This window comes from Chitiniphilus shinanonensis DSM 23277 (assembly GCF_000374805.1).
Classification (GTDB): domain Bacteria; phylum Pseudomonadota; class Gammaproteobacteria; order Burkholderiales; family Chitinibacteraceae; genus Chitiniphilus; species Chitiniphilus shinanonensis.
The window spans coordinates 65862-122621 of the sequence record NZ_KB895337.1 but is presented as its reverse complement, the minus strand read 5'-3'; the positions used below and the strand labels follow the sequence as shown (position 1 = coordinate 122621).

Genomic DNA, 56760 nt, shown 5'->3' with positions numbered 1-56760 from the left:
ATTTGCGCAAATGTCGAATCACACCTTCGCCTGGCCCGCCGTGCCCCCCTGGCGCAGCTCGGCGATCCGCACGATCACGTAGGCGATCAACGCAAAGACGAAAAACACCAGCAGCAGCCAGGCAATGCCTTGCAGTGCTTCGATGATCGTCCGGTACAGTTCGAGCACCCAGCGTTCGGTCGTCAACAAAACGATCCGGGCATCCTTGTCCCAGCGCTCCGGCGTGATGTACTTCTCCAGTTCATAAATGCGCACGCCCGCCGAGACCCCGACGACCAGAATCGCGAACTTCAGGTACTTCAGCCAGGCGACGCTGATTTCATCGGCGATGATCCGTTTCAGGATGCTGTCGATGGGTTTGGAAAAGACCAGCGCCACCACCAGCGAAACCACGGATGCCACCACCAGCGTGACCAGCAGCAATGTCAGGAACATGTGAACCTCCCGGAACCGTTTTCATCAGGTAGCACCCGTGGCTTTGGGTCGTCATGAGTGCTCGTCTCGACCAGACTAGCCCCGATTCAATCGGTACCGTACTTGGGCGAATGCGGGCCGTACAGGATGCGGTTGGGGCCGCCGGCGGACAGCATGCGCAGGCTGGTCACCCCGGCGTAGCCGTAGGCCGCGTCGCTCAGGTGGTTGGTCACCTGCTTGAGCGCCGCCGACACCAGCATGCCGACCAGGCCGCCGCCACCGCCGCTGTTCTGTTCCGAGCTGGAGGCATGGCCGGCGCCGGTCCACAGCGTTTCGCCGGTGCGCAGATCCACCAGCGTGGCCTTGGCGGCGACCTCGGTGACGCTGTCCACCACCACGTAGGTGGAACCGTATTTGGTCACGGTCACGTACAGCACGGCGTCCGCACCGAAGATCTGCCGCAGCTTGTCGTGCGATACGCCGTGGATCTCGGCGGCATGGCTCAGACCGTTCTGCTTGAAGGTCTCGTCGACCAGCGCCACCGGCAGCACGTAGTAGCCGGCCTCGGCCAGCGGGAAGGTCATCTGCGACAACATCGCGTAGGTGGCGTTCACGTCGGGCGATTCGTTCAGCGGCGGCAGCACCAGGATCGACGCGGGCTTGGCGGCCTTGAACGCGGTGTAGTCCATGGTGGATTGCTTGGGCGCGGCGCAGCCGACCACCAGCAGCGCCAATGCCCAGCAAGTCAGGATCTTGATCAGTTTTTCCACGTCATTCCCCTTGCCTGGCCGGTTGTGGTTGCTTCTTCAGCAGGAAATCCATGTAGGCCTGCGATTCGGGAAACAGCGCTTTCTCGGTCTGGAACTGCTGCACCGCCTGTGCCTCGTCGCCGATGCTGGCATACAGCATGCCCAGGTGCGCGTGGAAGCCGGGCGGCGGCATGCTGCCCTTGGCGCGGATCTTCTGGAACGCGGCTTCCAGCGTGCCGATCTGCTCCTCGGTGGATTGCCCCTGGAAATACTTGTAGACCTGCTGCTGGTAGCCCTCCCATTGGTAGAGCGTGGTCGGCGGCGTGGCGCATCCGGCCAGCAGCGTGCACGCGGCGACGAGCGTCGCCAGCGTCCCCCGTACTGCGATGTTGTTATGGTTCATGACACTTCCGTTATTGAGGTTTGCTGGGGTTCCAGGCGCCGCCGTCGATGGCCGCGACCAGGTTGTTCACCGCTTCGCGCATGGCCAGGTCGAGTACCTTGCCGTTCAGCGTCGAGTCGTAGCTGGCGGTACCGCCGAAGCCGACGATCTCGCGGTTGGACAGGCTGTACTCGCCGGCGCCCTGGCTGGAGAACACCACTTCCGAGGTGGCGATATCGACCACGTTGAGGGCGACCTTGGCATAGGCCACCTGCGACTTGCCGCGCCCCAGGATGCCGAACAGCTGGGTGTCGCCCACTTCCTTGCGGCCGAACTCGGTGACATCGCCAGTGATGACGTAGTCGGCCCCCTTGAGCCGCTGCGCCTGCTTCTTGATGTCCGCCTCCTGCGCGATCTCCTTCATGTTGTCGCGGTCCAGCACGTTGAAGCGGTTGGTCTGCTGCAGGTGGGTGATCAGGATGGTCTTGGCCTGGCCGCCCAGCCGGTCCACGCCGTCGGAGAAGATGCCGCGCATGTAGCTGGAGCGGTTGTCGAACTTGCCCACGGCGATGGGCGTGCGCACGCCGGCATAGGGCCGGCCGGCGCTTTCCACCTTGGGCACGGCCAGGGTGGTGGAGCTTTCCGTCGCGCAGCCGACGAACAGCACCGCGGCCGGCAGCAATGCCAACAGGGACATCAGGGGCTTTTTCATTGCGATTCCTTGTAAGGGAGGGGCCGCGCGCCGCCGGGCGCGGCGTCGGACAACGCCATCGCACCCGCCGTCGAACAGGCAGGCGGGATCGGGCAAGGCGCCGATTATCCACCACAGCCAACCGATCGTCATGATTGCCGACAATTTTTGTCAGAGTGGCAACATGCGGCTTGAACAAGTGCTGCGGCGTACCCTGCACAATCCATTGATGCACGGAAAGGCACTGTTTGCCGGTGACTCAGCCCGGCGGATGCTCCAGCAGCACCCATTCCTGGAAATGCAGATCCTCGAACTGGTACTCGCCGCGCTCGACGTTCACCAGGATCTGCCGCTTCAGATCCATCAGGCGCGCCAGCGAGTTGTTGACCGCGTGCAGCTGCGCGGGGCCGATGCCCAGCGCCTGGCCGAACTCGCGCAGCGCAGCCTTGCCGGTGATGCCCTTGCGCCCGGCGGCGACGAACTGCAACACCAGCCGGTCCATCGGCCGCAGGCTGTCCCACGCCGCGGCGAAGCCGTCGTCGGAATAGGTGCTTTCGCGGGCGGCCTCCTGCGCCGCCTCGACCCCGGCGAAGGGATTGAGCAGGTAGGCGTCGAGAAAGCGGCGGAACACCTCGGGCGAGGACTTGAGCGCCAGGAACGCCTGCTGCGCGCGCTCGTCCGGCAGGTGCAGCTCGGGGCGCAGGATGTCGTTGGCCCGGCGCACCATATGGCTGACGAACAGGTTGTCCAGCAGCGGGAACGGCTCCACCGGCGCCCAGTTGTAGAACGGCTGGCTCGATTTGCCGAACATGCCGCGCAGGGTGTGCTCGCTGGAGCCGGTGAACACCACCTTCACCCGCTCCTTGCGCACGTCCAGCCCGCCGCGCAGCGCGCTCGCCACCGCCAGGTGCTCGGCGCTGGCCAGCACCTGGGCTTCGTCGATCATCAGCAGGATGGGGCGCGGATGGGCGTCGATGCGCTGCCAGACCTGCGCCAGCGTGGGATCGACCTCGGCGTCGTCCAGCCTGGCGTCGACGCCGGCCCCCAGCACCGTCAACTTGACGCCGCGCACATGCGGCCCCTTGCCGACCAGCCGGGCCAGCGGGTTGCGCCGCGCCGCCAGTTGCTGGGTCACGGCGGTGGCGATGCCGGCGAGCGGCGCGCCGCGGCATTCCCACAGGTTGACGTAGACGCAGGTGAAACCGTCCTGCTCCGCCTGCGGCAGCAGATCCTTGAGCAGGAACTCGGTCTTGCCCATGCGCCGACGCGCGAACAGGGCGCGGGCGCTGGACAAGCCGGCGCGGAAGGCGTCGATGTAACGCTGCGCCAGCTCCCGCCGCGCGAAGTGCCAAGCATCCACTGTGGAAGGCATATCTAAAAATATCTAGGAGATTTAGATATATCTATTGTTGAAAAATAAACGTAGCAATACAAGGGCGAATCGACCTTCAAATGCCTGGCGCTGCCCGGCCCGGCGCCCCCGCGCGACGCGGCAAGGAGGGTTTTGCCAGCGATGCTGAGCGGCTGGCAAGACCCAGCGCAGCGGTCCTGGCAAGAAGCGCGAAACGCAGACAGTACAAGTAGTACGGCAAGTTCGCGCGACGTAGCCAGGAGGGTTTTGCCAGCCGCTCAGCCGTACTTGCGCCCCAGCACCAGGAATACGCGGTGCGGTACGCACAGCGGCTCCTGCGGGAAGCGGGCGCGCAGCAGCGCCGCCAGCTCGGCATCGAAGCGTGTCACCGCGTGCGGCGGCAGGCTGGCCGATACGCCGGCGCTGGCCCGGATGCGCCCGCGCCAGGCTTCGTGGCTGTAGACGGCGGGCACGTCGAAGGCCACCGCCTCCAGCCCGACGAAACCGGCCTGCGCCAGATCGGCGAAATGACCGCCGTGCACCCCGCAGCCGCCAGCGCCCTGCCACGCCGGGTTGTGTTGCAGGATCAGCCGCTCGGTGGCCTCCACCACGTTGCCCGGCAGCGGAATCCAGTCGTAGTGCGCCAGCGCCAGGATGCCGCCGTGACGCAGTACGCGCCACGCCTCGCGCGCGGCCTCGGGCCGCTGGAACCAGTGCCAGCACTGCCCGGCGGTCACCACGTCGAACGCCGCGTCCGGCAGGCCGGTGCGCTCCGCCACGCCCTGCCGGTACTCGACGCGCACGCCGGCCTCGGCATCGAGCAGCCGCGCCTGCGCCAGCATGGTCTCGGCCGGATCCAGCCCCACCGCCTGGCAGCCTTGTTGCGCGAAGCCGCGCGCCAGCGTGCCGGTGCCTGTCCCCAGGTCCAGCAGCGACTGGCCGGGCAGGCCGATGCCCAGCGCGGCGGCGCGGGCGAAGAAAGCCGGCGGGAAACCCGCCCGGTATTTGCCGTAGTCGGCCGCGGTCTTGCCGAAATCCACGTCGCTCATTGTTCTTTCCTTGCGTTTTTTTACGTCGGCTTTCACTGCATATTGCCAAAACATCCCGATCGATTAAGCATTTCCCGCTGCGGTGCGTCAATCGCATCAATGCCAGCAACAACCCGGGCGGAATATGCCAGCCGCCTGCCACCCAGGAGCACCCGATGAGCATTCCGGACCAGAAGATCGACTACGTGGAATTCGTCGTCGCCGACATCGCCGCCGCCAAGGCGTTCTATGGCGCGGCCTTCGGCTGGCGTTTCACCGACTACGGCCCCGGCTACACCGAGCTGGACGACGGCCGCCTCAAGGGCGGCTTCACCACCGAAGGCACGCCGCGCCCCGGCGGGCCGCTGGTGGTTCTGTATGCCGACGATCTGGAAGCCACGCTGGCGCGGGTGATCGCCGCCGGCGGCCGGATCGTCAAACCGATCTTCAGCTTCCCCGGCGGCCGGCGCTTCCAGTTCACCGACCCGGACGGCTACGAGTTGGGGGTCTGGTCGGCCTGATCGAGGCGCGCACCCCGCCGATGTACGCTTCGCCGCCCTGCCGGCGCCCCTTCCCGCCCGACTCCCCCCAGGCAACCGCCGAATGGCGGTGCTCCGCCTTGAAATTAATTAAATCGTTAATTAACTTGAGCGGATGACCGCCGCCCCACCTCCCCGCACCCGTGGCCGGCCGGCCGGCGCCGCCGATCAGGACGTGCGCGCCCGCCTGCTCGATGCCGCGCTCGCCCGCTTCGCCGCCCACGGCATCGCCGCCACCAGCATGGCGCAAGTGGCCAAGCACGCGGGGGTGACGCCGGCGATGGTCCATTACTACTTCGACAACCGCGACCGTCTGCTCGACGCGCTGGTGGACGAGCGCGTGGCGCCGCTGATCGAACATGTCTGGGCCGCCAGCGACGACGAAGCCGCCGATCCGCGCCTGCTGCTGCAAGGCGTGATCGCGCGCATGACCGCGGGCGTCGCCAGCCGACCATGGCTGCCGCCGCTGTGGATCGGCGAGATCCTCAACGAGAGCGGCCTGTTGCGCGGCCGGCTGTTCGCCCGGCTGCCGCTGCCGCGCCTGCGTGGACTGACCCAGGCGCTGGCCGCCTTGCAGGCGCAAGGCGCGCTGCATCCCGACATCGAACCCCGGCTGGTGTTCGTCTCGGTGCTGGGGCTGGCGATGCTGCCGTTCGCGGTGGCCGGCCAGCAGCGGCACCTGCCGGACGGCACGCCGCTCGCCGCCGACGTGGTGGCCCGCCACGCCAGCGCCCTGTTGCTGCACGGCCTGGGCCAGCCCGCCCCCACGAGGAAGCCCGCATGACCGCCCGCCTGTCGCTGCTGTTCCTGCCGTTGCTGCTGGCCGCCTGCGGCCGCGACGCCCCCGCCACCTACCAGGGTTACGTCGAGGGCGAATACGTGGCGCTGGCCGCTTCGCAAGGCGGCCACCTCAGCCGGCTGGCGGTGCGGCGCGGCCAGCAGGTGGCGGCCGGCGCGCCAGTGTTCGCGCTGGAATCGGACAACGAAACGGCGGTGCGGCGGCAGCGCCAGCAGCAACTGGCGGCGGCGCAGGCGCAACTGGCGGACCTGCGCAGCGGCAAGCGGCCGCAGGAAATCGCCGTCACCGAAGCCCAGCTGACCGCCGCCGAAGCCGAGGCGCGCCGCGCGGCGCAGCAACGCCAGCGCGACGAGGCGCAGTTCGCCATCGGCGGCGTGTCGCAGGCGCAACTGGAACAGAGCCGCGCCGCCGACCTGGCCGCCGCCGCCGAGGTGCGCCGGCTGCAACGCGAGCTGGACGTGGCGCGCCTGCCGGGCCGCAGCGCGCAATTGCAGGCGCAGGCCGCCCAGGTCGAGGCCGCGCGCGCCGCGTTGGCACAGGCCGACTGGACCTTGAACCAGAAGGCGCTGCGCGCGCCGACGGGCGCACTGGTGTTCGACACGCTGTACCGCGAGGGCGAATGGGTGGCGCCGGGCAGCCCGGTGGTGCGGCTGCTGCCGCCCGGCAACATCAAGGTGCGCTTCTTCGTGCCGCAGGCGGCGCTGGCCGGCCTGCAACCGGGGCGCGAGGTCACGCTGCGCTGCGATGGCTGCCAGCCGCTGCCGGCGCGCATCGACTACGTGGCCACCGAGGCCGAGTACACCCCGCCGGTGATCTACAGCAACGACACCCGCGACAAGCTGGTGTTCCTGGTCGAGGCCCGGCCGGCGCCGGCGCAGGCCGCCCGGCTGCATCCCGGCCAGCCGGTGACGGTGGAACCGCGATGAACGCATCCGCGGACGAATTCGCCATCGACGTGCACGGCCTGCACAAGCACTTCGGCGACAAGCACGTGGTCAACGACGTGTCGTTGCAGGTGCGCCGCGGCGAGATCTTCGGCTTCCTCGGCCCCAACGGCAGCGGCAAGACCACCTCGATCCGCATGATGTGCGGCCTGCTGACGCCGGATGCCGGCAGCGGCACCTGCCTGGGCTACGACATCGTGCGCGAGGCCGACCAGATCAAGCGCCAGGTCGGCTACATGACGCAGAAGTTCTCCTACTGGGAGGACCTCACCATCCGCGAGAACCTGGATTTCGTCGCCCGCATCTACGAGATGCCCGACCGCAAGGCGCTGGTGGATCGCACGCTGGACGAACTCGGCCTGGCCAGCCGCGCCGGGCAGTTGACCGGCTCGCTGTCCGGCGGCTGGAAACAGCGGCTGGCGCTGGCCGCCTGCCTGCTGCACCAGCCCCGGCTGCTGCTGCTGGACGAGCCCACCGCCGGCGTCGACCCCACCGCGCGGCGCGATTTCTGGGAGGAACTGCACCGGCTGGCCGCGCGCGGCATCTCGGTGCTGGTGTCCACCCACTACATGGACGAGGCCGAGCGCTGCCACAAGCTGGCGTACATCGCCTACGGCCGCCTGCTGGCCCAGGGCACCGCCGCCGAGGTGATCGCCGGGCAGGGCCTGTCCACCTGGACCATCGAAGGCGACGACCTCACCGAGCTGGCGCAGCGGCTGCGCGGCCAGCCCGGGGTGGACCAGACCGTGGCCTTCGGTGCGGCGCTGCACGTCAGCGGCCGCGACGGCGCGCGGCTGGAGGCCACGCTGCGCGAGGCGGCGGCGGGCGGCGCGCTGCGGCTGACCCCGTCCGACACCAGCCTGGAGGACGTGTTCATCTACATGATGGCGCGCTCCAGCGACAACTTCGGAGCGCCGGCATGAAGTGGCGCGGCTTCTCGCTGGCCCGCTGGTGGAGCGTGGTGCTCAAGGAATTTCTGCAACTGCGCCGCGACCGCATCACCTTCGGCATGATCATCGGCCTGCCCATCGTGCAGCTGACGCTGTTCGGCTTCGCCATCAACACCGATCCCAAGCACCTGCCCACCGCGGTGCTCAATGCCGACCCCAGCGAATTCAGCCGCAGCTTCGTCGCCGCGATGAAGAACTCGGAATACTTCGAGATCGTCGGCGAAGTGCCGGATGAGGAAGCCGGCCGCGCCGCGTTGGCCCAGGGCAAGGTGCAGTTCGTGCTCAACATCCCGGCCGACTTCAGCCGCCGCCTGCTGCGCGGCGAAAAGCCGGCGCTGCTGGTCGAGGCCGACGCCACCGACCCGATGGCCACCGGCATGGCGCTGGCCGCCACCAGCCAGCTGGCGCAAAGCGTGGCGCGGCACGACCTCACCGGCGCGCTGGCGCCGCTGCGCGGCGGCGAACCACCGTTCGAAGTACAGGTGCACCGGCTGTACAACCCCGAGGGCAACTCGCAGTACAACACCGTGCCCGGCCTGATGGGGGTGATCCTGACTATGACCATGGTGATGATGACCGGGCTGGCGATGACCCGCGAACGCGAGCGCGGCACCATGGAAAACCTGCTGGCCACCCCGGTGCGCCCGATCGAGGTGATGACCGGCAAGATCGTGCCCTACATCGCCATCGGCCTGATCCAGGCCACCATCATCCTGCTGGCCGCGCACTTCGTGTTCCAGGTGCCGTTCGCCGGCAACCTGGGCGCGGTGTACCTAGCCGCGCTGCTGTTCATCGCCGCCACGCTCACCGTCGGCATCACGCTGTCGTCGCTGGCGCAGAACCAGCTCCAGGCGATGCAGCTGACCATGTTCTACTTCCTGCCCAACATCCTGCTGTCCGGCTTCATGTTCCCGTTCCGCGGCATGCCGCAGTGGGCGCAATACATCGGCAACGTGCTGCCGCTGACGCACTTCAACCGGCTGATCCGCGGCATTCTGCTCAAGGGCAGCGGCTGGGCCGACCTGTGGCCGAGCGTCTGGCCGCTGCTGCTGTTCACGGTGGTGGTGATGGGCATTGCCTTGCGCTTCTATAGACGGACTTTGGATTGAGGGGCCAGCCTATGCACAACCACAATCGCCTCCGCCCGCTCTGTTCCGCGCCAGTGCTCGTTCTGCTGGTGGGCTGCGCGGTCGGCCCCGACTTCCACTCGCCCGCCGCGCCGACGGTAGGCCGCTATACCGAGGCCGAGCTGCCCGACGCCACGGTCGACGCGGCCGGCGTCTCCCAACGCTTCCGGGCGCAGCAGGCCGTGCCGCAAGACTGGTGGACACTGTTCGCCTCGCCCCGGCTGGACGCGCTGGTGCAGCAGGCGCTGGCGGCCAGCCCCACGCTCGACGCCGCCCGGGCGCGGCTGGAGCAGGCCATCGCGGCCTACCAGGCCGAAGCCGGTCAGCAATGGCCGCAGGTGGACGCCAACCTGGCCGTCACCCGCGAGAAGATCAGCACACCGGCACCGGGCGATCCGCCGTTGCGCGATTTCGGCCCGTTCACGCTGTATCACGCCGCCATCGAGGTCCAGTACACGCTCGACCTGTTCGGCGCCGAGCGGCGTGCGCTGGAATCGCTGGCCGCCGGCAGCGACTATCAGCGCTACCAACTGGAAGCGGCGCGACTGAGCCTGGCCGGCAACGTGGTGCTGACCGCGATCCGCGAAGCGGCGACCGCCGAGCGTCTGGCCACCACCGAGGCCCTGCTGGCCGCGCAGCGCGAGCAGGTGGACATCGCCGAGCACCGTCAGCGGCAGGGCGGCGTATCGCAGGCGGAACTGCTCGGGCAGCGCGCGCTGCTGGCGCAGACCGAAGCCTCGCTGCCGGCGTTGCGACAGCAGCGCGCCGCACTGCGCCACCAGTTGGCGGTGTACCTGGGCCGCGCACCGGGCGACGGCCTGCCGCCGTTGCCGCGCCTGGACGAGCTGCGCCTGCCCGCCGAGCTGCCGCTGACGGTGCCGGCCGAGCTGGCGCGCCGCCGCCCCGATATCCGCGCTGCCGAAGCGCTGCTGGCCGGCGCCACCGCCGACGTCGGCGTCGCCACCGCCAACCTGTATCCGCGCCTGACGCTGAGCGGCAGCCTGGGCTCGGACCGGCTGGAAAGCAGCCGCCTGCTGGAAGGCTTCAATATCTGGAGCCTGGGCGCCGGGCTGGCGCAGCCGCTGTTCCACGGCGGCACGCTGCGCGCCCGGCAACGCGGCGCCGAAGCCGCGCTGCGCGCCGCCGAGGCCAACTATCGCCAGACCGTGCTCGGCGGCTTGCAGCAGGTGGCCGACACCTTGACGGCGCTGCATGGCGACGCCGCGACCCTGGCCGCGCGCGACCGCGCACTGGCCGACGCCACCGGCTATCGGGACATCGCCGCCCGCCGGCTGGCGCTGGGTGGCGTCAGCCGGCTGGCCTTGCTCGACGCGGAACGTCAAAAATTGCAAACCGCGCTGGATGCGCTCGCCGCCCGGGCCGACCGCTATGCCGATACCGCCGCGCTGTTGCAGGCCCTGGGCGGCGGCTGGGAAGCGCCGCCGGCCCGGCCGTGATCCATACCAGCCTGTATCACCCTGAAAGCCAATGGCAATGCCATTCGGGCAGCGCTTGGCGTGGCGGCGTCCAGCTGTAAGCAACCGCCGTCCGGCGCGCCGGATGGCAGGCATCCGGTAATCGAACGATAACGACTACACCATGCATGACAGCCCGATGACCGCGCCGTTACAAGGCGTCGAGCGGTGCGTTCGCCGATCCGCCGGCTTTGAGTAGCGGCGGCAAACGCCTTACAATCGTGAATTCGATCCACTTGCTCAGGCGCGCGCCGCAGCGCGCCAAGGTCAGCCGTGTTCTCCTTCTTCCGCAAGAAAGACAACGAGCCGGAAAAGCCAGAGTCCCCCAAAGCGGGACCCAAGCCGGCCCCCACCCCAGCCCCGGAATCGCCGTCCCCGGCGACCGGCGAGCCGCCTGCCTACAACCTTCAGGAACTGTCCATCGAGGTGGAGGACATCGGCGCCCACCTCACCCCCGCCGAAGAAGAAGCGGTGGTGCTGTACGCCAACAACCAGGCCGAAGCCGCCATCGAGGCGCTCAAGGGCATCCTGCCCACGGTGCTGGGCACCCGCCGCCACGAAACCTGGCACCTGCTGTTCGAGCTGTACCAGCAACAGGGCAACCGCGCCGCCTACGACGAGCTGGCGCTGCAATACGTGGTCGAGTTCGAAGTGTCGCCGCCGGTATGGCGCGACCTGCCGCGCCGCGCCGCCACGGCCGAAACCCCGGGCAGCGCCTACGTGGCGTTCCCGGCACAGATCAAGGCCGAAGTCGGCGACAAGGAAGCGGCCAAGCTGATCAAGGCGTGCGAGAAAGGCGCCGTGGTCCGCGTGGATTTCAGCCGCGTCACCGACATCGACAGCCTGGGCGCCGCCGAGACGCTGGCCTGCTGGTCGCGCGCCCGCAAGAACCAGACCCGCCTGCAGATCCTGGGGGCCGACTCGTTCGCCGAACTGCTGCGCGCCAAGATCGAGCCCAGCCGCAAGATCCCGGCCGAGGCGCCGTTCTGGCTGCTCTTGCTGGAAGTGATGCAAAGCACCGGCGACCAGGATGCGTTCGACAACCTGGCCATCGTCTACGCCGTCACCTTCGAGGTATCGCCGCCGTCGTGGGACGCCAAGCTGGCGCCCAGCCCGGAGCAGAAGGCCGCGCAACAACAGCAGCCGGCCGCCGCGCCGACACCCAGCCGCGTCGCGCCCGACCACCTGCTGCTGGCGGGCGACCTGGTGGGCGGCGCCACCGCCGATCTGTCGACCATCCGCGAATTCGCCGCGCAGCATGCCAGCCCGGTGCTCGATTTCAAGGGCGTGCGCCGCGTCGATTTCGAAACCGCCGGCCAGTTGCTCAACCTGTGCATGGAGCTGATGCAGCAGGGCCACGTGCTGGCGATCCTCGATCCGAACGAACTGGTCACCGGCCTGCTGCACCTGCTGGGCGTGAGCGAACTGGTCGAGCTGCGCTACAGCCACCCGCGCCGCTGACCCGCGCCGGCGGGTGCCGCACCGCCGGGTACCGCGCCGCGGGCGCCGCTTGATTCCGCCCGCCGCGCCCCCACCTGCCCCGTATCGTTCGTAGGGGATTTCACATGCAGCAATTCGACGGCACCACCATCGTCTCCGTGCGCCGCGGGCGCCATGTCGCCGTGGGCGGCGACGGCCAGGTCACGCTGGGCAACGTGGTCATCAAGGGCACCGCGCGCAAGGTGCGCAAGCTCTACCAGGATCGCGTGCTGGTCGGCTTCGCCGGCGGCACCGCCGACGCCTTCACCCTGTTCGAACGCTTCGAGGCCAAGCTGGAGAAGCACCAGGGCCAACTGACCCGCGCGGCGGTCGAGCTGGCCAAGGATTGGCGCACCGACCGCATGCTGCGCCGACTGGAAGCCATGCTGATCGTCGCCGACGAGACCGCCACCCTGGTCATCACCGGCAACGGCGACGTGCTGGAGCCCGAGGAAGGCATCGCCGCCATCGGCTCCGGCGGCGCCTACGCCCAGGCCGCGGCACGCGCCCTGCAGGAGAACACCGAGCTGCCGCCCGAGGTGGTGATCAAGAAGGCGCTGGAGATCGCCGGCGACATCTGCATCTATACCAACCAGAACCACGTGATCGAGAGCCTGGGCGCCGAGCCCATCGACGCGTAAGCCCCCGCTCGCGCGCCGTCCGGCGCGCGGACGCCACACTGCGACCGCGCCGCGATACACCTGCCGCGGGCCGTCCGGCTACAATCGCCGCCATGTCGCACACCCTCGCCTGCCTGCGTTTCCTCGCCGCCGACCATTTCACCTCCGGTGCCAGCATCGCCGAACGATTGTCCCTTTCGCGCGCATCGGTCTCCGCCGCGCTGGCCGAAGCCGAGCACTACGGCGTGGAGCTGGAGCGCCGCCACGGCGTCGGCTATCGCCTGGGCCGTCCCATCGACTGGCTGGACACCGACGTCATCCGTGCCCAGCTGCCGCCGCATAGCCGGCTGAGCCTGGAGCTGGCGCAACGCACCGACTCCACCAACCGCCGCCTGCTGGCCGAGCCCGGCCACGGCAAGGTGCTGGCCGCCGAATGGCAGGACGGCGGGCGCGGGCGCATGGGGCGGCGCTGGCAGGCGCGACTGGGCGGCTCGCTGATGTTTTCGCTGTGCTGGCAGTTTCCCGGCGGCGCGGCCACGCTGGCCGGCCTGCCGCTGGCCGTGGGCAGCGTGGTCGCCGAGACCGTGACCGCCGCCGGCGCCAGGGACGTCGGCCTGAAGTGGCCCAACGACCTGCTGCTGCATACGTCCCAGGGCGACGCCAAGGCCGGCGGCATCCTGATCGAAGTGGCCGGCGACGCCATGGGCCCGGTCAGCGCGGTGATCGGCATCGGCCTCAATCTGGCCGCGCCACAGGTGGACGACCAGCACGTGGCCGGGCTGGCCGACCATGGCCTGGCGGTGGCGCGCAACGTACTGCTGGGCCGCCTGCTGGCCGAGCTGGAGCAGGCGCTCACCCATTTCGCCAGCCACGGCTTCGCCGATTTCCGCGCCCGCTGGGAGGCGCGCCACGCCTGGCAGGGCAAGCCGGTACGGCTGGTGGCGCCCAGCGGCCAGGTGCGCATCGGCATCGCCGACGGCGTGACCGACGACGGCGCGCTGCGCTTTCGCAGCGTGCACGGCGAAGAGGTGGTCCACAGCGGCGATCTGAGCCTGCGGGCCGCGCACTGATGGCGGCCCCGGCGATGCATCTGTTCCTCGACCTGGGCAACACCCGCCTGAAATGGGCGTTGGCCTCGGCCGCCTTCGACTGGCATCGGCAAGGCCATGCCACGCCGGACCAACTGGACACGCTGTTCGATACCCTGCGCGCGCTCGACGCGCCGGTCGCCGTGCACGGCTGCTGTGTCGGCGCCGAGGCGTTGAAGCAGGCGTTGCAGGCGTTCTGCCAGGCCACCTGGCAGCGCGACGTCGACTGGCTGGCCCCCAGCGCCGAAGCGCTCGGCGTGACCAATCGCTATCGCCGGCTGGCGCAGCAGGGGCCGGATCGCTGGGCCGCCGTGCTCGGCGCCCGCGCCCGATATCCCGACCGCGCGCTGGTGGTGGCCAGCGCCGGCACCGCCCTCACGGTGGATGGCCTGACCGCGGACGGCACCTTCCTGGGTGGCATGATCCTGCCCGGCTATCGCATGATGAAGGCTTCGCTGTCGAGCGGCACCGCGCGGCTGCCTTTGGCCGACGGGCACTTCCACGACTTCCCCACCTCGACCGAGGACGCCATCGAAACCGGCGTGCTCACCGCGTTGGCCAGCAGCGTGGCCGCGCTGTTCGACCGGCTGGTGATGCGCGGCGAAGACCCGCTGGTGCTGTTGGCCGGCGGCGACGCACCGCTGCTGGCCGAGCGCCTGGGGCGGCCGTATTGCGTGTCGCACGATCTCGTCCTGCAAGGGCTCGCCGCCCTCGCCTTCTCTTCTGGAGAACCCGCGCCATGAAATGGCTCGCCGTGCTGCTGTTGCTGGCCAACGCCGCCTTCTTCGCCTACGACCGCCTGCAACCGCCCGAGGTCCAGGCGGTGGTGGTGGCGCCGGAGGTCAAGGCGGACCAGGTGCGCATCGTCGCCGCCGGCCAGGTGACGCCGGTGCCCGCGCCGACGCCCACTCCGACCACGGCATCCGACACGCACGCGGCGTCGACGCCGGCCGCTCCCACGCCGACCACGGTGGCCGCCGCCGGCTCGCGCGTCTGCCTGCGCTGGATCGTGCCTTCGCCCGATCAGGCCGAGATCGCCGGCAGCCGCCTGCGCGCGCTGGGGGTCACCGTGCAGACGCTGCACAGCGCCGAGCAGGCCAAGGTGTGGGTCTACATTCCGCCACAGGCCTCGCTGGAGGATGCGAAGAAGAAGGCAGCGGAACTGGAAGCGCTGGGTATCGAGGACTACTTCGTGGTGAACAACGGCGGCCGCTGGCAGAACGCCGTGTCGCTCGGCGTGTATTCGACCCGCGAAGCGGCGGACCGGCGGCTGACCACCCTGCGCGAACAGGGCGTGCGCTCGGCGGTGGTGCGCGATCGCGACGACACGCTGCGCCCCGCCAGCTTCCTGCTGCGCGACGTGACCGAGGCGCAGCGCGCCGCGCTGAACCGCGCCAACGCCCAGCTGCGCGGCGCGCAGTTGAGCGAAACCGGCTGCTGAAACACATCGACCTTCAACCGGGTGGCTGAAGGTCGATTCGGCACGACGTTTTTCCGGGCTGACGCCGACACCCGGTCGGCGATGCAGAAGGAATGCGGCTTCAGCGACGCGCCGGACGCGCCTTGCCGCCGCTGCGGGCATAGTCGCCCGCCTCGGGCACCCCCTGGTCGGCCACGGCGATGGAGAACAACGGCTGCACCTGGACAATGGTCAGCGTGCCGGCCAGCTCCTCCGGCTGCCCCATGCGCAGCATGTCGCCCTCCACCAGCCCATCCACCGGCAGCGCGCCGGGCTTGAGACGATAGCGCTGCAAGCGGTCGCCCGGCATCAGGCCGGACAGGCTGCCCGCATCCAGATAGGCCTGGCCGCGCTCCACCCGCACCACGCGCGTCGAGAACGGCAGGCACGACAGTTGTTCCAGCGCGGTCTTGGCCATTGCATCCACCTGGCGTGCCACCAGCGCGCCGTAATCGGTGGCGTAGAAGCTGCCGCTGCCGAACTGGTCGTCGGTGGCGAAGGTGACGCTACCGCCGGTGCTGGCGTCGAAACGACGGCGTTCGATCAGCGCGCCGGACACGCCGTCGAACAGCAGCAGCTCCACGTCGAAGCGCCGCAGTTTCGGCACGGCCTTGATACCTGGCACGAAGAAGTCGATCAGCGGAATCGCCAGCGACGCCTTGCGCTCGCCCTGCTTCACGTCGTTGGCGCCCAGCGAATAGGTGTAGCGCTCGCCTTCGGCGCGGGTGTCGTTGACCACGCCGGACACCACGAACTGCACGCCCTGGCGCCGCGCCATGCGTCGCACATGGTCCGGCTGCTGGCGCAGGTCGGACAGGCCGGGGTCGACGGTGAACGGAATGTCGTTGGCGCCGCGTTGCGAGAACAGCCCCAGCTGGCTCAGGCGATTGGTCAACGCGTCCTGCAAGCCGATCTGGAACTGGCCGATGTCGCTGACCTGGCTGGGCTGGCGCACGCTGAACGGGGTGACCAGCACCTTGCGCTTGTAGGGATCGTTGCAGCCCTGCGCCACCTGCACCTGGGGCGACGACGCGGGCGCCGCCATCGGCGCGGCGGACACGGCCGCGGTGGCCACGGGCTGGGCCGGCGCTGCGGCCGCGACCGGCTTGGGCGGCGGCGCGAAGCTGGGGTCGATCTCGATGTGGTACAGGCCGTTGCCCTGCCATTCGCGCAGGATGCGATAGCTGGTGGGCAGGCCGCCGCTGCGCAGCTGGCCACTTTGCGCCAGCCGGCCGCTGTCGCTCTGGTCGATCGCGTAGACCTGCACGCCATTGGCCATCGAGGCATTGGCCAATGCGTCGTCCAACGCCTGCTGGCGTGCGTCGCCGCCAGCCGACAGCGGCGCCACGCCGATCACCGGCTCGGCCAGGACCGGCAGCGCCGCCAGCAGGACGGCTCCGAGCGAAAGACGAAAATGCGGCTTCATTCGGCGTAGTAGAAGTTGGCGGCGGCGCGCTTGGACAACGCGGGCGTCGGCTGCGGCGCGGCCGCGGCGGCCGCGGCGACGGCCGAGCCGGGTGCGGCTTGCAGCGGCGCGACCTGCACTTCGGCACCGGCCGCGGCGGGCGGTGGCACCGCCACCGGCGGCGGCAAGGCGCTCGGATCGCCACCGGCCAGCGCCTGCAGGAAGGCCGGCGCCAGCGTCAATTCCAGCGTGGTTTCGAAGGCGCCGTCGGCCAGCTCGCGGCTGGACACCACGCGCGCACCGCGCAGATAGCCTTCGACGAAGGCGCGCAGGCCATCGTTCTGCAAGGTCAGCATCGCCACCGTGCTCTGGCTGGAGATACGCACGCCCTGGATGGTTTCCATCAGGCCGCGATAGGCGTCGAGCTTGGATGCCCGCATCGCCAGCAGGCGTTTCTGCGCGGCAGAGAGCTCCTTGCCGGCGGGCGGCGCGCCGTAGCCGACGGCGGTGATCACCTGGGGCAGGACCACCGGCGGCACCGGCGTATCGGCGGTGACCTGCTGCCGGAAGGGGTTGGCGCAGGCGGCCAGCGCAAGGCAGACGACAAGGGCCAGAAGACGCGGATTCATCATGATGGGAAGGCGTGCTGCGAATGCGGCTAGTCTAGAGCATGTTCCGGCTCCAGGGCGATTCGGCCTTCCAGCACGAGCGGCACGCCAACGAACTGTCGCGCCATCGGGCAGCCGACCTCCCGCCCGAGCCGCGCCTACGCCGCCCGCACGCGGAACACCAGATCCCACACGCCGTGACCCAGGCGCAGGCCGCGATCCTCGAACTTGGTCAGCGGCCGGTAGTCGGGGCGCGGCGCATAGTCGGGCGCGGTGTTTTCCAGCAGCGGCTCGGCGGACAGCACCTCCAGCATCTGGATGGCGTAGTCCTCCCAGTCGGTCGCCAGGTGCAGGTAACCGCCGGGCGCGATGCGCGATACCAGCAGTTTGACGAATTGCGGCTGCACCAGCCGGCGCTTGTTGTGGCGCTTCTTGTGCCACGGATCGGGGAAGAAGATATGGGCGCCGGCCAGCGATGCCGGCGACAGCATGTGTTGCAGCACCTCCACGGCGTCGTGCTGGACGATGCGCAGGTTGGTCAGCGCCTGTTCACCGATCAGCTTGAGCAGGCTGCCGACGCCGGGCGTATGGACTTCGACGCCGAGGAAGTTGGTCTGTGGCGCCTGTGCGGCGATCTGGGCGGTGGCGCCGCCCATGCCGAAGCCGATCTCCAGGATGGTGGGCGCGGCGCGGCCGAAGGCGGCATCCAGATCGAGCGACTGGGCCGCGTAGGGCAGCAGGAATTGCGGGCCGAAATCGGCCAGGGCGCGCTCCTGTCCCTTGGACAGATGCCCCTGGCGCAGCACGAAGCTGCGGATACGGCGGGTATGTTGCGGGTTTTCCATCGTCACAACCAGTCAGATCCAAACGAAAGCGCCGCAGACGGCTGCGGCGCTCGGTGAGGGCATATTCTAGAGCCTGTTCAAAGTCTTTTCACCACAGCGAAAAGACTTTGAACAGGCTCTAAGCGTCGATCGGGCCGCGAGGCAGCCCTGACGGGCCGGATGGTGGCACGCCCAGGCGTGGGAAGCCAGCGGTGACGACTCAGGCAATATCCAGCGCGTAGTAGCGAAACACTTCGTCCAGGCGATAGCCCAGCGATTCATACAGCGCCTGCGCCTGCTTGTTGGTGTGCGCGGTGGACAGCTCCAGCCGGTTGGCGCCGCTGTGCTGCGCGTGCTCCTCGGCCTTGGCCATCAGTTGGCGCGCCACGCCCTGGCTGCGATGCGCGGCGGCCACGAACAGGTCGTTGAGCAGCCAGATGCGCGACATGCGCAGCGAGCAGAACAGCGGGTAGAGCTGGAGCAGGCCGACGGGCTCGCCGTCCAGCTCGGCCAGCAGGATCACCGACTCGCGGTGCGCCAGCCGTTCGGCGAGGAAGGTGCGCGCGCTGCCGGGGTCGGAATATTGGCCGTAGAACACGCGGTAGGCGTCGAACAACGGCACCAGGGCATCGAGATCGTAGAGGCTGGCGTAACGGACAGAGACACGCATGGTATTGCCTGGATAGCTGGAAATACATGGGCGGCGGGGCCCCGGCCCCGCCCCGGAACGACTACTTGCTGGCGATCATGCCCGTCACCGGGCTGGATGGATCGGCACTGTAGAGCTTGCGCGGCATGCGGCCGGCCAGGAACGCCTCGCGCCCGGCCTCCACCGCCAGCTTCATCGCCCGCGCCATGCGCACCGGATCCTTGGCGCCGGCGATGGCTGTATTCATCAACACCCCGGCGCAGCCCAGCTCCATGCCGATGGCAGCATCGCTGGCGGTGCCGACGCCGGCATCCACCAGCACCGGCACCTTGGCGTTCTCGATGATCAGCCGCAGGTTCCACGGGTTGAGGATGCCCATGCCCGAGCCGATCAGGCTGGCCAGCGGCATCACCGCGCAGCAGCCGATGTTCTCCAGTTCCTTGGCGATGATGGGATCGTCCGAGGTGTAGACCATCACGTCGAAGCCATCCTTGACCAGGATTTCCGCAGCCTTCAGCGTTTCCAGCACGTTGGGGTACAGCGTGGTGGAATCGCCCAGCACTTCCAGCTTGACCAGCTTGTGCCCGTCCAGCAGCTCGCGCGCCAGGCGCAGCGTACGCACGGCATCGTCGGCGCTGTAGCAGCCGGCGGTATTGGGCAGGTAGGTGAATTGCGATGGCGGCAGGTAATCCAGCAGGCTGGGCTCGCCAGCGGTCTGGCCGATGTTCACGCGGCGGATCGCCACGGTGACGATCTCGGCGCCGGACGCATCGATGGCGCGGCGGGTCTCGTCGAAATCCTTGTACTTGCCGGTGCCGACCAACAGGCGGGAGGAATAGGTTTTTCCTGCGATCTGGAAGCTATCGGTGGTCATGGGCAAGTACTCGCTGAAAACGGGGGGTGAATGGGAGGGCGGAACGGATTCAGCCGCCGCCGACGGCGACCACGATCTCCAGGGTATCGCCATCGGCAAGCTGGGTATCGGCGTGCTGACTCCTGGGTACGATCTCGCCGTTCAGTTCGACGGCAAGGCGCTTGCCGGCAAAACCGAGCTGTTCGACGAGATGGGTGAGGGAAAGCGGAGCGGCGAATGCCTGGGTGTTGCCATTGATGGAGAGCTGGATCACGGGCGGTCCTGCGGTGAGCTGATCGCCGTGAATTCTAGCATGGGGGCATGCGCGGCCTTTGATGCGACGCAGAGTGGCGTGCATCAGTTTGCGAATCACCGGCGGGACGGATCAGGTTCGGGTGCGGTGGATGCGGTACACCGCCGGCAACTGGCGCAACCGCTTCATCACCTGCGCCAGATGCACCCGGTCCTGTACCTGGAGGGTGAACTGGATCTGCATGTAGCGCTCGTCGCCGCTCTGCTCGTGGGTGGCCACCGAGGCGATGTTGGCGTCGGCCTCGGCGATGGTGGCGGCGATGGCGGCGAGCGCGCCGCGCTCGTTGGCCGCCAGCACGCGGATCGGCACGTCGAACATGCGCGCCACCAGCGGATCCCACTCCACGTCGATCAGCTTGTCCGAATCGACACGCCCGCCGGACAGCAGCGGGCAGTCGTGAGTGTGGATCACCAGCCCCTGGTCCTTCTTGAAGAAGCCGATGATGGGATCGCCCGGGATCGGGTTGCAGCAACGGGCGAACTGGATCGCCATGCCCTCGGTGCCGCGGATAGTCACGGCGTTCGGCCGCTTGCCCGGCGTCGGCTCCTCGAACCACTGGCCGGACAATTGCAGCATGCGCTTGGCCATCACCAGCGGCAGCCGCTTGCCCAGCCCGATTTCGGACAGCGCCTCGTCGCGGCTGCGCACGTTGTTTTCCTTGAGCCAGCGCTCCCAGATCTCGTCGCCGGGCGGCTGGGCGATCGGCACCAGCGACGAAATGCTCTGCGCCAGCAGGCGGTCGCCCAGCAACACCGATTCCTCGAAGCGCATGGTCTTGAGGAAATGCCGGATATGGCTGCGCGCCTTGCCGGTGGTGACGAAGGTCAGCCAGCTGGGGTTGGGCTTGGCGTGCGCCGCGGTGACGATCTCCACCTGATCGCCGTTCTTCAGCTTGGTGCGCAGCGGCACCAGCTCGTGGTTCACCTTGGCGGCGATGCAGCGGTTGCCGATGTCGGTGTGCACCGCGTAGGCGAAATCGACACAGGTGGCGCCGTTGGGCAGGCTGAGGATCTTGCCCTTGGGCGTGAAGACATAGACCTCGTCGGGGAACAGGTCGACCTTGAGGTGTTCCAGGAACTCCACCGCGTCGCCGGATTCGGCCTGCAACTCCAGCAGCGATTGCAGCCACTGGTGGGTCTTCTGCTGCACGTCGGAGAAGCTCTCGTCGCCCGACTTGTACATCCAGTGGCTGGCCACGCCGGCATCGGCGATGCGGTGCATCTCGTGGGTGCGGATCTGTACCTCGATCGGGGTGCCATAGGGGCCGAACAGCGTGGTGTGCAGCGACTGGTAGCCATTCGACTTGGGAATGGCGATGTAGTCCTTGAACTTGCCGGCGATGGGCTTGAACAGGCTGTGCAGCGCGCCCACCGCCAGGTAACAGGTCGGCACATCCTTGACCAACACCCGGAAGCCGTAGATGTCGAACACCTCGGAGAAGCTCAGGTGTTTTTCCAGCATCTTGCGATAGATGCTGAACAGGTTCTTCTCGCGGCCGGAGACCACGGCGTCGATGCCGGCCTCGATCAGCTTGAGGCGGATGCCGTCCAGGATCTTGCCGACCACTTCGCGGCGGTTGCCGCGCGCGGCGCGCAATGCCTTGGACAGCACGTCGTAGCGCCGCGGATGCAGGTACTTGAACGACAGGTCGTCCAGTTCCTGGTAGATGCTGTTCAGGCCGATGCGGTTGGCGATCGGCGCATAGATCTCCATGGTCTCGCGGGCAATGCGCTTCTGCTTGTCCTCGCGCATCGCTTCCATGGTGCGCATGTTGTGCAGGCGGTCGGCCAGCTTGATCAGGATCACCCGCAGATCGCGCGCCATCGCCAGCAGCATCTTGCGGAAGTTCTCCGCCTGCGCTTCTTCCTTGCTTTGGAATTCGAGCTTGTCGATCTTGCTCATGCCATCGACAAGCTCGGCGACATGCCGGCCGAATTTCTCGGTCAGCTCCAGCTTGGAGACGCCGGTGTCCTCCATCACGTCGTGCAACAGGGCGGCGGCCAGCGCCTGCGCGTCCAGATGCCACGCGGTCAGGATCGACGCAACGGCCAGCGGATGGGAGATATACGGATCGCCGGTGCGGCGCATCTGGCCGCGGTGCGCGGCCTCGGAGAACTTGAACGCCCCGGCGAGGAACAGGCGATCCTCGGGGCGCAGGTAGGCGGTGTCATGGGTGAGGAACCGGTTGGCCGCATCCAGCACCCCCGGCGCGGAACCGGCGAGTTCCGGCACGTCGGCCGCGGCAAGCACCACCGGTTCCATGACGTTCACCTGTTGGCGATCAGGCCCGGTTGCGGGTCAGGATGTCGCGGCTGACCAGGCCGGCGGCCACTTCGCGCAGCGCCAGCACGGTCGGCTTGTCGCGGCCGGGTGCGTCCACCTGCGGCGTGGAGCCGTTGGCGATCTGGCGGGCGCGATAGGCGGCGGCCAGGGTCAGGTCGAAACGGTTTTGGATATTGGGCAGACAATCGTCTACGGTCACGCGAGCCATGCTGGATTCCTTTTCAAAACGGTCGCGCGTACGCGGTGAGCGCACGCGCCTCGAGAGATTGTAACAGAAGCGGTTTCAGGCCTTCAGGTCCGCCAGCAACGCCCCGTGACGGATGCGCTGGGTGCGCACCCGCAGGCGCTCGGCGCGCACCACGGCGACGATGTCGCGCACGGCCTCGTCGATGTGCTCGTTCACCACGACATAGTCGGCTTCGTCGAAATGGCTCATTTCCTCGCGCGCGGCGGCCATGCGCTGGGCGATGACCTCGTCGCTGTCCTTGCCGCGGCTGCGCAGGCGCTGCTCCAGCGCGTCGATCGACGGCGGCAGCACGAAGATTCCGACCGAATCCGGGAAGATGCGCTTGACCTGCTGCGCGCCCTGCCAGTCGATCTCCAGCAGGATGTCGCGGCCGTTGTCGATCACCGATTCGATCCAGCGGCGCGAGGTGCCGTAATAGTTGCCATAGACCAGCGCGTGCTCCAGCAGGTCGGCCGCGGCGATCATCGCCTCGAACTCGGCGCGGTCGATGAAGTGGTAATCCTTGCCGTGCACTTCGCCGGTACGCGGCGCGCGCGTGGTGAAGGAAATCGACAACTGCACGTTCTGGTCGGCAGCCAGCAGCGCCGCGACCAGCGTGGTTTTACCGGCGCCCGAGGGCGCGGTGACCACGAAGATATTTCCTCTCGCCATCACGAAAATCCGTAAGAAAACTACACGCAGGGTAGCACATGATCGGTGCGTGAAAACAGTACCGGCCCGAAGCGGTGCGGGCCGGGGAAAACCTCAAGAAAAAAGGGGCGTTGCCGCCCCTTTTGCCGACGATGGCGGCGATCAGCCTTGCAGCAGTTGCAGCACCTGCTGCGGCAGCTGGTTGGCCTGCGACAGCATCGCGGTACCGGCCTGTTGCAGGATCTGCCCACGGGTCAGGCTGGCGGTTTCCTTGGCAAAGTCGGTGTCCTGGATGCGGCTGCGCGCGGCGGACAGGTTTTCCGACGTGGTTGCCAGGTTGGCGATGGTCGAGGAGAACCGGCTTTGCAACGCGCCGAACTGGGCACGCAGGTCGCTGACGGAGGTCAGCGCGTCGTCGACGATGCGCAGCGCCTGGGTCGCCTTTTCCACGCTGCTCACTTCCAGCTTTTCCACCGTCTTCAGTTGCGCCTGGTTGGTCGTGCCGGAGGCGAACACCGCGTTGTTGGTGGTGGCGGAGAACATCACGCCGGACGCGAAGCCCGCGCCGCTGGTGGTCACCGAGAACGATTCGGACGAGTTGAGCACCACCTGGCCGGCGAAGGCCACCGAGCCGCTGCCCCCGGCGCTGAACACCGAGCCGCTGGTCATGAACTGGGCCGAGCCGGTGGACGCCACCGGGTCGAAGTTCCACGCGGTGATCGAACCACCGAAGCCGCTGGCCACGCCGCTGGCCGAACTCAGCACGATGTTGGAGCCATCCTCGGCCGTCAGCTTGATGCCGTAGGTCACGGTGCCGCTGGCATCCTGGAAGGTATCGATCTGCGCGGTCACGCCGGTCTGCGCGGATTTCTGGTTGAACGCGCTGATCGCCTGCTCGTATTCCTCGGCATCGATCTGGCCGTTGCTGTTGGCGTCGTCCACTTCGAACGACACCGACTGGAAGGTTTCGCTCTTGGAACCGACCACCAGGTTGAAGCTGCCGCTGCCCAGCGACACCGTGGTCTCGGTACGGGCGGTGGCCTTCACGCCGACGCCGGCCTGATTGATCTTGGCCGCGATGTCGCGCGCCATGTCGGAGCCGGTGACCGACACGCTGACGCCGTTGATGCTGAAAGTGCCCGCGCTGGTCACCGCGGCGCCGGACACGTTCACCGTGCCGGTGGCGCCGGCCGCGTAGGTGGTCGAGCCGGTGACATAGTTGCTGATGGTCTTGGCGCCGGTACCGTTGCCGTTACCGGTCTGGTAGGTGCCGTACTGCGTGGTGCGCAGGTTGGCGGTGGTGGCGGTGATGGTTTCGTTGGCATTGGCGCCCACCTGGTAGGTGGCGGCGGTGAAGGTGCCGTCGAACAGTTTCTGACCGTTGAACTGGGTAGTGATCGCGGTGCGGTCGAGTTCGGAGGTCAGTTGCGCTACTTCGGCGTTGATCGCCTCGCGGTCGCTGTTGCTGAGGGTGGCATTGCCGGCCTGCACCGCCAGTTCGCGGATGCGTTGCAGCATGTCGCCCATCTGGGACAACGCGCCTTCGGCAGTCTGCGCCAGCGAGATGCCGTCGTTGGCATTGCGCTGCGCCTGATCCGAACCGCGGATCTGCGAGGTCATGCGCTGGGAGATCGCCAGACCGGCGGCATCATCCTTGGCGCTGTTGATACGCAGACCGGACGACAGCCGTTGCAACGACGTGTTCAGGTCGTTCTGCGAGGTGTTCAGATTGCGCTGAGCATTCAGCGACGGAACGTTGGTGTTGATGACTTGCATCGCTCATTCTCCTTGACGCACTGGCGGCAGACCGAGGCCCGCGTCGCCCGATTGGCGTCGAACCTGGCGGCGGCACCCGGGGTGCCATTCCCTGCTGAAAGGATTAGCAAATCCCATGCCAAGCACGTAAAGGAGAATTGAGCGGAAATTGCCGGGCTGGACCGGGGGTTACGGCAGCTTTGGCACATCGCGGCGGCAAGTTTTGCCGGTGCTGCGATTCGGGAGGACCGATGGCGGAAGGAATCCCGGCAGAGGGCCAGCCGGGCGGCGGGGTGACCGGGGCCGCGTTCGGCGGCCCCGCGGCAAGACTATTCGATGTTCTGGATCTGCTCGCGCATCTGCTCGATCAACACCTTCAGTTCGATCGACGCGCGGCTGGTGTCCACCGACACCGATTTCGACCCCAGCGTGTTCGCCTCGCGGTTGAGTTCCTGCATCAGGAAATCGAGCCGCTTGCCGACCGCGCCGCCCTTGTCGAGGATGCGGCGGATCTCCGAGAAATGCGCCCCCAGGCGCGACAGTTCCTCGTCCACGTCGATCTTCTGGGCGAACACCACGATCTCCTGGCGCACCCGGTCGTCGTCCTGGGTGCCGAGCGCTTCGAGGAAGCGCGCCTTCATCCGCTCCTCGTACTCGGCCACCAGTTCCGGCACGCGCGGCTTCACCGCGGCGACGATGGCCTCCATGCCGGCGATGCGCTCCAGCAGGTGCGCCTTGAGCTTGTCGCCTTCACGGCTGCGGCTGGCGCCGAGTTCGGCGATGGCCGCGTCGAGCAATTGCAACGCGGCCTCGCCCAGCGCCTCGCCGCCGGGTGCCACCTGGCTCAGTACGCCGGGCCAGCGCAGCAGTTCGCCCAGGCGGACGTCGCCGCCGTCGGGCACCAGCGCCTTGGCCTGGCCGACCACGGCGACCAGCTGTTGCAGCAGCGCCTGGTTCAGCACCAGTTGCGCGGCGCTGGCGGCCTGGGCGTTGAAGCCCACCCGGCACTCCACCTTGCCGCGGGTGATCTTGCCGGCGATGCGTTCGCGCAACGCGCCTTCGTGCGCGCGCAATTCCTCGGGCAGGCGCACCGTCAGGTCGAGATAGCGATGGTTGACCGCGCGCAGTTCCAGGTTGAGCGTGCCTTCGGGCAGTTCGCGCTGCACGGCGGCAAAGCCGGTCATGCTGTAGATCATGGACACTCCTCACGTTCGGCCGCATCCGGCCTGCCCCACGACGGGGCAGTGGCGGCGCGCATTCATAGATATATAGTGGCGACGCGCATGACGTCCGCATCGCGCGGCCCGCCGTCGGCCCGTGCCGACCGTCGCCCGGTTCGGCGGCGCCCGGGCCGGAGCCGCGCTTTACTTTTGGTCAGGGCTGTATCCACAATGCCCTGAAAAGCTCACCAGTATAATCAATCCCCCCGATGGCGACCCCTAGCAATCAACCGCTGGCTCGCGGCTACCAGTTGCAGAACTACACGATCGCCAAGCTGCTTTCCGCAGGCGGCTTCAGCATCGTCTACCTGGCCCACGACGAGAACGACTACCCCGTTGCGGTCAAGGAATACCTGCCCAACTCGCTGGTACTGCGCCAGGAAGGCTCCCAGGTGATGGCCACCAGCGACGAGAACCTCGCGCTGTTCCGCCATGGCCTGAAGTGCTTCTTCGAGGAAGGCAAGACGCTGGCGCACATCCAGCATCCGAACATCGTGCGCGTGCTCAATTTCTTCCGTGCCAACGACACCGTCTACATGGTGATGGAGTACGAACGCGGCCGCACGCTGCAAAAGGAGATCCAGCTCAAGCACACCCGCGAGGGCGTCGACGAGAAGCTGATCCGCCACGTGTTCTATCACCTGCTGAACGGCCTGCGCGAAGTGCACCTCAACAAGCTGCTGCACCTCGACATCAAGCCCGCCAACATCTATATCCGCCGCGACGGCTCGCCGGTGCTGCTGGATTTCGGCTCGGCGCGCCAGACGCTGACCAGCGAGCACGCCCGCCTCACCCCGATGTACACCCCCGGCTTCGCCGCGCCCGAGCAGTACCAGAAGAAGGAAGGGCTGGGGCCGTGGACCGACATTTACGGCGTCGGCGCATCGATCTACGCCTGCCTTGCGGGCACCGCCCCGCCGCCGGCCGACCAGCGCCAGAAGGAAGACAAGCTGCCCGACGTGGTCGAGCGCTGGGGCGACCGCTATTCGCCCGAGCTGCTGGAGATCGTGCGCCAGTGCCTGCTGCTGGAGCCCACCAGCCGGCCGCAGAGCGTGCACCAGTTGCAGAAGATGCTGCTCGAACCCGCCTCGCCGCCGGCCAAGCGCTCCGGCCTGATCAGAACCCTGCGTCGCACCTGGCAGAGCATCACCGCCAAACCCTCCCGAGTGAACGAATGAAATTCACCATCTTCCAGGAAAGCCGCCAGGGCGGCCGCAAGTACAACCAGGACCGCATGGGCTACTCCTACAGCCGCGATGCGTTGCTGCTGGTGGTGGCCGACGGCATGGGCGGGCACCTGCACGGCGAGGTGGCCGCGCAGATCGCGGTCGAGCTGCTGACCGACCAGTTCCAGAAGAAGGCCGAGCCCGCGCTGTCCAACCCGTCGCAGTTCCTGCTCGACGCGCTGCAACGCTGCCACGAAGCGATCTACCACTACGCCGCCAACCACCAGATGGTGGAAGTGCCGCGCACCACCTGTGTCGCCTGCGTGGTGCAGGACGGCGTGGCCTACTGGGCGCACGTCGGCGATTCCCGGCTCTACCTGCTGCGTCAGCGGCGCGTGGCCGCGCAGACCCGCGACCACTCCAAGGTGCGCAAGCTGGTCGAGGCCGGCGAGATCACCGAGGAGGAAGCGCGCACCCACCACGAGAAGAACAAGATCTACTCCTGCCTGGGCGGCTCCTACCCGCCCGAGATCGACCTCGGCGGCAAGATCGCGCTGGCTGACGGCGACACGCTGCTGCTGTGCACCGATGGTTTCTGGGGCTCGCTCGACGAGGAAGAGATCACCCAGTTCCTGGGCTCGTTCCCGGTGCTGTTCGCCATCCCGCAACTGCTGGACCGCGCCGAACTGCGCGGCGGCAAGTTCGGCGACAACCTCACCGCGCTGGCGATCAACTGGCACGACGAGGACGAGCCCGAGGACGACGACGCCTTCGTCTCGACCCAGAAGCTGGACCAGAACACCATCACCACCCACATCGATCCGATCGAACCCAAGCAGCGCGGCGGCGAAATCACCGAGGACGACATCGAGCGCGCCATCGCCGAAATCCAGGCCGCGATCTCCAAATACTCCAAGTAACCGGCACTCCGTCGGCCTGCCATGCCCAGCACATGACAGGCCCGGCAAAACCGGCGCGGGACTCCTAATCTGCATTGCCCGTCACAAGGCATGACAAGGAGAACCCGAGCATGCGCCATTCCCCGAGTGCCGCCTTCGCCCTGGTCCTGATCGCCGCCAGCGCGTCCGCGCCGGCCCAGGACACCGCCATCGGCATCGACCTGAGCACGCTCGGGGTCGGCGGCGAACTCACCCACCGCCTGACCGACCAGTTCAACCTGCGCCTGAACCTGAATGGCCTGCAACTGAACCGCAGCGATACGCTGGACAACGTCGACTACGACGCCGACATCCGCCTGTTCACCGCCGGGGTCATCGGCGACTGGATCATCCCCGACACGCGCTTTCGGCTATCCGCCGGCGTGTTCTACAACGGCAACAAGGCCGACCTGACCAGCAAGGCCAACGACGGCACCTACCGCATCAATGGCGTCACCTACGACGCCGACGATATCGGCAACCTGACCGGCCGCGTGGATTTCAACCGCTTCTCACCCTACCTCGGCATCGGCTGGGGCAACCCGGTGGCCGGCGACGACGCGCTCACCTTCACCTTCGACCTCGGCGTGCTCTACCAGGGCGCCGCCAAGTTGCGGCTGGACGCCAACTGCGATCCCGACCTGCCGGCCGCCGCGTGCCAGGCATTGCAAAGCGACATCGAAGCCGAACGCGCCCGCGCCGAGGACGACATCAAGGACTACCGCTTCTGGCCGGTGATCAAGGTAGGGCTGAATTATCGATTCTGAGTACGAGGCACGCTTTTTCAGCCTCATCCCACTCGGCGGACAGCCCGACTCCCGTATAATCCCTTGAATTTTCACCAATTCAAGGACGACCCATGCGCCCCTCGCATCGCCAGCCCGCGCAATTGCGCCCGGTTCGCATCACCCGTCGCTACACCCGCCACGCCGAAGGCAGCGTGCTGGTGGAATTCGGCGACACCAAGGTGATCTGCACCGCCAGCGTCGAAGAGACGGTGCCGCCGTTCCTCAAGGGCAAGGGCCAGGGGTGGGTCACCGCCGAGTACGGCATGCTGCCGCGCTCCACCAACAGCCGGATGCGGCGCGAGTCGGCGCAAGGCAAGCAATCGGGGCGCACCCAGGAAATCCAGCGCCTGATCGGCCGCAGCCTGCGCGCCGTGGTCGATCTCGCCGCGCTGGGCGAGCGCCAGATCGTGATCGATTGCGACGTGATCCAGGCCGACGGCGGCACCCGCACCGCCAGCATCACCGGCGCCTTCGTCGCGCTGGTCGACGCCGTCAACGGCCTGATCGCCGCCGGCAAGCTCGGCGCCAGCCCGATCCGCGACCATGTCGCCGCGGTGTCGGTCGGCGTGTTCCGCGGCGAGCCGGTGCTCGACCTGGACTACCCCGAGGATTCGGACTGCGACACCGACATGAACGTGGTGATGACCGGCGCCGGCCGTTTCGTCGAGATCCAGGGCACCGCCGAGGGCGAAGCCTTCAGCCGCGACGAGATGAACGCCCTGCTCGACCTGGCCGAAGCCGGCATCGCGCAGTTGATCTCCCTGCAAAAACAGGCCCTGGCCACCTAAGCGCGGCTGACAAAACCCTTCCGGCCCAGTCGCGCACCAGGCCGGAAGCGCCGTACCGGATTCGAACAACCGCGCAGATTTCCACCCGCCGCCCCCGAGGGCGGCCACGACGACCGCACATGACTTCCGCTTTACCCGCCCGCCGTTATTGCATTGCCCCGATGTTGGACTGGACCGACCGCTTCTACCGCCGGTTCGCCCGCACCCTCACCCGCCACGCCTGGCTGTACACCGAGATGGTCAACACCGGCGCGCTGCTGCACGGCGACAAGATGCGCCACCTGCGCTTCGACGAGATCGAGAACCCGTTGGCGCTGCAACTGGGCGGCTCCGAGCCCGCCGACCTGGCGCGCTGCGCGCGCTTCGCCCAGGACTGGGGCTACGACGAGGTCAACCTCAACGTCGGCTGTCCCAGCGAGCGGGTGCAGTCCGGCTCGTTCGGCGCCTGCCTGATGCTGGAACCGGCGCTGGTCACCGATTGCGTCAAGGCCATGCGCGATGCGGTCAGCATTGACGTCACGGTCAAGCACCGCATCGGCATCGACAAGGTGGAAAGCTACGACTTCGTGCGCGACTTCGTCGGCCAGGTGGCCGACGCCGGCTGCGCCACCTTCATCGTCCATGCGCGCAACGCCATCCTCAAGGGCCTGAGCCCCAAGGAAAACCGCGAGATCCCGCCGCTGAAATACGACTACGTCTACCGGCTGAAGCAGGATTTCCCCGCGCTGGAGATCATCGTCAACGGCGGCATCGCCGACCACGACGCCGGTCTGGCCCATTTGGCGCGGGTCGACGGCGTGATGGTCGGGCGCGAGGCCTACCAGAACCCCTATTCGCTGGCCGTGGTGGATGCGCGGTACTACGGCGACGACCGTCCGGCACCGACGCGCGAGGCGGCGATGCGCGCCCTGCGCGGCTTCGTCGAGGCCGAACTGGCCGCCGGCACGCCGTTGCGCTTCATCTCCCGCCACGTGCTGGGCCTGTTCCAGGGGCAGCACGGTGCGCGCAATTGGCGCAGAATGCTTTCCGATTCCAAACTGCTGAAAGACGCGGACTGGACGCTGGTCGAGCAAGCGCTGGCCGCGGTCCGCCCCAACGAACTGGAGACCGCCGAGTGAAACGCGCATTGCTCACCCTGTTGTGCTGTCTGGCCGCCGGCCCCGCCCTGGCCGACCAGGTGACCCTGCTCGCCACCATGGGCAACAAGGCGGTGGTCACCGTCAACGGCGCGCGCAAGACCCTGGCGGTCGGCCAGCAGGTCGGCGCCGTCAAGCTGGTGCGACTCGACGGCGACGGCGCGGTGTTCGAGGTGGACGGCAAGCAGCGTCGGCTGGCGTTGGGCGAAGGCTACGTCGGCGGCGGCGGGCGCGACGAGGTCGGCGGCAGCGTGATCCTCTCGCCGGACGCGCGCGGGCATTTCTTCACCTCGCTCACCATCAACGGCCGCACCGTCAGCGGCGTGGTCGATACCGGCGCCACCCACCTGTCGATGAACACCGCACAGGCCAAGGAGCTGGGCATCGACTACAGCAAGGGCCAGACCGCCATGGCGCAGACCGCCAACGGCAGCGTCAAGGCGTGGCTACTATGGCTGCCGCAGCTCAAGGTGGGCACCATCACCGTCTACGACGTGCCGGTCGGCGTGCGCGAAGGCACCGAGGAAGCGCCGATCCTGATCGGCACCAGCCTGCTCAACCGCTTCCAGATGAAGCGCGAGCAGGATGCGATGATCCTGACCAAGAAACTGTATTGATTGCCTTTGGGAAGGGGGAAGAGGGAAGGGAGAAGGGGAACGGCAAAGTCAAAAGCTGCTGCGGCTAGCACTTCGGCTTGGCTTTTACCCTTCCCCCTTCCCTCTTCTCCCTTCCCGGCCATTCCCCTTCCCTGCTGTGGAACCCCCGCAATGACCCGCAAGATCGTTCTCGCCAGCAACAACGCCGGCAAGCTCCGTGAATTCTCCAAACTGTTCGAAACGCTGGACATCCAGATCGTGCCGCAGGGCGAGCTGGGCGTGGGCGAGGCGGACGAGCCGCACGACACCTTCGTCGAAAACGCGCTGGCCAAGGCGCGCCATGCCGCGGCCGCCACCGGGCTGCCGGCGCTGGCCGACGATTCCGGCATCTGCGTCGCCGCGCTGGGCGGCGCGCCGGGCGTGTATTCGGCGCGCTATGCCGGCGAACCCAAATCCGACGCGCGCAACAACGAAAAACTGCTGGCCGAGCTGGCCGGGCACACCGACCGCCGCGCCTGGTACTACGCCGCGCTGGTGCTGGTGCGCCGCGTGGACGACCCGCAGCCGGTGATCGCCGACGGCGTCTGCCTGGGCGAGGTGCTGCACGCGCCGCAGGGCAGTGGCGGCTTCGGCTACGACCCGCTGTTCTGGTTGCCCGAATTCGGCCGTACCGTGGCCGAGATCAGCGCCGACGAGAAGGCGCGCATCTCGCATCGCGGCCGCGCGCTGCGCGCCCTGGTCGCCAAGCTGGAGGAAACCGGACTGTGAACGACGAAAAGCGCTACGCCGTGTGGTGCCGCGACGACCAGTCGGTGGTGTCGTGCGTGGAAAAAGTGAAGGTGATGAACGAGAACCTGGACGAGATCGTCCAGGCGATGCAGGACGCGTTCGAGGACGGCATCCTGATGGAAGTCTCCGAAGCGCAGATGAAGACCGTGCTGCACCAGCTGGTCGACCGGCTCCACAACCCGTACTCCCGCTGATGTCCGCCATCCAGTTCCACGGCGGCGGCCTCACCGCGCTGCCGCCGCTCTCGCTCTACATCCACATCCCCTGGTGCGTGAAGAAGTGCCCGTACTGCGACTTCAACTCGCACGCGCAAAAGGGCGGCCTGCCCGAGGCGCAGTACGTCGACGCCCTGCTGCGCGACCTGGAATCCTGTCTGCCGCTGGTGTGGGGCCGTCCGGTGACCAGCATCTTCATCGGCGGCGGCACCCCCAGCCTGTTCTCGGCCCAGGCCATCGACACCCTGCTCGCCGGCATCCGCGCGCGGGTGCGCCTGCTGCCCGACGCCGAGATCACCCTGGAAGCCAACCCCGGCACCTTCGAGGCCGACAAGTTCGCCGGCTACCGCGCCGCCGGGATCAACCGGCTCTCCATCGGCATCCAGAGCCTGGACGACGCCAAACTCAAGGCGCTGGGCCGCATCCACGGCCGCGACGAAGCGCTGCGCTCGGTCGAGATCGCCCACCGCCACTTCGACAACTTCAACCTGGACCTGATGTACGCGCTGCCGTCGCAGACACTGGACGAAGCACTGGCCGACCTGGACGCCGCCATCGCGCTGGCCCCGACCCACCTGTCGGCCTACCACCTGACGCTGGAACCCAACACCCTGTTCCACCGCTACCCGCCGCCACTGCCCGACGACGACCTCGCCGCCGACATGCAGGAAGCCATCGAGGCCCGGCTGGCCGCCGCCGGTTTCGAGCACTACGAAACCAGCGCCTTTGCCCGACCGGGCCGGCGCGCGCGCCACAACCTGAACTACTGGACCTTCGGCGACTACCTGGGCATCGGCGCCGGCGCCCACGCCAAGATCAGCTTCCCCGACCGCATCACCCGCCAGGCACGCTACAAGCAGCCGACCGACTACCTGGCCCGCATGGCCGCCGGCAACGCCGCCGAACTGGACCAGACGGTGCCGCGCGAGCAATTGCCGTTCGAATTCATGCTCAACGCCCTGCGCCTGACCGAAGGATTCCCGCTGGCGCTGTTCACCGAGCGCACCGGCCTGCCGCTGACCCGCCTGCTGCCCGAGATCGACCGCGCCTGCGCCGAGGACCTGCTGGAACGCACGCTCGACCACGTCCGCCCCACACTGCGCGGGCGGCGTTTCCTCAACGCGTTGCTGGAACGTTTTCTGCCGTGAGATTGCCGCGCCGCATCATCGTGGCTTAATCTGGGCCCCGCAGTACTCCACCGGGATCCTCCCGGACCACCAGGCACCCCCATGTCGGCCCTCCATATCCTCTACGTCGAAGACAACGCCATGCTGCGGGCGACCATCGCCGAATACCTGGCCGACCTGGGCCATGTGCCGGTGGCGGTGGCCAGCGCCGAGGACGCGCTGGCCGAGCTGCAACGCCAGCGCTTCGACGTGCTGCTCAGCGACGTCAGCCTGCCGGGCCTCTCCGGCATCGAGCTGGTGCGCGACGCCGCGCGCCAGCAACCTGGGCTGGTGCTGGTGCTGGCGTCGGGCCACGACCTGTCGGCCGAGGCCGATCTGGTCGGCGTGCCGGTGCAACTGCTGCCCAAGCCCTTCGACATCGATGCCCTCGAAGCCGTGCTCGAACGCGCTTCCAACCGCTGATCCCGCTTTTCCCGCCGTCCGTTCCGCCTCTACCCGCCCTGGGTGAAGCACGTAGGAATACACCTACAAACCGTAAGAATGCACCGATAGTGGCGCGGCGGCGGAGTCGCCATCATCCGCAGATTGCGACGGCGTCGTCGCGCGTTGCCCGGTGCGCGGATGAAACGAAAGGTGCTGGTGGTCGAGGACAACCCCGACATGCTCGATTGCGTGGCTGAAGAGTTGCAATACCTCGGCCACGAGGTGCTGCGCGCCGGCGGCGTCGACGACGCCTTGCGCCACCTGGCGACCGAGCCCGTCATCGACCTGCTGCTGTCCGACCTGCAACTGCGCGCCGAACTCGACGGCGCGCAGCTGGCGCGGCTGGCCAGAACCATGCAGCCCCGGCTCGACGTGGTGATCATGACCGGCTTCGACGCCTCGCAACTGGCGGATGACGGGCTGGAACGGCTCACCGTGCTGCGCAAGCCGTACTCGCTGGAAGAACTGAACCGCGCCGTCGGCACCCCGCCGCGCACCGGCACGGCCCTGGACGCCGCGCCAGGACCGTGAACCCACCCCGAGACCAAGACGGAATCCACCCGCCCCTGCCCGCCATGACCCACAAGCCGATCGACGACCTGGATGCGGATGTCTTCCGCAAGATGCTTTCGCGTAATGTCCTGCTGCCGCTGGGGGTGGCGCTCGCCAGCGCCGCCGTGTTCGTGGCGCTGCTGTTCTACCTGGTGTCGGTGATGCGCACCGTGGACCAGTCCAACCGGGTGATCGGCAAATCGCACGAGATGACCAAGCTGCTGATCGATGCCGAGACCGGCATGCGCGGCTTCCTGCTCACCGGGCAGCGCAACTTCCTGGAGCCGTACCAGACCGCCAGCACCCGCATCCCGTTCGAGCTGACCGCGCTGAAGGAGCGCGTGGTCGACAACCCCGAGCACCTCAAGCGCATCGCCAGCGTCAGCGCGCTCTACAGCCGCTGGCGCGGTTTCGTCGACCAGGCCATCGTGCTCAAGGACAACAGCGGCAACGTGATCGAGCTGATCTCCAGCGAGCGCGGCAAGCAGCTGATGGATGCCATGCGCGCCGAGATGGCGGCGGTGATCTCCACCGAAGAGGCGCTGCGCAGCGAGCGCAGCCGTGCCGCCAACGAAACCATCACCGTGCTGGTATCGCTCACCGTGGCGCTGATGCTGCTGACCGGCGGCGGCCTGGCCTACAACGGTCGCCGCCAGTTGCTGAGCCTGTCCGAGACCTACAGCGGCGCGCTGGCGCGGCAGCAACGGCAGACCGAGCAACTGGGCCGCCAGGCCTGGATCAAGACCGGCCAGACCGAACTGGCGATGCGCCTGCTGGGCCAGCAGTCGGTGGAAAAGCTGTGCGGCAACGCGCTCGCCTTCCTGGCCGAGTACCTGGGCGCGCGGGTCGGCGCGCTGTATATCGGCGAGGACGACCAGCTCTACCGCCGCCAGGCCGGCTACGCGCTGGATGCGGAGGTCGCGGCGCGCCGTGACACGCTGCGTCCCGGCGAGGGACTGACCGGGCAGGCGGTGGCCGAGCGCCGGGTGATCCGGCTGGACGACCTGCCCGCCGGCTACCTGCCGGTGACCTCGGCGCTGGGCGCCACCCCGCCGCGCCACTTGCTGATCGTACCCATCGTGCACGAGGAAGGCGCCATCGGCGTGGCCGAATTCGGCTTCCTGGCATCGCCCGACGACGACACCCTGGAGTTCTCGCGGCTGGCGATGGAAACCCTGGGCGCGGCGATCCGCGCGGCGCAGTACCGCGAGCGGCTGCGCCTGACGCTGGAGGAAACCCAGCAGCTGAACGAAGAGTTGCAGACCCAGCAGGAGGAACTGAAGACCGCCAACGAAGAGCTGGAAGAACAATCGCGCGCCCTGCGCGAAACCCAGGCGCGGCTGGAGAACCAGCAGGCCGAGCTGGAGCGCAGCAACGAGCAGCTGGAGGAACAATCGCTGCGCCTGCAACAGCAGAAGGACTTCCTCAACGAGCGCAACAGCGCGCTCAACGAAGCCCATCGGCTGCTGGAGGATCGCGCCCGCGAGCTGCAACGCGCCAGCCAGTACAAGAGCGAATTCCTCGCCAACATGTCGCACGAGCTGCGCACCCCGCTCAACAGCGCGCTGATCTTCGCCAAGCTGCTGGGCGACAACCCGGCCGGCAACCTGACCGACGAACAGGTGCGCTTCGCCAACATGATCCACGCCGCCGGCAGCGACCTGCTCAACCTGATCAACGACATCCTCGACCTGTCCAAGGTGGAGGCCGGCATGCTCGACATCTACGCCGAGCCGGTGCCGCTCAAGCGCGTCTGCCAGAGCATGCAGACGCTGTTCGACAACACGGCGGCCGACAAGGGCGTGGCCTTCGCCTGCGAACTCGACCCCACCCTGCCGGCCACGGTGGAGACCGACACCCGCCGCCTGGAACAGATCCTGAAGAACCTGCTGTCCAACGCCTTCAAGTTCACCCACGAAGGCCAGGTGCGGCTGCGCATCGCCTCGCACCCCGACGGCGTCGGCTTCGCCGTCGAGGACAGCGGCATCGGCATCGCGCCGGAGCAGCAGGACGTGATCTTCGAAGCGTTCCGCCAGGCCGACGGCACCACCAACCGCAAGTACGGCGGCACCGGCCTCGGGTTGTCGATCTCGCGCGACCTGGCGCGGCTGCTGGGCGGCCGGCTGGAAGTGGCCAGCGCCCCCGGCGTGGGCAGCACCTTCACCCTGGTGCTGCCGCTGGCCCTGCCGCAGCAAGGCGAGGCACCGCTCGCCGAGGCCAGCCCGGCCCCGCAGCCGGTGGCGCGTCCGCCGATGGCCGCGCCGGTGCCGGCGCCCGCCGTGGCCGAGGAAGCCCCCGCGCCCAGCAGCGTGCCGGACGATCGCGCCGCATTGCCGGCGCACGGCAGGGTGATGCTGGTGATCGAGGACGACGAACGCTTCGCCAGCATCCTCTACCAGCTGGCACACGAGCGGCAGTTCGCCTGCCTGATCGCCGGCACCGCCGCCGAAGGCGTGGCGCTGGCGCGGCAATACGTGCCGGACGCCATCCTGCTCGACCTGAAGCTGCCGGACCAATCGGGCATGGCGGTGCTGGAAAAGCTCAAGGAAGACGCGCGCACCCGCCACATCCCCACCCATATCGTCTCCAGCGTGGACCGCAGCGACGCCGCGCTCTACATGGGCGCGGTCGGCTACCTGCTCAAGCCGGCCGAACACGCGCAGTTGCAGGGCGTGTTCGAGCGGCTGGAGCGCAAGCTGGCGCAGAAGATCAAGCACGTGCTGCTGGTGGAGGACGACGCCATGCAACGCGAAAGCATCGCGCGCCTGATCGCCGACACGGATGTCGAGATCACCGGCGTCGCCAGCGCCGAGGAAGCGTTGCAGCAACTGCGCGACCGCGTGTTCGACTGCATGGTCATCGACCTGACCCTGCCCGACATGCACGGCGCCGAGCTGCTGGAACGGATGGCGGGCGACCACCTGTACTCGTTCCCGCCGGTGATCGTCTACACCGGGCGCACCCTGTCGCGCGACGAGGAAGCCGCGCTGCGCCGCTATTCGCACTCCATCATCATCAAGGGCGCGCGCTCGCCCGAGCGGCTGCTCGACGAAGTGACGCTGTTCCTGCACCAGGTGGAAACCGAACTGCCGCCGGAACGGCAGAAGATGCTGAAGGCCGCGCGCAACCGGGACCGCGCCTTCGAAGGCAGCACCATCCTGGTGGTGGACGACGACGTGCGCAACATCTTCGCCCTGACCAGCGCCCTGGAGATGAAGGGCGCCCAGGTGGCGGTGGCGCGCAACGGCCGCGAAGCGCTGAACCGGCTGGACGAGCGCGGCGACATCGACCTGGTGCTGATGGACATCATGATGCCGGAGATGGACGGCTACCAGGCCATGACCGAGATCCGCCGCCAGCCGCGCTTCAAGGATCTGCCCATCATCGCCGTCACCGCCAAGGCCATGAAGGACGACCAGGAGCGCTGCATCGAAGCCGGCGCCAACGACTACCTCGCCAAGCCCATCGACCTGGACGCGCTGGTATCGCTGGTGCGGGTGTGGATCTCCAAGCCGGGGCGCGCATGAACCCGCTGGCCCACTACCCCGACAGCGATTTCGACATCGAGCTGCGGCTGCTGATCGAAGGCATCTACCTCAAGTACAACTACGACTTCCGCAACTACTCGCCGGCCTCGCTGAAGCGGCGCGTGGCGCACGCGCTGGCGCAGCTGGAATGCAAAACCGTGTCGGCCCTGCAGGATCGCATTCTGCATTCGCCGCAGCACTTCCTCGACCTGTTGCAGTACCTCACCGTGCCGGTGAGCGAGATGTTCCGCGATCCGTCGTACTTCCTGGCGATCCGCGACAAGGTGGTGCCCATCCTTTCCACCTACCCGTCGCTGAAGATCTGGATCGCCGGTTGCAGCACCGGCGAAGAGGTCTACTCGCTGGCGATCCTGCTGCACGAGGAAGGGCTGCTGGAACGCACCCTGATCTACGCCACCGACATCAACCCGCACAGCCTGCAACGCGCCGAGGACGGCATCTTCCCCATCGAGCACCTCAAGCTGTTCACCGCCAACTACCTGGCCGCGGGCGGCAAGCGCGCGTTCTCCGACTACTACACCGCCGCCTACGGCTCGGCCATCTTCGACCGCGCGCTGCGGCGCCAGGTCACCTTCGCCGACCACAGCCTGGCCACCGACAGCGTGTTCTCCGAAACCCAGCTGGTGTCGTGCCGCAACGTGCTGATCTACTTCAACCGCGAATTGCAGGACCGCGCCTTCGGCCTGTTTCGCGAATCGCTGTGCCACCGCGGCTTTCTCGGCCTGGGCAGCAAAGAGACCGTGCAGTTCTCCAGCGTGGCCGAGCAGTTCGAGCCCTTTGCCCGCAACGAACGGATCTTCCGCAAGCGATGAACGCCATCCTCGACCCGCACCGCGTCCAGGCGCTGGTGATCGGCGGCTCCGCCGGCGGCATCGAAGCGCTGCTGCAACTGCTGCCCGCGTTGCCCGCCGACTGCCCCATCCCGGTGGTGGTGCTGGTGCACCTGCCGGACGGCCACTACAGCCTGCTGCCGGACGTGTTCGCCCCGCACGTGGCGCTGCCGGTGAAGGAAGCCGACGAAAAGGAAGCGCTCAGCCCCGGCACCCTCTACTTCGCCCCGCCCGGCTACCACCTGCTGATCGAGCGCAACCGCACCTTCTCGCTCAGCACCGAGCCGCCGGTGCATTACTCGCGCCCCGCCATCGACGTGCTGTTCGAAACCGCCGCCGACGCCTACGGCCCCACCCTGGCCGCACTGCTGCTCACCGGCGCCAACGAGGACGGCGCCGCCGGGCTGGCGCAGGTGACGCGCCACGGCGGCACCGTCCTGGTGCAGGACCCCGCCGAAGCCCGAATCCCCACCATGCCGCTGGCCGGCCTGCGCGCCACCGGCGGGCAGGCGATCGTCCTGCCACTGGCATCGCTGGCGCTGGCGCTACGCGCGCTGCGCCCGGAGGAACGATGATGGATGATGACAAGATCCGCCTGCTGCTGGTGGACGACCTGCCGGAAAACCTGGCCGCGCTGGAAGCGCTGATCGGTCGCGACGACCTGGAGCTGCACAAGGCCGATTCCGGCACCCAGGCGCTGGAGCTGCTGCTGACCAACGACTTCGCGCTGGCCATCCTCGACGTGCAGATGCCCGGCATGGATGGCTTCGAGCTCGCCGAATTCATGCGCGGCACCGAGCGCACCAAGCACATCCCCATCGTGTTCGTCAGCGCCTGCGGCCAGGAACTGAACTACGCCTTCAAGGGCTACGAGACCGGCGCGGTCGACTTCCTGCACAAACCGCTGGACGTGCACGCCGTGCGCAGCAAGGTGAACGTATTCGTCGACCTGTACCGGCAGAAGCGCACCCTGTCGCGCCAGCTGCGCGCCCTGCAGGAGGCGCAGCTGGAGCAGGAGATGCTGATGGCCGAATTGCAGAAGACCCAGGCCGAGCTGCAACTGGCGATCCGCAACCGCGACGACTTCCTCTCCGCCGCCGCGCACGAACTGAAAACCCCCCTCAACGTGCTCAAGCTGCACGCCCAGATGCGCGAGCGCCACCTCAAGCACGGCGACCTCAGCGCCTTCAGCGGCGACAAGTTCGCCAAGATGGTCGCCCGCGAAAGCCGGCTGGTGGAAACCCTGGTGCGGCAGATCGACGACATGCTCGACATCAGCCGCATCCGCACCGGCAAGCTGTACCTGCGGCCCAGCGAATTCGACCTGGGCGAAGTGGTGGAAGACATCGTCGGCCAGTTCGCCGAACAACTGGCCGCCACCGGCAACGAACTGCAACTGCACATCGCGCGCGGCATCGTCGGCCGCTGGGACCAGTTCCGCCTGGAGCAGGTGCTGGCCAACCTGATCACCAACGCCCTGCGCTACGCGCCCGGCAAGCCGCTGCGCGTGGACGTGACCCCCCAGCCCGACGGCGCCCGCATCGCCGTGCGCGACCAGGGCCCCGGCATCCCCGCCGAACACCAGCAGCGCATCTTCCAGCAATTCGAGCAGGCCAACGCCGGCGTCAGCGGCCTTGGCCTGGGCCTGTACATCAGCAAGCAGATCGTCGAAGCGCACGGCGGACAGATCCACGTACAGAGCACCCCGGGCCAGGGCGCCACCTTCTATGTCGAACTGCCGCTCGACTGCCCGGATGGGGATGGATGGGAAGCGGGCGGCGGCGCCGCCGGGGAAGGGGGAAGAGGGAAGGGAGAAGGGTAAAGGCGAAAACCACGCGGCCCGTGCCGGACCGCGCCCACCCCAGCCAGCGTGCCCCGGCTGTTGCTTTTCACCCTTCCCTCTTCCCCCTTCCCTCTTCCCAGCCGGCCAAGCCGGCCCCCCTGTAGGAACTCGCCGACCGCGCGTTCCGCCGGCCGCCGATGCCCGCCCCGCGCCGTCCCGCGCATGATGTTTTCCAAGATCACAAGCCCATCCAGGGCAAGCCGCCGATGCGGCGCCAAGGAGAAACATCATGCTGTACTGCACCTTCACCTTCGACGACGAACCCACCGCCGGCTATCTGTCCGCGTGGGGCGGGCACCATCGCAAGCGTGGCCACGTGGCCATCTACGATCAGCGCTCGGGTGACATCGTGGCCCGTTACGGCCTCGAAGAACGCAAGGACAACGACCGCGAGCTGGAGCTGATCCACCGCCGCGCCATCGCCCAGTTCCGCCGCGATCGCCGGGCCGCCACGCCCGAGCGCTACATCGACCTGGACTGGCAGGTGCACCCCTGGGCCGGCGACATCATCCATATCTGAGCGGATTTCCATCCCACAGGAGTTGCCGCCATGCCCTACCGTTCCGACCCGCTACCCGACCGCGTCAGCGACCACCTGCCCGAATCCGTGCGTCAGGCCTATCGCGACGCCTTCCTCAACGCCTGCGAACGCGGCAACCGCGACGAACAGCGCGCCCACCAGATCGCCTGGGCCGCGCTCAAGGAGCACTACCGCAGCTGTACACGGACGCCACACTGACAGCAAACAGACCGGGCCCACCCGGCGCCTCGCCGCCGCACGGCGGACCACGCCCCGACACCGGCCCCCGCCGGCGCGGTGCAAAACCAAGCGAAAGGAGTGAAACCATGACGATTTCCCAACCCTCCGGCCAAACCGCCCGCACCGCCGCCGAAGTGGGCGGCGCCCGCATCGTCGGCAGCAGCGAAGCCTTCGACCGCGCCGACGGCCCCGGCCCCTACCTGATGCTGGCCGACTCGCTGGAAGGCAACGACGTGGTCAACGCCGCCGGCGACGACCTGGGCGAGATCAAGGGCATCATGCTCGACGTGCAACGCGGCCGCATCGCCTACGCCGTGCTGTCGTTCGGCGGCTTCCTCGGCGTCGGCAACAAACTGTTCGCCATCCCCTGGCAGGCCCTGGTGCTGGACACCGACCGCAAGCGCTTCGTGCTCGACGTGAGCGAAGAACGCCTGAAAGCCGCCCCGGGCTTCGACAAGGACCACTGGCCGAGCATGGCCGACCTGCAATGGGCGTCCAGCGTGCATAGCTACTATCAGGCTGATCCTTATTGGCGGCATTGATGGTTTGACGCCGATGCCACGACAAAACCCCGCCGAGGCGGGGGTTTTGTCTTTTAACGGCTCTGTTCCCCCCGCGCCTGAGCTCCGTCGGTAAACTCTGGCCATAACCAAACCGGCCCAATTCAGCGTCTTCGGAGTCGCCCCATTGCCGACTTGTCCTGTGGCGATTCGATAACTGCGAACATGGCAGACCGATTGCCGGCTCGATTGGCCTCCAGCACTTTCCGCATTAGTTCGGCAGATTGCACGCCTGCGCCAATCCAACCCATCTGCGCCAGTTGCGTGAACTCAGTATTGTTCAGATAACGCGGACAGTTATGATAGCCGACCAACCGCCCATCACCTTCTCCTTCCGATTCCGGCAAGGTGAGGAAGTGGCTTAGATGGTCGGCCGATAGCGTGATTCCTGGGATCAGGTTTTCATTGCGCGCAGTGGGAGAATGTTCCTGGCAGAACTTGAAGAAAAATGGATCTTCATTAAGCCGATAGTTCCATAGGGTGGGAGCGGGCGCTTGCGTATCGGCTGCCGCATTCATGAAGACGCGCGTCTTCTTCAGCTGGTCATGCAGCCGGGACGATGGGGAAATCGGATAGGTCCATTTGCCTTTCGCATTCTTCGTCATCCGCTTGTACTGGAGCAGCAGGAAGCTTTGATAGCAGGTGTGATAGATGATCAGGTCGATCCCCAGCACGGTTTCGAGAGCGGTCTTGTCCACGATAGTGACGCGAACCTTATGCCCTTGTTGGTCATCGAAGTTGGCCCACTGCGAAGGCAGGTTCTTTTCGCCAAACAGCTGCTCGAATACTCTGCGGTCGTGCTCCAGCAAGCTGCGCTCCTGTATCAGCACATCATCGAGCAAACTCAGAATGGAAGTCGCGCTATCCACACGATCGACCTGCAAGGACTTCAGGGTCTTGGCGCGATCCTGCTTGCCAATGTCGAGCACCAAACCCAGGCCATCGCGCTGTTCATTCAGGCGATCGTACCGTTGATTGCCGCTGGGTAAGAGCCTTTGCTCCGTGCGTTTGGCAATGAGCAAATCAATGGCGGCTGCGTCACTTGGGCGGCATGCTTTCACCTGTGCGATCAGCTTGTGCCAGTCGGTAGCGTCAAGGCGTTGCATCCGTTCCGGCGTACTGAGCCGCGCCGCAAGGTCCACCACTTTCAGCTCATTGCTGCTTAGCGCTGGGTGAAATTCCAGCAGCGGCGTGTGCATGCGCATTTTGCGTTTCATCGAACCGCCGCTGCCGTGCATGGGTTCCATCAGAGCAAACCCGCCTATGGCCAAAGGCTCATGCTCAAGCACCAGAAACACCAACTCGCGGTGATCGAATCTCCAATCCACCGCTGAGAAGGATTCGGTCAATCGCATTTCGGAATGGAAGCGCTCGGCAATCCATGTGGTTCGTTCCGGTTCGAACGTCAGAACGAATCCCCCGTACTCGGCGGGTAATTGGGACGTCTTTTTCCTTGCCATAGCGATCCGCGACTGTCCTATTTCACAAGCTCGACTCCCGAGTATTCACCATCCTCGCGCGGTAGCCAATTTCGATAACAGCGGGGCTCTGTTGCACAACTCCCCGCGCCTGAGCCCCGTCGGTAAACTCTCGCTATGACCAAACCCGCTCCAGCCAAGCACAGAACCACCAACACATGTGAGTACGATGCCGCCCTCAAGGCACGCGGATCGCTGCTGATCTGGCTCGATCCGGCCATGCAATGCTACGCGCCGGCCAGCGGCGGGCCCGGGCGTAAGCCAAAATTCTCCGACGCGGCCAACCAGTTCTGCCTGTCGATCAAGGTGCCATTCGGCCTGGCACTACGCCAAGCCACCGGCATGGTCGAGAGCCGACGCATAAACGCTGGAAATTCGCGCGATAGAGGTCACCGACAATGGCGTGGGCGATGCACCGGTGCTGCCCCATCTGCTGACGCAGATCCCGGTCGACGAAACCAATCACCAGCGTGAGCGCCGATGGCGCTTACGACACCAAGCGCTGCCATCGTGCCATTGTCAAACGAGGTGCCGAGGCGATCATCCCGGTGCGCAGGAACGGCCCGCCATGGAAAGAGAGCACGAGTTCGGAACGAAGCGCTACGTGCGATGCGCCGACCGGGCCCCGGCGATCTGGAAATGCTGGAGCGGCTACCACCAAGATGCGGGGCTTCAAGTTGCTGGGTGAACAGGTGAAGGCGCGAACGTTTGAGCCACAGGTGGCGGAACTGCAAGTCCGTGCCACCGTGCTCAACCGGTTCATCCAGCTGGGTTCGCCAGTGACGGTGCGCGTGGCACAAGTGCGGCTAACAAAACCTAGGACACCCTCTCGCGTCCTGCCAGAGCCTCGCCCAAACCTCCCAGATAGCTGACCTGCGGGCGACACAGCCGACAATTACTCCATACGCCCCCCCTCTTCAGGTATCACCAGCTTATCCCCACGCCCCTTGCCGCTCTGCCTACGCTCCACCCACTCCTCCCCCCAATGCACCACCCGCAACACCGCCAGGATCAGCAGCGTCACCGTCACAGCCAGCAGGTGCTGGCGCAGGGCGGTGGCGATGCCGATGGCGGCGGCCATCAATAGGCCGGCGGCGGTGGTCAGGCCGTGGATGCCGGTGCCGCTGCCGTTGCGGAAGATGGTGCCGGCGCCCAGGAAGCTCACGCCGGTGATGACCGCGCCCATGATGCGGATCGGGTCGGTGTTCACCAGTTCGCGCATGGGACTGTCGCGGTAGTGCGCCAGCAGGGTGTCGCCCAGGCCGACCAGCAGCGCGGCGGCGCCGGCCACCAGCATGTGGGTGCGCAGACCGGCGGGCTTGTCGGCGGCTTCGCGCTCCAGGCCGATCAGACCGCCCAATAGCATCGCCAGCGCCACTTCGGCCAGGATGCTCAGTTGGTGGGTGAGCAGCGGGTCCATCAGTGGGCCATCCATGTAGGAATTGCAGCGCTTTGCAAATTGGCGTGTGCCGCCGGGGCCGGTGCAGAGGGCGATTGCCAGGTGGCGAGCAAGGCCAGCAGCGCGAACACCATCGCAGGTCCGGCGTGGCCGGTGCCGCGGGCCAGTGGCAAGGGCAGATCGAGCGGGCGGGCGGGTCTGGCGGGCAGCGGGCGCATGGGGTTTCTCCGGTGAATTGAGGGGTTTGTCGCATTGAAAAAGCAATTAGCAAGCCAGCGCCCGGACCGTGCCAATTGCCATTGGCACGGTTACTGCTGAACTGGATTCGGAAATCGCGTTTCGGCGCGATCCAGACAATTGCCATAACAAGCCACAAGGAGAACATCATGTCATTGAGCCTGATTCTGCTGATCGTGCTGGTATTGCTGCTGGTGGGCGCCTTCCCGGCGTGGCCGCACAGCCGGGGCTGGGGCTACGGCCCGACCGGCATCGTCGGGGTGCTGCTGGTGGCGCTGGTGGTGATGATGCTCACCGGAACCCTGTAGCAACGCCACTTGGCGGGCGGCGCCACCTTGGCATGCCGCCCGCCGCGCCCTCCTGCGGCCCTCCCCTCCTACAGCGTGGTCGCATTTCGTCCTACAGCAATATCAGCAGCGCCTTGAATCCGCCTTCATGCCCCGCTGCATTACCTTGTAGGCGGTGGGATCAGTCGGGCGCAATTCAAATCGCCGATCGCCCCGGACCGTATCGACGGTCAATTCAGGCATCTCAATTCCGCCCCGCTCCGAATTGCCGGGCAATCGCTGCCGCAATTCGCCGATTCATTCCACCGTTTGCCAATCCGATCAGGAATACCGATATGAGCCTTCACGTTCTGATGGTGGCCGCCGAAGCCGTGCCGCTCGCCAAGACCGGCGGCCTGGGCGACATGGTGGGCGCGTTCGCCCCGGCGCTGCACCGCGCCGGTACGGCGGTGACGTTGATGCTGCCCGCTTGGCCGGGCACGCTGGAAGCGGTGGAGGACGTGCGCGAAGTGGCGCGCTTCGACGATCTGCCCGGCGGCCCCGCCAGCCTGCTCGCCGCCACCCTGCCGGGCGTGGGGCTGCCGCTGCTGCTGTGGCGCAACGACGCGCTGCTGGTCCGCGAAGGGTCGCTCTACCTCGACCACGACGGCCGCGAATACGCCGACAACCCGCTACGCTTCGGCGCGTTCTGCCATGCCGCCGCGCACGTCGCCGCCGGCCTGCCGGGGTTGCCGGGGGTGGACGTGGTGCACGCCCACGACTGGCATACCGGACTGGTGCCGCTGCTGGTGCGCGACAGTGGCGCGCCGGTGCGCACGCTGTTCACCGTCCACAACCTGGCGTTCCAGGGCAATTACCCGCTCGAATGGATGGATAAGCTCGCCATCCCGGCGCAGGCACGCGGCAGCGAAGGCTGCGAGTTCTGGGGCCAGCTCAGCTTCGTCAAGGCCGGGCTGGTGTATGCCGACCTGCTCAACACCGTCAGCCCCGGCCACGCCGGCGAGCTGCTCACCGCCGAGGGCGGCCACGGCATGGACGGCGTGCTGCGCCCGCGCGCCGCGCAGCTGCACGGCATCCTCAACGGCATCGACACCGCCCTGTGGAATCCGGCCGACGATGCGCTGCTGCCCAAGCCGTTCAGCGCCGCCGACCCCAGCGGCAAGCACGCGTGCAAGGCCGCGTTGCAGCGCCGCTTCGGCTTGCCCGAGGACGCCTTCGCGCCGGTGGTCGCGCTGGGCAGCCGCCTCACCCACCAGAAGATGGCCGACGTGGCGCTGGAGGCGCTGCCGTTCCTGCTCAACCGCTATCCGCGCCTGCAGGTGGCGATGCTCGGCTGCGGCCAGCCGCAATACGAACAGGGCTTCCGCGAACTGCAACAGCGCTACCCGCGCCGCGTCGCCGCCCACATCGGCTACAGCGAGGCGCTGGCCCACCTGCTGCACGGCGGCGCCAACCTGCTGCTGCACGGCAGCCGCTTCGAACCGTGCGGCCTCGCCCCGCTGTACGCCATGCGCTACGGCACTATCCCGGTCGCCTCGCGCGTGGGCGGGCTGGCCGACACCATCGTCGATCCGGTCGAACACGACCCGCAGACCGCGCGCGCCAACGGCTTCCTGTTCGACGGCGACGCGCCGGCCGAAATGGTCGAGGCCGTGGAGCGCGCCCTGGCCGCGTTCTCGCAACCGCGCGTGTGGCGGCAGTTGCAGCGCAACGCCATGCAGGCCGACTTCGGCTGGCCGCGCCCGGTCGAACGTTATCTCGCGCTGTATGCCCAGTTGGACCAGCCCCGCCCGCGCGCCGCGCGCCAGGCCATCGCCTGACCCTTGGAGAGAAGCCGTCATGCACACCCTTCCCGATCGTCTCGACCTTGGCCGTCCCTACCCGCTCGGCGCCCACTGGGATGGCCAGGGCGTCAACTTCGCCGTGTTCTCCGCCAGCGCCACCCTGATCGAGCTGTGCGTGTTCGACGAACGCGGGCGCAAGGAGATCGCGCGCTACCCGCTGCCGATGTGCACCGACGAGATCTGGCACGGCTACCTGCCCGACGCCAAGCCGGGCCTGCTCTACGGCTACCGCGCCCACGGCCCGTACGACCCGGCCAACGGCCATCGCTTCAATCCGAACAAGCTGCTGCTCGACCCCTACGCCCGGCGCATCGTCGGCGACATCAAGTGGGGCCCGGCGGTGTTCGGCTACAAGCTCGGCGCGCACCGCGCCGACCTCACTTTCGATCGGCGCGACAGCGCGCACGCCATGCCCAAGTGCATGGTCGAGGGCGGCGGCTTCAACTGGAGCGGCGACAACCCGCCCGACGTGCCGTGGCGCGACACCGTGATCTACGAAACCCACGTGCGCGGCGTGTCGCGCCAGCGCCAGGACATCGCCGCGCACAAGCGCGGCACCTTCGCCGCGCTGGCCGACCCGCGCTTCATCGACCACCTGCACCAGCTGGGCGTCACCGCCGTCGAACTGCTGCCGGTGCAGGCGTTCACCCAGGATTCGTACCTGCTCGACAAGGGCCTGGCCAACTACTGGGGCTACAACACCCTCAGCTACTTCGCCCCGGAGCCGCGCTACCTGTCGAACGGCTCGCTCGACGAGATCCGCACCGCGGTGCGCCGCCTGCACGCCGCCGGCATCGAGGTGATCCTGGACGTGGTCTACAACCACACCTGCGAAGGCAACGAGCGCGGCCCGACGCTGTCGTGGCGCGGTCTGGACAACGCCAGCTACTACCGCCTGCTGCCGGACGAGCGCCGCTATTACATCAACGAAACCGGCTGCGGCAACACCCTCAACCTGTCGCATCCGCGCGTGTTGCAGATGGTGCTGGATTCGCTGCGCCACTGGGTGGACGCCTACCACGTCGACGGCTTCCGCTTCGACCTGGGCTGCACCCTGGGCCGCGAAAGCTGGGGCTTCGACCCGGGCGCCGGCTTTTTCGACGCGCTCAAGCAGGACCCGCAGCTGTCGCGCCTCAAGCTCATCAGCGAACCATGGGACTGCGGCCCCGGCGGCTACGTGCTCGGCCAGCATCCGCCCGGCTTCGCCGAATGGAACGACCAGTACCGCGACACCGTGCGCGGCTACTGGCGCGGCGACCCCGGCACCCGCGCCCCGCTGGCGGCGCGCCTGGCCGGCTCGGCCGACTATTTCGACAAGCGCCACCGCAAACCGTGGGCGTCGATCAACTTCCTCACCGCGCACGACGGCTTCACCCTGGCCGACTGGGTCTCGTACAACGACAAGCACAACGAGGCCAACGGCGAGGACAACAACGACGGCCACAACGACAACCGCAGCAACAACTGGGGCGCCGAGGGCCCGACCGACGATCCCGAAATCCGCCTTACCCGCGAGCGCGTGCAGCGCGCCATGCTCGGCACGCTGTTGCTGTCCACCGGCACCCCGATGCTGCTCGGCGGCGACGAATTCGGCCGCAGCCAGCGCGGCAACAACAACACCTACTGCCAGGACAACGACCTCTCCTGGTACGACTGGGACGCCGCGCGCGGCGAGGACGGCAGCGCGCTGACCCGCTACGTCGCCCGGCTGATCGCCTTGCGCCGCGAGTGCAAGTCGCTGCGCGCGCTGGGCTTTCCGCACGGTGAAACCCAAACCCTGCCCGGCGTGGCCGACCTGGCGTTCTTCGACGAGCGCGGCCAGCCGCTGAGCAACGGCGATTGGGACAACCCCGACGCCAAGGCGCTGGCGGTGCGGCGCTCCGGCGTGGACGAGGACGGCAATGGCACCGTCACGCTGATCCTGCTCAACGCCGGCCACGACCCGATCCGCTTCGAACTGCCCGACGGCCCCGACCTGCCGTGGCAGGTATCGATCCAGAGCGCCTTCCCCGAGCAGCCGGCCGCGCCGCTCGGCAACGAGGACGGCCTGGAAGTGCCGGCGCACAGCATGGCGCTGCTGCTGGCCGCCGTGCGCATCGACCAGGTGCCCGGCCCGCGGGTGCGCGTGCCCAAGGCCGAACCGGAGCCGCACGCCCAGCCCGACGACGAGCCCGCCGACGAGGCCGCGCCACCGCCCGCCGCCGAAGCGGAGCCCGCATGAACGACCGCACGCTGCCCTTCGGCGCCACCCTGCTGGGCAACGGCCTGGCACGCTTCCGCCTGTGGGCGCCCGACGCCGCCGTCGTGCAACTGGCCTTCGCCGACGGCCGCATTCTCAGCCTGGCCCGCGACGGCGCGGGTGGCCACGGCCTGGACACCCCGGCCCGGCCCGGCGACCGCTACCGCTTCGTGGTGGACGGCCAGCCGGTGCCCGACCCGGCCTCGCGCGCCCAGCACGGCGGCCCCGATGGCTGGAGCATCCTCACCGACCCCGACGCCTATCCCTGGGAAGCCCACGACTGGCGCGGCCGGCCGTGGCATGAAACGGTGATCTACGAACTGCACGTCGGCGCCTACGGCGGCTTCGACGCCGTACGCGAACAGGTGCCGGCGCTGGCGCAGCTGGGCATCACCGCCATCGAACTGATGCCGCTGGCCGCCTTTCCCGGCGAGCGCGGCTGGGGCTACGACGGCGTGCTGCCGTTCGCCCCGTTCGAAGGCTACGGCACGCCCGACCAGCTCAAGGCGCTGATCGACACCGCGCACCGCCACCGGCTCCAGGTGTTCATCGACGTGGTCTACAACCACTTCGGCCCGGCCGGCAACTACCTGCACGGCTACGCCCGCGACTTCTTCCACCGCGACGGCAGCGGCTGGGGCACCCAGCTCAACGTCGCGCATCCGGTGGTCGAAGGCTTCCTGCTCGCCAACGCGCTGTTCTGGCTGGACGAAATGCGCTGCGACGGCCTGCGCTTCGACGCCGCGCACGCCGTCGGCAGCCCCGCCTTCCTGCGCCACTTCGCAGCACGCCTGCGGGCCGCGCTCGACCCGGACCGGCACATCCACCTGATGCTGGAGAACGCCGACAACCGCGCCAGCCTGCTGACCCCCGACGCCGACGGCATCGCCCCCTACGTGGCGCAATGGAACGACGATGCCCACCACGCGCTGCACGTACTGCTGACCGGCGAGCACGACGGCTACTACGCCGCCTTCGCCGACCACGCCGCGCAACGGCTGGCGCGCTGCCTGGGCGAAGGCTTCGCCTACCAGGGCGAGCCCTATGCGCCGTGGCAGGACCGCCCGCGCGGCGAGCCCAGCGGCCACCTGCCGCCGACCGCCTTCATCCACTGCTTGCAAAACCACGACCAGATCGGCAACCGCGCGCTGGGCGAACGGCTGACCGTGCTGGCACCGCCCGCCGCGCTCGACGCCGCGCTGGCGCTGCTGCTGCTCACCCCGCCGATTCCGCTGTTGTTCATGGGCGAGGAATGGGGCGAGACCGCGCCGTTCCTCTACTTCATCGACCACGCGCCCGAGCTGGCCACCGCCATCCGCGACGGCCGGCGCGAAGAGTTCGCCCACTTCGGCGCCTTCGCCGACCCGGCGCAGCAGGCACGCATCCCCGACCCGCAGGCGCCCGACAGCTTCGAGGCCAGCCGGCTCGCCCCCGCCGCCGCCCGCGACAGCGCCGCGCAGCAGCGGCTGGCGCTGGTCGGCCTGCTGCTCACCCTGCGCCGCGACTACCTGATGCCGGCCCTGCCCGGCTGCCGCGCGCTGGCCGCCGCCGCCGTGGGCGAACGCGGCGTGCTGGCCCAATGGCGGCTGCGCGACGGCCGGGTGCTGGTGGTACTGGCCAACTTCGGCCCCGCCCTGCCCCGCGGCACCCTGCCCGCCCCGCTGCCCGAGCACGGCCTGCTGTTCCAGACCCCGCCCGACGCCGCCAACGCACTGAACGACACCCGCATCCCGGCACATAGCTGCCTGGTGTGGCTGGATCACGGGGAAACGCTGCGATGAACCAAATGCTCGGGAAGGGAGAAGGGGGAAGAGAGAAGGGGAACGACCAAACCGGAAACGACGTGGACGTGCGCGAAGCGCGCGCCCCTTCCCCCTTCCCCCTTCCCTCTTCCCCCACAGTCCGCGCCACCGTGCGCTTGCAGATGCACCGCGACTTCACCTTCCACCACGCCGCCGACCTGGTGGACTACTTCGCCCGGCTGGGGATCAGCCATCTCTATCTATCGCCGATCACCTGCGCCGTGCCCGGCTCGCCGCATGGCTACGACGTGGTCGATCCCACCCGGGTCAACCCCGAACTGGGCGGCGAGGAGGGGCTGGCGCACCTGGTGGCGGCGTTGCGCCAGCGCGGCATGGGGCTGGTGATCGACATCGTGCCCAACCACATGGGCATCGCCGACGAGCACAACCCGTGGTGGGTGGACGTGCTGACCTGGGGCGAGCGCAGCCGCTACGCCCGCTACTTCGACATCGACTGGCACGCCCCCACCCCCGGCCTGGACGGCAAGGTGCTGCTGCCGATCCTGGGCGGCCACTACGGCGCGCTGCTGCAAGCGGGCGAACTGACCCCGCGCTTCGACTGGGACAGCGGCCGCTTCCAGCTCGGCTACGGCGAACGCCGCCTGCCGCTGTCGCCGCGCAGCCACGCGCAACTGCTGCGCGCCGGGCTGGGCGAGCCCGACGGACTGGCGCTGGCCGAACTGTTCGAGGCACTGGAGGCCGACGAAACACCGGAAGCACTGGCGGCGGCCGCCGCCGAAGCGTGGCGCGGCCTGCGCGATTACGCCGCCACCGCAGGCGGCCGCGCCGACATCCTGGCCGCGCTGGTCGCCCACGATCCGCGCAGCCCCGACGCCATCGAGCGGCTGCACGCCGTGCTGGAGAACCAGCATTACCGGCTGGCCAGCTGGACCACCGCCTGCGACGCCATCAACTGGCGCCGCTTCTTCGCCGTCGACACCCTGGCGGCGCTGCGCGTCGAGGAACCCGAAGTGTTCGAGGCCGCCCACGCGCTGGTCTTCCGGCTGTACGCCGCCGGACTGATCGACGGCGTGCGCGTCGATCACGTCGACGGCCTGACCGACCCCGCCGGCTACTGCGCCGCGCTGCGCGAGCGGCTGGCCGTGCTGCGCCCCCGCCGCCCGGCCAACGCGCCGCGCGACGAACCGTGGCTGGTGGTGGAAAAGATCCTCGCCCCCGAAGAGGCCCCGCGCGACTGGGCAGTGCACGGCACCACCGGCTACGACTTCCTCAACCAGGCCAACCGCCTGCTGCACGACCCGGCCGGGGCCGCGCCGCTGGAGGCCGGCTGGCTGGCGTTGTCCGGCCTGGGCGCCGCCGGCGGCTACGACGCCATCCGCCTCGACGCCCGGCAACGGATGCTGGAAGAACGCTTCGCCGGCGAACTGGCCGCCGCCGCCCAGGCGCTGGCCGACGTCGCCTGCGCCGACCGCGCCGGCCGCGACTACCCGCCGCGCGCCCTGGCGCGGGTGCTGCGCGAGCTGGTGCTGGCCTTTCCCGTCTATCGCATCTACGCCCGCGACGACGCGGTGGACGCCGAGGACAGCCGCCACCTGGACACCGCGTTGCGCACCGCCCAGGCCGCGCTGCGCCCGATCGACCGCCCGGTGCTGCACAAGGCCGCCGACTGGCTGGGCCGTCAGCCCGCCTACGGCGACCCGTTGCTGCACACCGCGCGCCGCCGCCTGCAACAACTGACCTCGCCGGTGGCCGCCAAGGCCATCGAGGACACCGCCTTCTACCGCTACGGCCGCCTGCTGTCGCTCAACGAAGTCGGCGGCGAGCCCGACCGTTTCGCCGACGACGCCGACACCTTCCACGCCCAGGCGGCGTGGCGCGCCGCGCATTGCCCGCACGCCCAGCTGACCACCGCCACCCACGACCACAAGCGCGGCGAGGACGTGCGCGCGCGGCTGGCGGTGCTGAGCGAACTGCACCGCGACACCCTGACCGAACTGGCCGCGTGGTGCGATGCCAACGCCGGGCTCAAGCGCGAGGTGGACGGCCAGCCGGCGCCGGAACGCCCGGCCGAATTGATGCTGTACCAGACCCTGATCGGCGCCTGGCCGCCCGGATTGCGCCCGGACGACGCGCCCGCGCTGGCCGCGTTCGCCGAACGCATCGCCCGCTGGCTGGAAAAAGCCGAGCGCGAAGCCAAGCGCCGCACCGACTGGCTGACCCCGCATCCCGACTACGAAGCCGCCGGCCGCGATTTCGTCGCCGCGCTGCTGCGGCCCGGCGGCGAGTTCGTGCGGCGGCTGGCCGCCTTCGTCGACCGCATCGCCGCCGCCGGCGCGCTCAACGGCCTGACCCAGACCGTGCTGCGCCTGACCGCCCCCGGCGTACCCGACCTGTACCAGGGCGGCGAGTTCTGGGACCACAGCCTGGTCGATCCCGACAACCGTCGCCCGGTGGACTGGGCCAGCCGCGAAGCCGCGCTGGCCTTGCACGAGCGCCAGGGCGCGCTGGCGCCGTTGCTGGCGAGCTGGCACGACGGTCGCATCAAGCAGGCGCTGATCGCCCGCCTGCTCGCCGCGCGCCGCGCCCATCCCGAGCTGTTCACCGTCGGCCAGTACCTGCCGCTGCCGGTGCACGGCCCGCTGGCCGGCCATGTGCTGGCATTCGCCCGACGGCATGGCGACGACACGCTGGTGGTGGTGGTGGTGCCGCTGCGGCTGGCCGCGTTGCTGGACGGCGCCGCCACCCCGGCGCTGGCGCCGGCGCGCTGGGCCGACACCGAACTCGGCCTGCCGCTGAGCGGCCGCTGGCTGGACCTGCTGCACGACCGGCAACTCGATACCACGGAGCGCCTTGCGTTGCCGACGCTGTTCGAGTCGTTGCCGATCGCCGTGTTGTTGCACCACCGCCCATGAAGATGCGGAGGAGCCAATCAAAAGGGGGCCAAGGAGAACAACCATGAACGGGAACACCAGGATCCGAAGTTGGGCGCACCGGCAAGTCCGGTCGGCCCGCCGCGACCTGCCGGTTGCATCGCGCCCCCGGCCAAGCCGGACGCGAAACCGGACTGGTGCGCCAGAACGCCGGTGCTTCCTGTTCGATTCCACTCCCCCCGCCCTCGCCGCCGCGAGGGAGCCTCGCCGCGCTCGTGGCGCGTGAGCGGGGACTGATCAAGGAAGCCGACCATGATCGACCGATCAAACTGGTTTTACCGCCACCGCATCGCGCTGACCGTCACCGCCGGCCTGTTGGCCTTGGTGATCGCCGCCATCGCCCTGTTCGACTGGAACCTGCTGCGCGGCCCGATCGCGCGGCGCGTCACCGCCGAGACCGGACGCAGTTTCGCCATCAACGGCGACCTCGACGTGCAGCTGTCGCTGCGCCCCACCGTCACCGCCCACGACCTGGTGCTGGGCAACGCCGCCTGGAGCCACGAACGCACCATGGCGCACGCGCGCTCGCTGACGGTGCAGCTCGACCTGTGGCCACTGCTGAAAGGCCGGGTGGTGCTGCCGCAACTGGTGCTGGACACCCCGCGCGTGCTGCTGGAGCGCAACGCCAAAGGCCAGGGCAACTGGGCCTTCGACCTGAAACCGCGCGAAGCGGAAAAGGATGACCAAGGCGTGCAGATCGGCATGCTGCGCGTCCAGGACGGCCTGGTACGCTATCTCGACCCGCAGTTGAAGAGCGACGTCACGGTGAAGGCCAACTCGCGCACCGCCGGCACCGACACCCGGCAGAGCCGGCTGCTGATCGACGCCGCCGGCAGCTACCAGGATCTGCCGCTGACCCTCACCGGCGAGATCGGCTCGGTCACCGACCTGCAACAGACCCTGGCGGAAAATCGCCGCCCCTATCCGATCGCCGCGCAGGGGCGGATCGGCGCCACCCGCGTCGCCGCCGACGGCAGCATCGCCAACCTGCGCCAGTTCAGCGGGCTGGACGCCAACTTCGCGCTATCCGGCCGCAGCCTGGCCGAGCTGTACCCGCTGCTGGGCGTGCCGCTGCCCGCCACCCCGGCCTACTCGGTCAAGGGCCATCTCCAGCACAGCGGCGAGGTCTGGGACCTGAGCCGCATCGCCGGCAAGGTGGGCAACAGCGACCTGAACGGCCGCTTCAAGGTGGATCGCGGCCAGCAGCCACAATTCATCCAGGCCGACCTGACCTCGCGCCGGCTCGACCTGAAGGACCTGTCCGGCTTCCTGGGCGCGCGCGACGAACAGAGCGGCAAGACCGTCGCCGTACCCGGCAGCAAGGTGCTGCCGCAGAACACCCTCAACGTGGAAAAGCTCAAGGTCGCCAACGCCGACGTGCGCCTGAAGGGCCATCGCATCCAGACCGAAAAACTGCCGCTGGACGACTTCGAGGCCCACCTGCTGCTGAAAGACGGCGTGGTCACGCTGAACCCGCTCAACTTCGGCGTCGCCGGCGGCGACCTGCGCTCGACGGTGAAGCTGGACAGCAACCTGGAGCCGTTCCGCACCCAGGCCGACGTCAAGGTGCGCAAGCTGCAACTGAAGCGGCTGGTACCCAAGCTCGACCTCGGCGAAAAAGCCAGCGTCGGCCTGGTTGGCGGCTGGGCCAGGCTGGACATGCGCGGCGACTCGGTGGCGCGCATGGCCGCCAGCGCCGACGGCGACATCGCGCTGCTGATGCACGGCGGCAGCACCAGCAAGCTGATCATGCGCCTGGCCAACCTGGACGTCGCCAACTCGCTGGGCATCCTGCTCACCGGCGACGAGCAGATCGACATCCGCTGCGCCGTGGCCGACTTCGAGGCCAAGGACGGCAACCTGCTCGCCCGCACCCTGGTGCTCGACACCGAGAAGAGCGTGGTCAAGGGCGAAGGCACCATCGACCTGAAGCGGGAGCAACTGGACCTGCGGCTGCGTTCCGACCCGAAGGACATCAGCCTGGCCGCGCTGCGCGGCCCGATCGTGCTGTCCGGCCCGCTGGCCAAGCCGAGCGTGCGCCCCAGCCTGCCGCAACCCACCGGCCGCGTGGCGGTCGCCGCCGCGCTGGCGACCATCTCGCCGCCGCTGGCGTTGTTGCCGCTGATCGAGCTGGGCGGCGCGGAGGACACCCCGTGCGCGGCGTTGCTGAAGAATCCGCGCAAGGCGGGGAAGCAGTTGCAGGATAAGGAGCGCGCCGCCGCGCCGGGTGCGAAGGGCACGGCGAGCGATCCGGCGGAGCGGCAGGGAACCTGGAACCGCACCCCGACAGGAACCCCGACCCCGACACCGACACCCGCCCCTGCGCCGAAGTCGGAGGCGCCGGGCAAGGCGTTGGCGAAGCCGAAGGTGACGCCGACGGCGGAGGGGAAGTGATGGGGGGTGCAGTTGTGGTTGTCGCTGCAACGGCAACTGCAAAAGCGTTTAACCGCCTAGCGCCTGCGGCGCGGTTACTTGACGCCCTCAACGGCCGGGCGGGCCGGTTCATTTCTTTTGCACGGCCAAAAGAAACGAACCAAAGAAAAGGCCGCCCCGCATACGCGCCCCTGCGGGGTTCCCTCGCG

55 protein-coding genes and 1 pseudogene are annotated in these 56760 nt (G+C 68.1%); 36 read left to right on the top strand and 20 right to left on the bottom strand.

Translation table 11 applies throughout. The features are described 5' to 3' along the window. Positions 1 to 18: 18 nt before the first annotated feature. The 6 genes from C556_RS0105535 to C556_RS0105510 form a co-directional block, all read right to left on the bottom strand. Positions 19 to 435 carry a hypothetical protein gene (locus C556_RS0105535; RefSeq protein ID WP_018747240.1) on the bottom strand — a complete coding sequence of 139 codons (417 nt, stop codon included), beginning with the start codon at positions 433 to 435 and terminating at the stop codon, positions 19 to 21. An 86-nt stretch (positions 436 to 521) separates the two neighbouring features. Further along, positions 522 to 1103, bottom strand: a complete 582-nt coding sequence (locus C556_RS0105530) for a DUF799 domain-containing protein (RefSeq protein WP_169338598.1) — start codon at positions 1101 to 1103, stop codon at positions 522 to 524. A gap of 82 nt (positions 1104 to 1185) precedes the next feature. Next, entirely contained in the window at positions 1186 to 1566 is a 381-nt protein-coding gene (locus tag C556_RS0105525; protein ID WP_018747238.1) for a DUF4810 domain-containing protein, read from the bottom strand. A 10-nt stretch (positions 1567 to 1576) separates the two neighbouring features. After that, a complete protein-coding gene (locus C556_RS0105520) occupies positions 1577 to 2257 on the bottom strand; it encodes a CsgG/HfaB family protein (RefSeq protein ID WP_018747237.1) in 681 nt (226 codons plus the stop codon). A 238-nt stretch (positions 2258 to 2495) separates the two neighbouring features. Beyond that, entirely contained in the window at positions 2496 to 3608 is a 1113-nt protein-coding gene (locus C556_RS0105515; RefSeq protein ID WP_018747236.1) for an ATP-binding protein, read from the bottom strand. Between the two features lie 257 nt (positions 3609 to 3865). Continuing rightward, positions 3866 to 4636, bottom strand: a complete 771-nt coding sequence (locus C556_RS0105510; RefSeq protein ID WP_018747235.1) for a class I SAM-dependent methyltransferase — start codon at positions 4634 to 4636, stop codon at positions 3866 to 3868. 155 nt (positions 4637 to 4791) lie between these two features. Between C556_RS0105510 and C556_RS0105505 the strand changes: the two genes are divergently transcribed. The 11 genes from C556_RS0105505 (at position 4792) to C556_RS21480 (ending at position 15077) form a co-directional block, all read left to right on the top strand. Then, entirely contained in the window at positions 4792 to 5136 is a 345-nt protein-coding gene (locus C556_RS0105505; protein WP_018747234.1) for a VOC family protein, read from the top strand. Positions 5137 to 5269: 133 nt separating this feature from the next. Next, positions 5270 to 5938, top strand: a complete 669-nt coding sequence (locus tag C556_RS0105500) for a TetR/AcrR family transcriptional regulator (RefSeq protein ID WP_018747233.1) — start codon at positions 5270 to 5272, stop codon at positions 5936 to 5938. Beyond that, positions 5935 to 6879: an HlyD family secretion protein gene (locus C556_RS0105495; RefSeq protein WP_018747232.1), complete on the top strand. Its 945-nt coding sequence runs from the start codon at positions 5935 to 5937 to the stop codon at positions 6877 to 6879. Before C556_RS0105500 ends, C556_RS0105495 begins: the two co-directional genes overlap by 4 nt. Beyond that, positions 6876 to 7820: an ABC transporter ATP-binding protein gene (locus C556_RS0105490; RefSeq protein WP_018747231.1), complete on the top strand. Its 945-nt coding sequence runs from the start codon at positions 6876 to 6878 to the stop codon at positions 7818 to 7820. Before C556_RS0105495 ends, C556_RS0105490 begins: the two co-directional genes overlap by 4 nt. Next, a complete protein-coding gene (locus C556_RS0105485) occupies positions 7817 to 8956 on the top strand; it encodes an ABC transporter permease (protein ID WP_018747230.1) in 1140 nt (379 codons plus the stop codon). The genes C556_RS0105490 and C556_RS0105485 overlap by 4 nt, the downstream gene beginning before the upstream one ends. Positions 8957 to 9009: 53 nt before the next feature. Continuing rightward, a complete protein-coding gene (locus C556_RS0105480) occupies positions 9010 to 10431 on the top strand; it encodes an efflux transporter outer membrane subunit (protein WP_040430572.1) in 1422 nt (473 codons plus the stop codon). A gap of 291 nt (positions 10432 to 10722) precedes the next feature. Continuing rightward, positions 10723 to 11910 carry an STAS domain-containing protein gene (locus tag C556_RS21485; protein ID WP_157235888.1) on the top strand — a complete coding sequence of 396 codons (1188 nt, stop codon included), beginning with the start codon at positions 10723 to 10725 and terminating at the stop codon, positions 11908 to 11910. 104 nt (positions 11911 to 12014) lie between these two features. After that, entirely contained in the window at positions 12015 to 12569 is a 555-nt protein-coding gene (gene hslV / locus C556_RS0105470) for an ATP-dependent protease subunit HslV (protein ID WP_018747227.1), read from the top strand. Positions 12570 to 12661: 92 nt separating this feature from the next. Then, positions 12662 to 13618, top strand: coding sequence for a biotin--[acetyl-CoA-carboxylase] ligase (locus tag C556_RS0105465; protein WP_018747226.1), 957 nt, complete (start codon positions 12662 to 12664; stop codon positions 13616 to 13618). A gap of 14 nt (positions 13619 to 13632) precedes the next feature. Further along, positions 13633 to 14379, top strand: coding sequence for a type III pantothenate kinase (locus tag C556_RS0105460; protein WP_018747225.1), 747 nt, complete (start codon positions 13633 to 13635; stop codon positions 14377 to 14379). Beyond that, positions 14376 to 15077 carry an SPOR domain-containing protein gene (locus C556_RS21480; RefSeq protein WP_018747224.1) on the top strand — a complete coding sequence of 234 codons (702 nt, stop codon included), beginning with the start codon at positions 14376 to 14378 and terminating at the stop codon, positions 15075 to 15077. Before C556_RS0105460 ends, C556_RS21480 begins: the two co-directional genes overlap by 4 nt. 100 nt (positions 15078 to 15177) lie before the next feature. Here C556_RS21480 and C556_RS0105450 read toward each other — a convergent pair whose 3' ends face one another. The 11 genes from C556_RS0105450 to C556_RS0105400 form a co-directional block, all read right to left on the bottom strand. Beyond that, on the bottom strand, positions 15178 to 16521 hold the full coding sequence (locus C556_RS0105450; protein WP_018747223.1) for a flagella assembly protein FlgT middle domain-containing protein: 1344 nt from the start codon (positions 16519 to 16521) through the stop codon (positions 15178 to 15180). Beyond that, on the bottom strand, positions 16518 to 17132 hold the full coding sequence (locus C556_RS19435; protein WP_018747222.1) for an LPP20 family lipoprotein: 615 nt from the start codon (positions 17130 to 17132) through the stop codon (positions 16518 to 16520). The genes C556_RS0105450 and C556_RS19435 overlap by 4 nt, the downstream gene beginning before the upstream one ends. 134 nt (positions 17133 to 17266) lie before the next feature. Continuing rightward, entirely contained in the window at positions 17267 to 17953 is a 687-nt protein-coding gene (trmB, locus tag C556_RS0105440) for a tRNA (guanosine(46)-N7)-methyltransferase TrmB (RefSeq protein WP_018747221.1), read from the bottom strand. Positions 17954 to 18152: 199 nt separating this feature from the next. After that, positions 18153 to 18602, bottom strand: coding sequence for a GNAT family N-acetyltransferase (locus tag C556_RS0105435; protein WP_018747220.1), 450 nt, complete (start codon positions 18600 to 18602; stop codon positions 18153 to 18155). A gap of 61 nt (positions 18603 to 18663) precedes the next feature. Beyond that, positions 18664 to 19455, bottom strand: coding sequence for a thiazole synthase (locus tag C556_RS0105430; protein WP_018747219.1), 792 nt, complete (start codon positions 19453 to 19455; stop codon positions 18664 to 18666). Between the two features lie 49 nt (positions 19456 to 19504). Beyond that, positions 19505 to 19708, bottom strand: a complete 204-nt coding sequence (thiS, locus tag C556_RS0105425) for a sulfur carrier protein ThiS (protein WP_018747218.1) — start codon at positions 19706 to 19708, stop codon at positions 19505 to 19507. A 111-nt stretch (positions 19709 to 19819) separates the two neighbouring features. Then, entirely contained in the window at positions 19820 to 22009 is a 2190-nt protein-coding gene (locus C556_RS0105420) for a RelA/SpoT family protein (RefSeq protein WP_018747217.1), read from the bottom strand. A 19-nt stretch (positions 22010 to 22028) separates the two neighbouring features. Beyond that, positions 22029 to 22238: a DNA-directed RNA polymerase subunit omega gene (gene rpoZ, locus C556_RS0105415; RefSeq protein WP_018747216.1), complete on the bottom strand. Its 210-nt coding sequence runs from the start codon at positions 22236 to 22238 to the stop codon at positions 22029 to 22031. A gap of 75 nt (positions 22239 to 22313) precedes the next feature. Beyond that, a complete protein-coding gene (gene gmk, locus C556_RS0105410) occupies positions 22314 to 22928 on the bottom strand; it encodes a guanylate kinase (RefSeq protein WP_026262831.1) in 615 nt (204 codons plus the stop codon). 141 nt (positions 22929 to 23069) lie between these two features. Beyond that, positions 23070 to 24683 (bottom strand): flagellin N-terminal helical domain-containing protein, encoded by a 1614-nt coding sequence (locus C556_RS24045; protein ID WP_018747214.1) that lies wholly within the window; start codon positions 24681 to 24683, stop codon positions 23070 to 23072. A gap of 308 nt (positions 24684 to 24991) precedes the next feature. Further along, positions 24992 to 25858: a YicC/YloC family endoribonuclease gene (locus C556_RS0105400; protein ID WP_018747213.1), complete on the bottom strand. Its 867-nt coding sequence runs from the start codon at positions 25856 to 25858 to the stop codon at positions 24992 to 24994. A gap of 233 nt (positions 25859 to 26091) precedes the next feature. Here C556_RS0105400 and C556_RS0105395 point away from each other — a divergent pair, with 233 nt between their 5' ends. The 18 genes from C556_RS0105395 to C556_RS0105310 all read left to right on the top strand — a co-directional run bounded on the left by C556_RS0105395 (position 26092) and on the right by C556_RS0105310 (position 41983). After that, entirely contained in the window at positions 26092 to 27060 is a 969-nt protein-coding gene (locus tag C556_RS0105395; RefSeq protein ID WP_018747212.1) for a serine/threonine protein kinase, read from the top strand. After that, a complete protein-coding gene (locus C556_RS0105390) occupies positions 27057 to 27968 on the top strand; it encodes a PP2C family protein-serine/threonine phosphatase (RefSeq protein WP_018747211.1) in 912 nt (303 codons plus the stop codon). The genes C556_RS0105395 and C556_RS0105390 overlap by 4 nt, the downstream gene beginning before the upstream one ends. A 110-nt stretch (positions 27969 to 28078) precedes the next feature. Next, entirely contained in the window at positions 28079 to 28753 is a 675-nt protein-coding gene (locus C556_RS0105385) for a hypothetical protein (RefSeq protein ID WP_018747210.1), read from the top strand. A 92-nt stretch (positions 28754 to 28845) separates the two neighbouring features. Further along, a complete protein-coding gene (gene rph / locus C556_RS0105380; protein WP_018747209.1) occupies positions 28846 to 29562 on the top strand; it encodes a ribonuclease PH in 717 nt (238 codons plus the stop codon). Between the two features lie 161 nt (positions 29563 to 29723). Further along, complete coding sequence (dusA, locus tag C556_RS0105375; protein ID WP_018747208.1) at positions 29724 to 30680, top strand: tRNA dihydrouridine(20/20a) synthase DusA; 957 nt, start codon at positions 29724 to 29726, stop codon at positions 30678 to 30680. Beyond that, on the top strand, positions 30677 to 31315 hold the full coding sequence (locus C556_RS0105370) for a retropepsin-like aspartic protease family protein (RefSeq protein ID WP_018747207.1): 639 nt from the start codon (positions 30677 to 30679) through the stop codon (positions 31313 to 31315). Before dusA ends, C556_RS0105370 begins: the two co-directional genes overlap by 4 nt. A gap of 150 nt (positions 31316 to 31465) precedes the next feature. Further along, the gene (rdgB, locus tag C556_RS0105365) at positions 31466 to 32062 is read left to right on the top strand and encodes an RdgB/HAM1 family non-canonical purine NTP pyrophosphatase (protein ID WP_018747206.1); all 597 of its coding nucleotides are present in this window, start codon (positions 31466 to 31468) and stop codon (positions 32060 to 32062) included. Then, entirely contained in the window at positions 32059 to 32277 is a 219-nt protein-coding gene (locus tag C556_RS0105360) for a hypothetical protein (RefSeq protein ID WP_018747205.1), read from the top strand. The genes rdgB and C556_RS0105360 overlap by 4 nt, the downstream gene beginning before the upstream one ends. After that, entirely contained in the window at positions 32277 to 33446 is a 1170-nt protein-coding gene (gene hemW, locus C556_RS0105355; RefSeq protein WP_018747204.1) for a radical SAM family heme chaperone HemW, read from the top strand. The genes C556_RS0105360 and hemW overlap by 1 nt, the downstream gene beginning before the upstream one ends. Positions 33447 to 33527: 81 nt before the next feature. After that, positions 33528 to 33887, top strand: coding sequence for a response regulator (locus C556_RS19430; protein ID WP_018747203.1), 360 nt, complete (start codon positions 33528 to 33530; stop codon positions 33885 to 33887). Between the two features lie 159 nt (positions 33888 to 34046). Next, entirely contained in the window at positions 34047 to 34439 is a 393-nt protein-coding gene (locus C556_RS0105345; protein ID WP_083930396.1) for a response regulator, read from the top strand. A gap of 44 nt (positions 34440 to 34483) precedes the next feature. Further along, positions 34484 to 37987 carry a response regulator gene (locus C556_RS0105340; protein WP_018747201.1) on the top strand — a complete coding sequence of 1168 codons (3504 nt, stop codon included), beginning with the start codon at positions 34484 to 34486 and terminating at the stop codon, positions 37985 to 37987. Continuing rightward, entirely contained in the window at positions 37984 to 38820 is an 837-nt protein-coding gene (locus C556_RS0105335; RefSeq protein ID WP_018747200.1) for a CheR family methyltransferase, read from the top strand. The genes C556_RS0105340 and C556_RS0105335 overlap by 4 nt, the downstream gene beginning before the upstream one ends. Beyond that, positions 38817 to 39413 (top strand): chemotaxis protein CheB, encoded by a 597-nt coding sequence (locus C556_RS0105330; protein ID WP_018747199.1) that lies wholly within the window; start codon positions 38817 to 38819, stop codon positions 39411 to 39413. The genes C556_RS0105335 and C556_RS0105330 overlap by 4 nt, the downstream gene beginning before the upstream one ends. Further along, the gene (locus tag C556_RS0105325; protein WP_157235885.1) at positions 39410 to 40660 is read left to right on the top strand and encodes a hybrid sensor histidine kinase/response regulator; all 1251 of its coding nucleotides are present in this window, start codon (positions 39410 to 39412) and stop codon (positions 40658 to 40660) included. The genes C556_RS0105330 and C556_RS0105325 overlap by 4 nt, the downstream gene beginning before the upstream one ends. A 250-nt stretch (positions 40661 to 40910) precedes the next feature. Next, entirely contained in the window at positions 40911 to 41201 is a 291-nt protein-coding gene (locus C556_RS0105320) for a hypothetical protein (protein ID WP_018747197.1), read from the top strand. A gap of 30 nt (positions 41202 to 41231) precedes the next feature. Then, on the top strand, positions 41232 to 41420 hold the full coding sequence (locus tag C556_RS0105315; protein ID WP_018747196.1) for a ChaB family protein: 189 nt from the start codon (positions 41232 to 41234) through the stop codon (positions 41418 to 41420). A gap of 107 nt (positions 41421 to 41527) precedes the next feature. Then, the gene (locus tag C556_RS0105310; RefSeq protein ID WP_018747195.1) at positions 41528 to 41983 is read left to right on the top strand and encodes a PRC-barrel domain-containing protein; all 456 of its coding nucleotides are present in this window, start codon (positions 41528 to 41530) and stop codon (positions 41981 to 41983) included. A gap of 122 nt (positions 41984 to 42105) precedes the next feature. Here C556_RS0105310 and C556_RS0105305 read toward each other — a convergent pair whose 3' ends face one another. Continuing rightward, positions 42106 to 43461: a hypothetical protein gene (locus C556_RS0105305; protein WP_018747194.1), complete on the bottom strand. Its 1356-nt coding sequence runs from the start codon at positions 43459 to 43461 to the stop codon at positions 42106 to 42108. A 135-nt stretch (positions 43462 to 43596) separates the two neighbouring features. Here C556_RS0105305 and C556_RS22125 point away from each other — a divergent pair. Beyond that, positions 43597 to 44351: pseudogene (locus tag C556_RS22125) on the top strand (transposase). 23 nt (positions 44352 to 44374) lie between these two features. Here the strand turns inward: C556_RS22125 and C556_RS0105300 are convergent. Together C556_RS0105300 and C556_RS22800 are read right to left on the bottom strand one after the other, a co-directional pair. Further along, the gene (locus C556_RS0105300; RefSeq protein ID WP_018747193.1) at positions 44375 to 44899 is read right to left on the bottom strand and encodes an MgtC/SapB family protein; all 525 of its coding nucleotides are present in this window, start codon (positions 44897 to 44899) and stop codon (positions 44375 to 44377) included. Further along, positions 44899 to 45096 carry a hypothetical protein gene (locus C556_RS22800; RefSeq protein ID WP_157235879.1) on the bottom strand — a complete coding sequence of 66 codons (198 nt, stop codon included), beginning with the start codon at positions 45094 to 45096 and terminating at the stop codon, positions 44899 to 44901. Before C556_RS22800 ends, C556_RS0105300 begins: the two co-directional genes overlap by 1 nt. A 168-nt stretch (positions 45097 to 45264) precedes the next feature. Between C556_RS22800 and C556_RS22120 the strand changes: the two genes are divergently transcribed. The 6 genes from C556_RS22120 to C556_RS19415 all read left to right on the top strand — a co-directional run bounded on the left by C556_RS22120 (position 45265) and on the right by C556_RS19415 (position 56572). Continuing rightward, positions 45265 to 45423: a DUF3309 family protein gene (locus tag C556_RS22120; RefSeq protein ID WP_018747192.1), complete on the top strand. Its 159-nt coding sequence runs from the start codon at positions 45265 to 45267 to the stop codon at positions 45421 to 45423. Positions 45424 to 45737: 314 nt separating this feature from the next. Continuing rightward, entirely contained in the window at positions 45738 to 47222 is a 1485-nt protein-coding gene (gene glgA / locus C556_RS0105290) for a glycogen synthase GlgA (RefSeq protein WP_157235876.1), read from the top strand. 19 nt (positions 47223 to 47241) lie between these two features. Next, positions 47242 to 49467 carry a glycogen debranching protein GlgX gene (glgX, locus tag C556_RS0105285; RefSeq protein WP_018747190.1) on the top strand — a complete coding sequence of 742 codons (2226 nt, stop codon included), beginning with the start codon at positions 47242 to 47244 and terminating at the stop codon, positions 49465 to 49467. Beyond that, positions 49464 to 51266: a malto-oligosyltrehalose trehalohydrolase gene (treZ, locus tag C556_RS0105280; protein ID WP_018747189.1), complete on the top strand. Its 1803-nt coding sequence runs from the start codon at positions 49464 to 49466 to the stop codon at positions 51264 to 51266. The genes glgX and treZ overlap by 4 nt, the downstream gene beginning before the upstream one ends. A gap of 62 nt (positions 51267 to 51328) precedes the next feature. Then, the gene (gene treY, locus C556_RS19420) at positions 51329 to 54160 is read left to right on the top strand and encodes a malto-oligosyltrehalose synthase (RefSeq protein WP_211214673.1); all 2832 of its coding nucleotides are present in this window, start codon (positions 51329 to 51331) and stop codon (positions 54158 to 54160) included. A 270-nt stretch (positions 54161 to 54430) separates the two neighbouring features. Beyond that, positions 54431 to 56572 (top strand): AsmA family protein, encoded by a 2142-nt coding sequence (locus C556_RS19415; RefSeq protein WP_018747187.1) that lies wholly within the window; start codon positions 54431 to 54433, stop codon positions 56570 to 56572. The last annotated feature ends 188 nt before the right edge of the window (positions 56573 to 56760 follow it).

Coding starts and splice junctions, on each gene's coding strand:
- C556_RS0105535 (WP_018747240.1), bottom strand. CDS start 435: ATGTTCCTGACATTGCTGCTGGTCACGCTGGTGGTGGCATCCGTGGTT.
- C556_RS0105530 (WP_169338598.1), bottom strand. CDS start 1,103: ATGGACTACACCGCGTTCAAGGCCGCCAAGCCCGCGTCGATCCTGGTG.
- C556_RS0105525 (WP_018747238.1), bottom strand. CDS start 1,566: ATGAACCATAACAACATCGCAGTACGGGGGACGCTGGCGACGCTCGTC.
- C556_RS0105520 (WP_018747237.1), bottom strand. CDS start 2,257: ATGAAAAAGCCCCTGATGTCCCTGTTGGCATTGCTGCCGGCCGCGGTG.
- C556_RS0105515 (WP_018747236.1), bottom strand. CDS start 3,608: ATGCCTTCCACAGTGGATGCTTGGCACTTCGCGCGGCGGGAGCTGGCG.
- C556_RS0105510 (WP_018747235.1), bottom strand. CDS start 4,636: ATGAGCGACGTGGATTTCGGCAAGACCGCGGCCGACTACGGCAAATAC.
- C556_RS0105505 (WP_018747234.1), top strand. CDS start 4,792: ATGAGCATTCCGGACCAGAAGATCGACTACGTGGAATTCGTCGTCGCC.
- C556_RS0105500 (WP_018747233.1), top strand. CDS start 5,270: ATGACCGCCGCCCCACCTCCCCGCACCCGTGGCCGGCCGGCCGGCGCC.
- C556_RS0105495 (WP_018747232.1), top strand. CDS start 5,935: ATGACCGCCCGCCTGTCGCTGCTGTTCCTGCCGTTGCTGCTGGCCGCC.
- C556_RS0105490 (WP_018747231.1), top strand. CDS start 6,876: ATGAACGCATCCGCGGACGAATTCGCCATCGACGTGCACGGCCTGCAC.
- C556_RS0105485 (WP_018747230.1), top strand. CDS start 7,817: ATGAAGTGGCGCGGCTTCTCGCTGGCCCGCTGGTGGAGCGTGGTGCTC.
- hslV (WP_018747227.1), top strand. CDS start 12,015: ATGCAGCAATTCGACGGCACCACCATCGTCTCCGTGCGCCGCGGGCGC.
- C556_RS0105465 (WP_018747226.1), top strand. CDS start 12,662: ATGTCGCACACCCTCGCCTGCCTGCGTTTCCTCGCCGCCGACCATTTC.
- C556_RS0105460 (WP_018747225.1), top strand. CDS start 13,633: ATGCATCTGTTCCTCGACCTGGGCAACACCCGCCTGAAATGGGCGTTG.
- C556_RS21480 (WP_018747224.1), top strand. CDS start 14,376: ATGAAATGGCTCGCCGTGCTGCTGTTGCTGGCCAACGCCGCCTTCTTC.
- C556_RS0105450 (WP_018747223.1), bottom strand. CDS start 16,521: ATGAAGCCGCATTTTCGTCTTTCGCTCGGAGCCGTCCTGCTGGCGGCG.
- C556_RS19435 (WP_018747222.1), bottom strand. CDS start 17,132: ATGATGAATCCGCGTCTTCTGGCCCTTGTCGTCTGCCTTGCGCTGGCC.
- trmB (WP_018747221.1), bottom strand. CDS start 17,953: ATGGAAAACCCGCAACATACCCGCCGTATCCGCAGCTTCGTGCTGCGC.
- C556_RS0105435 (WP_018747220.1), bottom strand. CDS start 18,602: ATGCGTGTCTCTGTCCGTTACGCCAGCCTCTACGATCTCGATGCCCTG.
- C556_RS0105430 (WP_018747219.1), bottom strand. CDS start 19,455: ATGACCACCGATAGCTTCCAGATCGCAGGAAAAACCTATTCCTCCCGC.
- C556_RS0105420 (WP_018747217.1), bottom strand. CDS start 22,009: ATGGAACCGGTGGTGCTTGCCGCGGCCGACGTGCCGGAACTCGCCGGT.
- rpoZ (WP_018747216.1), bottom strand. CDS start 22,238: ATGGCTCGCGTGACCGTAGACGATTGTCTGCCCAATATCCAAAACCGT.
- gmk (WP_026262831.1), bottom strand. CDS start 22,928: ATGGCGAGAGGAAATATCTTCGTGGTCACCGCGCCCTCGGGCGCCGGT.
- C556_RS24045 (WP_018747214.1), bottom strand. CDS start 24,683: ATGCAAGTCATCAACACCAACGTTCCGTCGCTGAATGCTCAGCGCAAT.
- C556_RS0105400 (WP_018747213.1), bottom strand. CDS start 25,858: ATGATCTACAGCATGACCGGCTTTGCCGCCGTGCAGCGCGAACTGCCC.
- C556_RS0105395 (WP_018747212.1), top strand. CDS start 26,092: ATGGCGACCCCTAGCAATCAACCGCTGGCTCGCGGCTACCAGTTGCAG.
- C556_RS0105390 (WP_018747211.1), top strand. CDS start 27,057: ATGAAATTCACCATCTTCCAGGAAAGCCGCCAGGGCGGCCGCAAGTAC.
- C556_RS0105385 (WP_018747210.1), top strand. CDS start 28,079: ATGCGCCATTCCCCGAGTGCCGCCTTCGCCCTGGTCCTGATCGCCGCC.
- rph (WP_018747209.1), top strand. CDS start 28,846: ATGCGCCCCTCGCATCGCCAGCCCGCGCAATTGCGCCCGGTTCGCATC.
- dusA (WP_018747208.1), top strand. CDS start 29,724: ATGTTGGACTGGACCGACCGCTTCTACCGCCGGTTCGCCCGCACCCTC.
- rdgB (WP_018747206.1), top strand. CDS start 31,466: ATGACCCGCAAGATCGTTCTCGCCAGCAACAACGCCGGCAAGCTCCGT.
- hemW (WP_018747204.1), top strand. CDS start 32,277: ATGTCCGCCATCCAGTTCCACGGCGGCGGCCTCACCGCGCTGCCGCCG.
- C556_RS19430 (WP_018747203.1), top strand. CDS start 33,528: ATGTCGGCCCTCCATATCCTCTACGTCGAAGACAACGCCATGCTGCGG.
- C556_RS0105345 (WP_083930396.1), top strand. CDS start 34,047: ATGAAACGAAAGGTGCTGGTGGTCGAGGACAACCCCGACATGCTCGAT.
- C556_RS0105340 (WP_018747201.1), top strand. CDS start 34,484: ATGACCCACAAGCCGATCGACGACCTGGATGCGGATGTCTTCCGCAAG.
- C556_RS0105335 (WP_018747200.1), top strand. CDS start 37,984: ATGAACCCGCTGGCCCACTACCCCGACAGCGATTTCGACATCGAGCTG.
- C556_RS0105330 (WP_018747199.1), top strand. CDS start 38,817: ATGAACGCCATCCTCGACCCGCACCGCGTCCAGGCGCTGGTGATCGGC.
- C556_RS0105325 (WP_157235885.1), top strand. CDS start 39,410: ATGATGGATGATGACAAGATCCGCCTGCTGCTGGTGGACGACCTGCCG.
- C556_RS0105320 (WP_018747197.1), top strand. CDS start 40,911: ATGCTGTACTGCACCTTCACCTTCGACGACGAACCCACCGCCGGCTAT.
- C556_RS0105315 (WP_018747196.1), top strand. CDS start 41,232: ATGCCCTACCGTTCCGACCCGCTACCCGACCGCGTCAGCGACCACCTG.
- C556_RS0105310 (WP_018747195.1), top strand. CDS start 41,528: ATGACGATTTCCCAACCCTCCGGCCAAACCGCCCGCACCGCCGCCGAA.
- C556_RS0105305 (WP_018747194.1), bottom strand. CDS start 43,461: ATGGCAAGGAAAAAGACGTCCCAATTACCCGCCGAGTACGGGGGATTC.
- C556_RS0105300 (WP_018747193.1), bottom strand. CDS start 44,899: ATGGACCCGCTGCTCACCCACCAACTGAGCATCCTGGCCGAAGTGGCG.
- C556_RS22800 (WP_157235879.1), bottom strand. CDS start 45,096: ATGCGCCCGCTGCCCGCCAGACCCGCCCGCCCGCTCGATCTGCCCTTG.
- C556_RS22120 (WP_018747192.1), top strand. CDS start 45,265: ATGTCATTGAGCCTGATTCTGCTGATCGTGCTGGTATTGCTGCTGGTG.
- glgA (WP_157235876.1), top strand. CDS start 45,738: ATGAGCCTTCACGTTCTGATGGTGGCCGCCGAAGCCGTGCCGCTCGCC.
- glgX (WP_018747190.1), top strand. CDS start 47,242: ATGCACACCCTTCCCGATCGTCTCGACCTTGGCCGTCCCTACCCGCTC.
- treZ (WP_018747189.1), top strand. CDS start 49,464: ATGAACGACCGCACGCTGCCCTTCGGCGCCACCCTGCTGGGCAACGGC.
- C556_RS19415 (WP_018747187.1), top strand. CDS start 54,431: ATGATCGACCGATCAAACTGGTTTTACCGCCACCGCATCGCGCTGACC.